This window comes from Asticcacaulis sp. P4_H10, assembly GCF_056400965.1.
In genome coordinates this window covers 284155-341825 of record NZ_JBFUKH010000005.1, presented here as the reverse complement: position 1 = coordinate 341825, position 57671 = coordinate 284155, and the positions used below count along the sequence as shown (strand labels likewise).

Annotated in this window: 51 protein-coding genes (2 of these 51 only partly in view); 29 read left to right on the top strand and 22 right to left on the bottom strand. The window is 61.8% G+C overall.

All coding sequences use genetic code 11. The features are described 5' to 3' along the window. The 3 genes from AC1DON_RS11500 to carB form a co-directional block, all read right to left on the bottom strand. Nucleotides 1-1190 carry the 5' portion of a DUF6311 domain-containing protein gene (locus tag AC1DON_RS11500; RefSeq protein WP_476934941.1) on the bottom strand. 1048 nt of this gene lie to the left of the window's left edge, so 1190 of the gene's 2238 nt are visible here — the first part of the coding sequence; its start codon is at nucleotides 1188-1190; the stop codon falls past the left edge of the window. Between the two features lie 237 nt (nucleotides 1191-1427). Then, nucleotides 1428-3500, bottom strand: coding sequence for a DUF6311 domain-containing protein (locus tag AC1DON_RS11495; RefSeq protein ID WP_476934940.1), 2073 nt, complete (start codon nucleotides 3498-3500; stop codon nucleotides 1428-1430). A gap of 93 nt (nucleotides 3501-3593) precedes the next feature. Continuing rightward, the gene (carB, locus tag AC1DON_RS11490) at nucleotides 3594-6887 is read right to left on the bottom strand and encodes a carbamoyl-phosphate synthase large subunit (RefSeq protein ID WP_476934939.1); all 3294 of its coding nucleotides are present in this window, start codon (nucleotides 6885-6887) and stop codon (nucleotides 3594-3596) included. 546 nt (nucleotides 6888-7433) lie between these two features. Between carB and AC1DON_RS11485 the strand changes: the two genes are divergently transcribed. The 3 genes from AC1DON_RS11485 to AC1DON_RS11475 are packed head-to-tail and all read left to right on the top strand — an operon-like array spanning nucleotide 7434 to nucleotide 8820. Then, the gene (locus AC1DON_RS11485) at nucleotides 7434-7928 is read left to right on the top strand and encodes a response regulator transcription factor (RefSeq protein WP_476934938.1); all 495 of its coding nucleotides are present in this window, start codon (nucleotides 7434-7436) and stop codon (nucleotides 7926-7928) included. Next, nucleotides 7929-8378 carry a hypothetical protein gene (locus AC1DON_RS11480; protein ID WP_476934937.1) on the top strand — a complete coding sequence of 150 codons (450 nt, stop codon included), beginning with the start codon at nucleotides 7929-7931 and terminating at the stop codon, nucleotides 8376-8378. Next, complete coding sequence (locus AC1DON_RS11475) at nucleotides 8368-8820, top strand: hypothetical protein (RefSeq protein ID WP_476934936.1); 453 nt, start codon at nucleotides 8368-8370, stop codon at nucleotides 8818-8820. The genes AC1DON_RS11480 and AC1DON_RS11475 overlap by 11 nt, the downstream gene beginning before the upstream one ends. 19 nt (nucleotides 8821-8839) lie before the next feature. Here the strand turns inward: AC1DON_RS11475 and carA are convergent, their stop codons facing one another. The 4 genes from carA to AC1DON_RS11455 all read right to left on the bottom strand — a co-directional run bounded on the left by carA (nucleotide 8840) and on the right by AC1DON_RS11455 (nucleotide 12008). Continuing rightward, entirely contained in the window at nucleotides 8840-10030 is a 1191-nt protein-coding gene (gene carA / locus AC1DON_RS11470) for a glutamine-hydrolyzing carbamoyl-phosphate synthase small subunit (RefSeq protein ID WP_476934935.1), read from the bottom strand. A 94-nt stretch (nucleotides 10031-10124) separates the two neighbouring features. Then, nucleotides 10125-10670 carry a mismatch-specific DNA-glycosylase gene (locus tag AC1DON_RS11465; RefSeq protein ID WP_476934934.1) on the bottom strand — a complete coding sequence of 182 codons (546 nt, stop codon included), beginning with the start codon at nucleotides 10668-10670 and terminating at the stop codon, nucleotides 10125-10127. A 31-nt stretch (nucleotides 10671-10701) separates the two neighbouring features. Further along, the gene (locus AC1DON_RS11460) at nucleotides 10702-11019 is read right to left on the bottom strand and encodes a heavy metal-binding domain-containing protein (protein ID WP_476934933.1); all 318 of its coding nucleotides are present in this window, start codon (nucleotides 11017-11019) and stop codon (nucleotides 10702-10704) included. 5 nt (nucleotides 11020-11024) lie between these two features. Beyond that, entirely contained in the window at nucleotides 11025-12008 is a 984-nt protein-coding gene (locus AC1DON_RS11455; protein WP_476934932.1) for a cellulase family glycosylhydrolase, read from the bottom strand. Nucleotides 12009-12156: 148 nt separating this feature from the next. On the opposite strand from AC1DON_RS11455, the gene dnaG reads away from it, so the two are divergent. Next, a complete protein-coding gene (gene dnaG / locus AC1DON_RS11450) occupies nucleotides 12157-14040 on the top strand; it encodes a DNA primase (protein WP_476934972.1) in 1884 nt (627 codons plus the stop codon). Nucleotides 14041-14201: 161 nt separating this feature from the next. Further along, complete coding sequence (gene rpoD, locus AC1DON_RS11445; protein WP_476934931.1) at nucleotides 14202-16310, top strand: RNA polymerase sigma factor RpoD; 2109 nt, start codon at nucleotides 14202-14204, stop codon at nucleotides 16308-16310. Nucleotides 16311-16451: 141 nt separating this feature from the next. Here the strand turns inward: rpoD and AC1DON_RS11440 are convergent, their stop codons facing one another. Then, on the bottom strand, nucleotides 16452-16736 hold the full coding sequence (locus tag AC1DON_RS11440) for a type II toxin-antitoxin system RelE/ParE family toxin (RefSeq protein WP_476934930.1): 285 nt from the start codon (nucleotides 16734-16736) through the stop codon (nucleotides 16452-16454). Beyond that, nucleotides 16733-17008: a CopG family ribbon-helix-helix protein gene (locus AC1DON_RS11435; protein ID WP_476934929.1), complete on the bottom strand. Its 276-nt coding sequence runs from the start codon at nucleotides 17006-17008 to the stop codon at nucleotides 16733-16735. The genes AC1DON_RS11440 and AC1DON_RS11435 overlap by 4 nt, the downstream gene beginning before the upstream one ends. Nucleotides 17009-17137: 129 nt before the next feature. Between AC1DON_RS11435 and AC1DON_RS11430 the strand changes: the two genes are divergently transcribed. The 3 genes from AC1DON_RS11430 to AC1DON_RS11420 all read left to right on the top strand — a co-directional run bounded on the left by AC1DON_RS11430 (nucleotide 17138) and on the right by AC1DON_RS11420 (nucleotide 19948). Then, nucleotides 17138-18031: an MBL fold metallo-hydrolase gene (locus AC1DON_RS11430; protein WP_476934928.1), complete on the top strand. Its 894-nt coding sequence runs from the start codon at nucleotides 17138-17140 to the stop codon at nucleotides 18029-18031. A gap of 7 nt (nucleotides 18032-18038) precedes the next feature. Continuing rightward, complete coding sequence (locus tag AC1DON_RS11425; RefSeq protein WP_476934927.1) at nucleotides 18039-18278, top strand: hypothetical protein; 240 nt, start codon at nucleotides 18039-18041, stop codon at nucleotides 18276-18278. A 140-nt stretch (nucleotides 18279-18418) separates the two neighbouring features. Further along, entirely contained in the window at nucleotides 18419-19948 is a 1530-nt protein-coding gene (locus tag AC1DON_RS11420; protein WP_476934926.1) for a hypothetical protein, read from the top strand. 7 nt (nucleotides 19949-19955) lie between these two features. On the opposite strand, the gene AC1DON_RS11415 is transcribed toward AC1DON_RS11420, so the two are convergent. Genes AC1DON_RS11415 through AC1DON_RS11400 form a run of 4 tightly spaced genes read right to left on the bottom strand, consistent with a single transcriptional unit; the run spans nucleotide 19956 to nucleotide 25135 of the window. Continuing rightward, nucleotides 19956-20453, bottom strand: coding sequence for a hypothetical protein (locus tag AC1DON_RS11415; protein WP_476934925.1), 498 nt, complete (start codon nucleotides 20451-20453; stop codon nucleotides 19956-19958). A 41-nt stretch (nucleotides 20454-20494) separates the two neighbouring features. After that, nucleotides 20495-22126, bottom strand: a complete 1632-nt coding sequence (locus tag AC1DON_RS11410; RefSeq protein ID WP_476934924.1) for an alpha-L-fucosidase — start codon at nucleotides 22124-22126, stop codon at nucleotides 20495-20497. A gap of 10 nt (nucleotides 22127-22136) precedes the next feature. Then, entirely contained in the window at nucleotides 22137-23180 is a 1044-nt protein-coding gene (locus tag AC1DON_RS11405) for a glycoside hydrolase family 43 protein (RefSeq protein WP_476934923.1), read from the bottom strand. Continuing rightward, nucleotides 23180-25135, bottom strand: a complete 1956-nt coding sequence (locus AC1DON_RS11400; RefSeq protein WP_476934922.1) for a sialate O-acetylesterase — start codon at nucleotides 25133-25135, stop codon at nucleotides 23180-23182. The genes AC1DON_RS11405 and AC1DON_RS11400 overlap by 1 nt, the downstream gene beginning before the upstream one ends. A gap of 258 nt (nucleotides 25136-25393) precedes the next feature. Between AC1DON_RS11400 and AC1DON_RS11395 the strand changes: the two genes are divergently transcribed. The 5 genes from AC1DON_RS11395 (at nucleotide 25394) to AC1DON_RS11375 (ending at nucleotide 31574) form a co-directional block, all read left to right on the top strand. Further along, on the top strand, nucleotides 25394-26464 hold the full coding sequence (locus AC1DON_RS11395; RefSeq protein ID WP_476934921.1) for a LacI family DNA-binding transcriptional regulator: 1071 nt from the start codon (nucleotides 25394-25396) through the stop codon (nucleotides 26462-26464). Nucleotides 26465-26660: 196 nt separating this feature from the next. Then, nucleotides 26661-27839 (top strand): fumarylacetoacetate hydrolase family protein, encoded by a 1179-nt coding sequence (locus AC1DON_RS11390; protein ID WP_476934920.1) that lies wholly within the window; start codon nucleotides 26661-26663, stop codon nucleotides 27837-27839. 52 nt (nucleotides 27840-27891) lie between these two features. After that, complete coding sequence (gene xylB, locus AC1DON_RS11385) at nucleotides 27892-28620, top strand: D-xylose 1-dehydrogenase (protein WP_476934919.1); 729 nt, start codon at nucleotides 27892-27894, stop codon at nucleotides 28618-28620. Nucleotides 28621-28816: 196 nt separating this feature from the next. Continuing rightward, complete coding sequence (locus AC1DON_RS11380) at nucleotides 28817-29773, top strand: SMP-30/gluconolactonase/LRE family protein (protein WP_476934918.1); 957 nt, start codon at nucleotides 28817-28819, stop codon at nucleotides 29771-29773. Continuing rightward, on the top strand, nucleotides 29766-31574 hold the full coding sequence (locus tag AC1DON_RS11375) for an IlvD/Edd family dehydratase (RefSeq protein WP_476934917.1): 1809 nt from the start codon (nucleotides 29766-29768) through the stop codon (nucleotides 31572-31574). The genes AC1DON_RS11380 and AC1DON_RS11375 overlap by 8 nt, the downstream gene beginning before the upstream one ends. A gap of 34 nt (nucleotides 31575-31608) precedes the next feature. Here AC1DON_RS11375 and AC1DON_RS11370 read toward each other — a convergent pair whose 3' ends face one another. Then, on the bottom strand, nucleotides 31609-32529 hold the full coding sequence (locus AC1DON_RS11370; protein WP_476934916.1) for a ThuA domain-containing protein: 921 nt from the start codon (nucleotides 32527-32529) through the stop codon (nucleotides 31609-31611). Nucleotides 32530-33080: 551 nt separating this feature from the next. Here AC1DON_RS11370 and AC1DON_RS11365 point away from each other — a divergent pair. Together AC1DON_RS11365 and AC1DON_RS11360 are read left to right on the top strand one after the other, a co-directional pair. After that, a complete protein-coding gene (locus tag AC1DON_RS11365) occupies nucleotides 33081-34508 on the top strand; it encodes a sugar porter family MFS transporter (protein WP_476934915.1) in 1428 nt (475 codons plus the stop codon). A gap of 99 nt (nucleotides 34509-34607) precedes the next feature. Beyond that, nucleotides 34608-35459 carry an aldose 1-epimerase gene (locus AC1DON_RS11360; protein WP_476934914.1) on the top strand — a complete coding sequence of 284 codons (852 nt, stop codon included), beginning with the start codon at nucleotides 34608-34610 and terminating at the stop codon, nucleotides 35457-35459. A 142-nt stretch (nucleotides 35460-35601) separates the two neighbouring features. Here AC1DON_RS11360 and AC1DON_RS11355 read toward each other — a convergent pair whose 3' ends face one another. The 7 genes from AC1DON_RS11355 to fucP form a co-directional block, all read right to left on the bottom strand. Then, entirely contained in the window at nucleotides 35602-36327 is a 726-nt protein-coding gene (locus tag AC1DON_RS11355; protein ID WP_476934913.1) for an SDR family oxidoreductase, read from the bottom strand. Nucleotides 36328-36437: 110 nt separating this feature from the next. Continuing rightward, complete coding sequence (locus AC1DON_RS11350) at nucleotides 36438-37712, bottom strand: UxaA family hydrolase (protein ID WP_476934912.1); 1275 nt, start codon at nucleotides 37710-37712, stop codon at nucleotides 36438-36440. Further along, nucleotides 37705-38004, bottom strand: coding sequence for a UxaA family hydrolase (locus AC1DON_RS11345; protein ID WP_476934911.1), 300 nt, complete (start codon nucleotides 38002-38004; stop codon nucleotides 37705-37707). Before AC1DON_RS11345 ends, AC1DON_RS11350 begins: the two co-directional genes overlap by 8 nt. Next, on the bottom strand, nucleotides 38001-39032 hold the full coding sequence (locus AC1DON_RS11340; RefSeq protein ID WP_476934910.1) for an aldo/keto reductase: 1032 nt from the start codon (nucleotides 39030-39032) through the stop codon (nucleotides 38001-38003). The genes AC1DON_RS11345 and AC1DON_RS11340 overlap by 4 nt, the downstream gene beginning before the upstream one ends. Before the next feature lie 5 nt (nucleotides 39033-39037). Next, nucleotides 39038-39802, bottom strand: coding sequence for an IclR family transcriptional regulator (locus tag AC1DON_RS11335; protein ID WP_476934909.1), 765 nt, complete (start codon nucleotides 39800-39802; stop codon nucleotides 39038-39040). Nucleotides 39803-39810: 8 nt separating this feature from the next. Next, nucleotides 39811-40632, bottom strand: a complete 822-nt coding sequence (locus AC1DON_RS11330; RefSeq protein ID WP_476934908.1) for an amidohydrolase family protein — start codon at nucleotides 40630-40632, stop codon at nucleotides 39811-39813. Beyond that, complete coding sequence (gene fucP, locus AC1DON_RS11325) at nucleotides 40632-41933, bottom strand: L-fucose:H+ symporter permease (RefSeq protein ID WP_476934907.1); 1302 nt, start codon at nucleotides 41931-41933, stop codon at nucleotides 40632-40634. Before fucP ends, AC1DON_RS11330 begins: the two co-directional genes overlap by 1 nt. 149 nt (nucleotides 41934-42082) lie before the next feature. Here fucP and AC1DON_RS11320 point away from each other — a divergent pair, with 149 nt between their 5' ends. Together AC1DON_RS11320 and AC1DON_RS11315 are read left to right on the top strand one after the other, a co-directional pair. Beyond that, nucleotides 42083-42433, top strand: a complete 351-nt coding sequence (locus AC1DON_RS11320; RefSeq protein WP_476934906.1) for an L-rhamnose mutarotase — start codon at nucleotides 42083-42085, stop codon at nucleotides 42431-42433. Nucleotides 42434-42570: 137 nt separating this feature from the next. After that, nucleotides 42571-43509, top strand: a complete 939-nt coding sequence (locus AC1DON_RS11315; protein WP_476934905.1) for a Gfo/Idh/MocA family protein — start codon at nucleotides 42571-42573, stop codon at nucleotides 43507-43509. A gap of 77 nt (nucleotides 43510-43586) precedes the next feature. On the opposite strand, the gene pyk is transcribed toward AC1DON_RS11315, so the two are convergent. Next, nucleotides 43587-45110 carry a pyruvate kinase gene (pyk, locus tag AC1DON_RS11310; protein ID WP_476934904.1) on the bottom strand — a complete coding sequence of 508 codons (1524 nt, stop codon included), beginning with the start codon at nucleotides 45108-45110 and terminating at the stop codon, nucleotides 43587-43589. Between the two features lie 399 nt (nucleotides 45111-45509). Here pyk and AC1DON_RS11305 point away from each other — a divergent pair, with 399 nt between their 5' ends. The 12 genes from AC1DON_RS11305 to tilS form a co-directional block, all read left to right on the top strand. Then, nucleotides 45510-46856, top strand: coding sequence for a sugar MFS transporter (locus AC1DON_RS11305; protein WP_476934903.1), 1347 nt, complete (start codon nucleotides 45510-45512; stop codon nucleotides 46854-46856). Between the two features lie 125 nt (nucleotides 46857-46981). Then, nucleotides 46982-47908 (top strand): ROK family protein, encoded by a 927-nt coding sequence (locus tag AC1DON_RS11300; RefSeq protein WP_476934902.1) that lies wholly within the window; start codon nucleotides 46982-46984, stop codon nucleotides 47906-47908. 36 nt (nucleotides 47909-47944) lie between these two features. Next, nucleotides 47945-49636, top strand: a complete 1692-nt coding sequence (locus AC1DON_RS11295; RefSeq protein ID WP_476934901.1) for a carboxylesterase/lipase family protein — start codon at nucleotides 47945-47947, stop codon at nucleotides 49634-49636. Between the two features lie 237 nt (nucleotides 49637-49873). Further along, a complete protein-coding gene (locus AC1DON_RS11290; RefSeq protein WP_476934900.1) occupies nucleotides 49874-50344 on the top strand; it encodes a YbgC/FadM family acyl-CoA thioesterase in 471 nt (156 codons plus the stop codon). Between the two features lie 143 nt (nucleotides 50345-50487). Continuing rightward, on the top strand, nucleotides 50488-51189 hold the full coding sequence (gene tolQ / locus AC1DON_RS11285) for a protein TolQ (protein WP_476934899.1): 702 nt from the start codon (nucleotides 50488-50490) through the stop codon (nucleotides 51187-51189). 12 nt (nucleotides 51190-51201) lie between these two features. Beyond that, the gene (locus tag AC1DON_RS11280) at nucleotides 51202-51693 is read left to right on the top strand and encodes an ExbD/TolR family protein (protein WP_476934898.1); all 492 of its coding nucleotides are present in this window, start codon (nucleotides 51202-51204) and stop codon (nucleotides 51691-51693) included. A 3-nt stretch (nucleotides 51694-51696) separates the two neighbouring features. Further along, complete coding sequence (locus AC1DON_RS11275) at nucleotides 51697-52527, top strand: hypothetical protein (RefSeq protein WP_476934897.1); 831 nt, start codon at nucleotides 51697-51699, stop codon at nucleotides 52525-52527. Between the two features lie 89 nt (nucleotides 52528-52616). Beyond that, a complete protein-coding gene (gene tolB / locus AC1DON_RS11270; RefSeq protein WP_476934896.1) occupies nucleotides 52617-53963 on the top strand; it encodes a Tol-Pal system beta propeller repeat protein TolB in 1347 nt (448 codons plus the stop codon). A gap of 189 nt (nucleotides 53964-54152) precedes the next feature. Continuing rightward, entirely contained in the window at nucleotides 54153-54704 is a 552-nt protein-coding gene (gene pal / locus AC1DON_RS11265) for a peptidoglycan-associated lipoprotein Pal (RefSeq protein ID WP_476934895.1), read from the top strand. Between the two features lie 197 nt (nucleotides 54705-54901). Then, nucleotides 54902-55855, top strand: a complete 954-nt coding sequence (locus AC1DON_RS11260) for a CsgG/HfaB family protein (RefSeq protein WP_476934894.1) — start codon at nucleotides 54902-54904, stop codon at nucleotides 55853-55855. Nucleotides 55856-55985: 130 nt separating this feature from the next. Then, on the top strand, nucleotides 55986-56939 hold the full coding sequence (locus AC1DON_RS11255) for a tetratricopeptide repeat protein (RefSeq protein ID WP_476934893.1): 954 nt from the start codon (nucleotides 55986-55988) through the stop codon (nucleotides 56937-56939). Beyond that, nucleotides 56927-57671: the 5' portion of a tRNA lysidine(34) synthetase TilS gene (tilS, locus tag AC1DON_RS11250; protein ID WP_476934892.1), read on the top strand. The gene runs 578 nt beyond the window's last position; 745 of the gene's 1323 nt are visible here — the first part of the coding sequence; it begins with the start codon at nucleotides 56927-56929; its stop codon lies off the right edge, out of view. The genes AC1DON_RS11255 and tilS overlap by 13 nt, the downstream gene beginning before the upstream one ends.

Below are 57671 nucleotides of genomic sequence, written 5' to 3'. Positions count from 1 at the left end.
ATCGGCCACACCAGGCGGCCCGAGGCCCGCAATACCGCCGCAGGTCCGCGCAGCCAGGACGGCAGGTCGAACTGCCATACCGTGTAGCCATAGAATTGGGCGTGGTTCGACACCGCGATCACGAACAGGGCGATAAAGGGCAGGGTGAGGTATTTGAGGCCGCTGAAGAAGGGGCGCGACTCTTTGGCTTCGGGCGTGGTGATGTAGAGGACGATGGCCGCGACAACCAGGACGATCAGACCAAAACCGAGATACTGATAGCCTTCGAAATATTGGCCGCCGTCGAGCGGCCACGCCTTCAGGATCTGCGAGAAGTCGCCACGCACCGGATTGATCCAGCCGTCGAGCGGGAAGGAGTAGAAGCCATAGCCGCCGGCGCCCGGGCTCATGCCCTTGACGTAGGCGCCGCCGATGCCGAGCGTCACCAGCGGAAAAGCCAGGACGACCAGCGCGCGCCAGGTGACGTCGAGCAGTGTCGCGCGATCGAGCTTGCGGGCCGCCGGCCAGAAGCGGCGCAGCACGTCACCGCCCCAGATCGCTGCGATCATGAACAGCAGGTAGGGGTGGATCAGCCCTGACAGGCCGAGAAGCGCCGCCCAGTGGACCGTCTTGCGCATTTCCCCCCGGACATTGATGAAGATGTGCAGGCTCCACAGTACCAGCCACTGCGCGACCAGGGTGTCGTGGCGCATGCGGTAGGTCAGCATCGGCAGGAGGCTGAGCGCTATGGCGCCGCCCAGGGCCGCCCAACGGTCGGGGGCATGCGGCCGCACCAGCTTCCACGCGAAGACAAAGTGCATGACCATGCAGAACAGGAACCACGGGCCGATATACTGGAAGCGGTCAGGCAGGAAGGCTGAAAACGGCTTGAAGATAAAGGCGAAGAACGGGTTCGAGTCGGTCGAGAACAGGCTGTTGCCGACCGGCGCGCCCAGCATGTATTCGTGGTTGAAGGTCGACCAGGGCTCGTGGCGGAAGGCATTCCAGCCCAGAACGTGTTGACCCCAGTCCTCATCAAGCAGCCAGCCGATGCGCGTCGGATCGACGATGAACGGGTTGAAAAAGGCCAGGAAGAGAAAGATGGGCGCAAGGATAACCGCCGCCCGGAACAGACCGTTGCGCACGGGGTCGGGAAGCGTCTGCACAGTGGACAGCCAAAGTTTAGGCTTAAGCCATTGCGACAAGGACATGCCGGATCAACTCACAAATCATAAGTAACAGGAGAGCGCCGTCACCGGGCACACAAATGCCTTAAAGCCGCCACTTCTGATGGCGACTCAAGGCTTTTTTGCGGCGCAGCATTGCCTGTGCGTCCGCGCTGTCATCATACGCGGAATCGCGCGGTCTCACAAGGTCGTGAACCGACCAGGCGATGCGCCGAAAAAGCGAGCAGCGGTTTTCGGCGAAATATCGCGGCAGGAAAAAGTCTATCGCGGATCGATGCGCAGGCTGTAAAGTTCCACGCCCATGGCCTTGGTGTCGGGCTTCTTGCCGGGGTCTGGGGCGGCGCGCAGATTGTCGATCGCGATCTGCATGCGCCCGCCCTGGAGCGCATCGGCCGGGACATCGATGACGACCTCGGTGGCCTTCTTGCCCAGGGCTTGCTCTTTCAGCTTTACGCCGTTCACCGCGACGATCAGGGTCTGGGCCCTGCGCCAGGCGCGCAAGGACAGCGTCACGCGATAGGCTTTGCCCGGCACGGGAACGAAGCCCGGCGTGATCACCCCGGCGTGGCCGGCCGTGTTCATCGCATCGACCTGCGGCATTTGCCAGTCGTCGCCAAACCAGACGACCGAGGCGTTGGCCGCGCCCATCACGTAGGTCTTGCCGGTCTCGAACGGTTCGGCCCCGGGGCGCTTGAGCCCGGCTTCGGCGCCTTGCGGCGGGATGATCCAGATGCCGTCGATCTCGCGCACCCGGTCTTCAAGGCCGGCGGGCACAGCCTTGCCCAGCATGACGTACAGGCGGCGCGGGTTCAGCCTGCCGGCGCGGAATTCGCTGTATTCCTGGCGCTGGATGGCGTCCTGGTGCGGATTTTCGCGCGCGGCGTACATCATGTTGACCGGTACTTTCCGATCGAGCGCGTGCAGGATGATTTCATAGAAGGCGCGTTTCTCGGTGAGTGGCACGGCCGGCTGGAAGGACACCATTTCGGTGCGCGCCATCACGACGCTCCATTGCGGGCTGGGGGTCAGCGAAAAGGACTGGCCGGTCGCCGCACGGCCGGTCAGGGTGCGGATGTGGGTAGCGAACTGCGACATGTCGGCCAGTTGCAGGACAAGCGCTGCCCCCAGCAACAGGCCCATGGTCCGGGGTCGCGTGCGGTAGATGCAGATCAGGGCCAGAAAGACGAGCGTATAGGCGATCGGCCAGAACAGGCGGCCGGACGCGCGCACGATGTTGAGCACGTTGACCATGGGCGTCGGGAAGGACAGGTCGAGGAGCTTGATCGAGTAAAGGTGGATATGGTCGGTGATGGCCAGGACCAACAGGATCATGAAGGGCCATTTCAGGGGCCGCGCGATGGCCAGGACCTCGGACGCGGACTTGACCGCCGGCGACCTGCGATACAGCCAGATGGCCGCGCCCACCAGGACCAGCAGCCCCGCGCCCAGGTATTGAAAGCCTTCAAACGCCATGCGCGGCGGTTGAGGACCATTGAGGAAGGCCAGGGCAAAGTCCTTGCGCGACGGATTGAAAAGGGCGTCGAGCGGCATGCCGTAGACGCCGAAGCCGTCGCTGCCGGCGCTCTGGCCGGAATAGGCGCCGGCGATGCCCAGCGTGATGGCCGGTGGAATGAGCGTCAGCAGGCCGAGGCCGACCGCCTTGGCAAGTCCTGCCCAGTCGCGGCCTTTCAGCAAGGCGCCGGTAACGCGCAGCTGGTCAGCGCCCCAGATGGCCAGGAGCATGAACAGGATATAGGGATGGATAAGGCCGGTGATACCCAGGAGGCCGGCATAGCCGACCAGCTTGCGGCGTTCATCCTTGATCTCGAAGAAGACATACAGCGCCGACAGGATCAGCCAGTGGGCGCACAGGGTATCATGGCCGATGCGCATGTAGAGGGTCGGCAGAAGCGTCAGCAGGGTCGCGCCGGCCAGGGCCGACCATTGCCCGGGCGCGTGGCGCGCCACCAGCCGGTAGGCCACGAAGTAGTGCAGGATGAGGCAGATAAGGAACCACCAGCCGATGAACTGGAAGTGCTGCGGCAGCACGCCGCTCAGCCAGCGCATGGGGATCGACACCAGGGGGTTGGAGTCGGTGTAGATCAGGCTCAGGCCCGTCGGATGCGACAGCAGGGTCTGATGGTTGAACGGCCAGGCGAGCGGCGTCTGACGATAGGCGTGCCAGCCCAGGAAGTGCTGGCCCCAGTCGCCGTCGAGCAGCCACCCGACCCGCGTGGGGTCCAGGATGGCCGGCGTGAAAAACAGCATGAACAACAGGACCGGCACCGCGAAGGTCAATGCCTTGCGATACTTGTCGAACTCACTGTGGTCCATCGTAGCCCCCTCTGTACCCACAGCCAGGGCTATAGCCGTTTCTGTTCGCAGCCGCAACGGAGTACCGTTCGCGGCTGCGATAGATTCGCGCGGTCAGGCGTATTCCTGCAGTGCGCGGACGTCGAGCGTTTCCTTGGCGCCGGACGCGATGGCGCGGGTGGCGGCCACAGCGCCCGAGGCGGTGGTGTAGTAGGGGATTTTCATCATCAGCGTCGTGCGGCGGATCGAGAAGCTGTCCGACAAAGACTGCTTGCCTTCGGTCGTATTGAGGACCAGGGCGATTTCGCCGTTCTTGATGGCGTCCAGGATGTTCGGACGGCCTTCCAGCACCTTCTTGATACGCTCGACCTTGACGCCGTGTTCCTCAAGATAGTCGCACGTGCCGCCGGTGGCGACCACTTCGAAACCGAGGGTGAGAAGGGTTCGGATCGACTCGACGATCACCGGCTTGTCCTGGTCCTTGACCGAGACGAAGACCTTGCCCGAGGTCGGCAGCTTGACGCCGCTACCCTGCTGGGCCTTGGCAAAGGCGCGCGAGAAGGCGTCGATCATCTCTTCGCCGTCGCGCACCCAGTCGAGTCCCATGACCTCACCGGTCGAGCGCATTTCCGGCCCCAGGACCGTGTCGACATTGGCGAAGCGGGCGAACGGGAAGACGGCTTCCTTGACGGCGACATGGCGGTAGTCGCGCGGCTTGAGGCCGAAGGAGGCGAGGGTCTCACCGGCCATGATCTTGGCGGCGATGCCGGCCAGCGGCTGGCCCAGCGTCTTGGCGACAAAGGGTACGGTCCGCGAAGCACGCGGATTGACTTCCAGCACGTAGATCTTCGGATCGGTATAAGGATTTTCGATGGCGAACTGGACGTTCATCAGGCCGCGGACCTTGAGTGCGCGGGCCAGTTCGACCGTCTGGCGTTCCAGTTCCCTGACCGTTTCCGGCTTCAGCGAGAAGGGCGGCAGCGAACACGCTGAGTCGCCCGAGTGGACGCCGGCTTCTTCGATGTGCTCCATGATGCCGGCAACGAACACGTCGGTGCCGTCGGCCAGGGCATCGGCATCGACCTCGATGGCGGCCGACAGATACTGGTCGATCAGGACGGGTGAGTCACCCGACACCTGCACGGCTTCGCGGACATAGCGGGTCAGTTGTTCATCGTCGCGAACGATTTCCATGGCGCGGCCGCCCAGGACGTAGGACGGACGGATGACGATCGGATAGCCGACCTCATGCGCGGCCTTGAAGGCTTCGTCGGGCGTGCGGGCAATGGCGTTGATCGGCTGGGTCAGCTCGATGTCGCGCAGCAGGTGCTGGAAGCGCTCGCGGTCTTCGGCCAGGTCGATGGCGTCGGGCGAGGTGCCGAGAATGGGAATGCCTTCGTCTTCGAGCGCCTGGGCCAGCTTCAGCGGTGTCTGGCCGCCGAACTGCACGACGACGCCGGCCAGTTGCCCCTTCGACTGCTCGACATGGATCAGTTCCAACACGTCTTCGGCCGTCAGCGGCTCGAAGTACAGGCGGTCGGAGGTATCGTAGTCGGTCGACACCGTTTCCGGGTTGCAGTTGACCATGATGGCTTCGATGTCGATGTCCTTGAAGGCAAAGGCGGCATGACAGCAGCAATAGTCGAACTCGATGCCCTGGCCGATCCGGTTGGGACCACCGCCGAGGATGATGGCCTTCTTGCGATCCGTCGGATCGGCTTCGCATTCCGGGATCTGGCCCAATGCGCCCGACTCGTAGGTCGAATACATGTAGGCGGTGTTCGACGCGAATTCGGCGGCGCAGGTGTCGATGCGCTTGAAGACGGGACGCACACCAAGCTCGCGGCGAGCAGCGCGGACGTCTTTTTCTTTCTGGCCGGTTAGTTGCGCCAGGCGCACGTCGGAGAAGCCCATAGCCTTCAGCGTGCGGAAGCCGTGCGCCGACTTGGGCAGGCCCAGTGCGCCGATCTTGGCTTCTTCGGAGACGATGGTTTCGATCTGGCGCAGGAACCACGGCTCGTAGTTACATGCTGCGTTGATGTCCTCGACGCTCAGGCCGTGGCGGAAGGCCTGGGCGATGACGCGCAGGCGGTCCGGCGTCGGGCGGCCCAGTTCGCGGATGACGGCCTCGCGCAGGGCATGCGGTTCAGCGTTTTTCGTTCCGGGGATTTCAACTTCGTCGAAGCCCGACAGGCCGGTTTCCAGGCCGCGCAGGGCCTTTTGCACCGACTCGGCAAAGGTGCGGCCGATCGCCATGACTTCGCCGACCGACTTCATCGAGGTGCCGAGCAGCGGCTCGGAGCCCGGGTACTTTTCGAAAGCGAAGCGCGGGATCTTGGTGACGACGTAGTCGATCGACGGCTCGAACGAGGCCGGCGTCACCTGGGTGATGTCGTTCGTCAGTTCGTCCAGCGTATAGCCGACGGCCAGCTTGGCGGCGATCTTGGCGATGGGGAAGCCAGTGGCCTTCGACGCCAGGGCCGACGAGCGCGACACGCGCGGGTTCATTTCGATGACGATCATGCGGCCATCGGCCGGGTTAAGCGCGAACTGGACGTTCGAGCCGCCGGTTTCGACTCCGATTTCGCGCAGGACGGCCAGCGAAGCCGAACGCATGATCTGGTATTCCTTGTCCGTCAGGGTCAGGGCAGGCGCCACGGTGATCGAATCGCCCGTGTGCACGCCCATCGGATCGACGTTTTCGATCGAGCAGACGATGATGCAGTTGTCCGCCTTATCGCGGACGACTTCCATCTCGTATTCCTTCCAGCCGAGGATCGATTCTTCGATCAGCACTTCGGTGGTTGGGGACAGGTCGAGACCGCTGGTGACGATCTCTTTGAATTCTTCCTGGTTGAAGGCGATGCCGCCGCCGGTGCCGGCCAGCGTAAACGACGGACGGATCACGGCGGGCAGGCCACCGATGGCCTTCAGCCCCTCGACGGCTTCTTCCCAGGTGTGGGCGACGGCCGACTTGGCCGATTCGAGGCCAAGCTTGTCCATGGCGTTGCGGAACTTCTGGCGGTCTTCGGCCTTGTCGATGACCTCGGCCTTGGCGCCGATCATTTCAACATTGTATTTCGCCAGCACGCCCGAGTTTTCCAGGGCCAGCGCCGTATTGAGCGCCGTCTGGCCACCCATGGTCGGCAGCAGCGCGTCTGGGCGCTCCTTGGCGATGATCTTCTCGACGAATTCCGGGGTGATCGGCTCGATATAGGTCGCATCGGCCACGTCCGGATCGGTCATGATCGTGGCGGGGTTCGAATTGACCAGGATGATGCGGTAGCCTTCCTGACGCAGCGCCTTGCACGCCTGGACCCCGGAATAGTCGAACTCACAGGCCTGGCCGATGACGATCGGGCCGGCGCCAATGATGAGGATGGACTTCAGGTCTGTACGTTTAGGCATCTCGGTCTTTCATAACGCGCGCGGACCGTCCGCGCTCAGGGGCGCTGACACGGCCGGGACTTTCGGGTTTTGGGCTAAGCGGGTGCTTTAGTGCCTGCGACCCCGCAGTGCAACCCGATTCTTGCCCGTCATCCGATTCTTTCCCGAACGAGATAACGAAAGCCCATGAATGCATGGCGACGGGCATCGTCTGGAGAGGATCAACCGGTTCTTCGCCGCAGCAGACTTCCACATACAATTTTCGGCATTGCGTCTGTGTTGTCATGGGGCACGACTGTTTCGCCAACCTCGACCGGGACCTGCGGGTAACAGCTCGCGAATCGATTCGGTGTCTTCGACATTCCGTTCGGTGTTGATTAAGGTCAGGAAGCTTGGCGAACGGGCAGCAAACCCAAGGTTTCCGGTCAGTTTCTCCCCCTTAGGGGTTTCCGTGCAACTGTCAGGAGGATTTGCATTGCCAGAATGACAGGTGTGCGGCACATTCCGGCCAGTTTTGGGGATAAGAGCGTGTCGGGGAAGTCAAAAGTTGTAGTGGGCGTGGACAGTTTGTCTAAACGCCAGAAGGAAATTCTGCGCCTGGTGGCGCGGCACCATCAGGTCAAGGAGATTGCCCGCCTGCTCAATATCAGCGAGGCGACGGTCAGGACCCATACCGAAGAGGCGCGCCGACGCCTGGGCGCGGCGACCAGCCGCGAGGCCGCCATTGTACTGCTGCGTCACGAAAGCGGTGACGGCAGGTTAAGTGGGCAGGAACTTCTGCCGGATTCGTCGCCCAATGCGCCCGAAGACGCGTCTGAGACCGAGGAGGCACAGGTTGAATCCGCCTCGCATGCGGAGCTTGCGCCGCAGCTGATCCGCGAACAGCCTGAAATTCCGCCAAGGACCGACAAATTTTCCGGCTGGCTGAAGCAAAGATCGATTGTCGAGTGTATCGGCATCATTCTGCTGATGGCGCTGGGGCTGACCCTTATCCTGATTGCCCTGCTGGCCAGCGCCGTTACCCTGATCCAGGCGATCCAGAACCTGACGGGGCGGGCTTAAGTGGCAGTGGATTGGGAGCTGATCCACTTCTTCTGGAAATATAGTGCGCGCACCCTATGCCTTCTGATTTGCGGCTGGGCCTTTTTCCAGGGCGGCGTGACGGAGCGGACCGGGGCGCTGATCACGATTGTTTCCTGGTATCTGTCGTTTCTGAACGCCACGCATGACGGCAGTGGCCCGGCGATGACCACGGTTGTGGTCGACGTTGTGACCATGCTGACCTTCTTCGTCCTGGCGATCTGGTCGCGGCGGCCCTGGACGTTTTTCATCGCGGCCTGCATGGTCAACACGGTTGTGACCCATGTCATCGCCCGGACGCTCGATCCTGGCCTTTTCGCCTCCATAACGGTGTCAGGTTTCTGGGGCGGTTACGGCATTTTGGCCTGCCTGGCGGCCGGCGTGGCCGGATATCGCTCGCGGATCAAGCAAGGGCTGCAAATTGAACCTTGAGATCGTTGAATTTTTGTACAAATACGGGGCCTGGGTCGGTTTTTTCTTGATTTGCGGCTGGGCATTCTGGCGCGGGGGAGGGCCAGAAAGGACTATGGCGGCTATCATCGTCGCCGGCTGGAGCTTCAATATGATGTCAGCTCCGCTGGAAGGTCACCGTCCTGGCTGGTTAGCCATCGCAATTGATGTGGTTTCGCTTGTTGCTGTTGGCGGGCTGGCAATCCACTCGCGGCGCCCATGGGTATTTTTCGTTGCCGCCGCCAATGTGGCCATTCTTGCTGTCCACTTCGCCTTCCGGTGGCTGCACCTGGGCGCATATGCCTATGTCACGGCGTTAAACCTGTTCGGAGGCTATCTGCCACTGATCGGTCTGGCCTTTGGCGTTTGGGAACACCGGCAGACAAAGAAAAGGGCGGCCGTCACGGCCGCCCGGGTGCAATAATTCGCTGAGGTCTGCGCCCCTAGGCTTCAACGGTCTGGTGTTGGCGCATGTACTGAGCAAAGCGCTCGAACAGGTAGAGCGAGTCGACGGGGCCCGGTGAAGCTTCAGGGTGGTGCTGGACGCTGAAGACCGGCTTGTTGGCCATGGCGATGCCACAGTTCGAACCGTCGAACAGCGAGACGTGCGTTTCGACAACGCCTTCGGGCAGGCTGTCACGATCGACCGCGAAGCCGTGGTTCATCGACACAATCTCGACCTTGCCGGTGGTTTCGTCCTTGACCGGGTGGTTGGCGCCGTGGTGGCCCTGGCCCATCTTGATCGTCCTGGCGCCGAGCGCGAGCGCGAGCATCTGGTGGCCCAGGCAGATGCCGAAGACCGGCAAGCCGGCATCGACCAGCTTGCGGATGACGGGGACGGCGTATTCGCCAGTAGCGGCGGGGTCGCCCGGACCGTTCGACAACAGCACGCCATCGGGGTTGCGGGCCAGGATCTCTTCGGCTGAGGTTTGGGCGGGCACGATCTGGACGTCGGCGCCGATATCGACCAGGGCGCGCAGGATGTTCTGCTTGACGCCGTAGTCGATGACCACGACCTTGAAGTTTTTCTTTGTGCCGTCGGCATAGCCCTGCGGCCACTGCCACAGGTCGGTAGTGTAGGTCGACGACTGGGCCGAGGTGGCCGCAGGCGCCAGGTCCAGACCGCCAATGCCCGACCAGCTGGCCGCCTTGGAAATCAGGGCCGGAATGTCGAAAGCACCTGTCGGCGAATGGGCGACGATGCCGTGCGGCATGCCCTTGTCGCGGATACGCTTGGTGAGCGCCCGCGTGTCGATGCCGGCAATGGCGACGACGCCGCGCTGCGTCAGCCAGTCATTGAAGCTGAGGGTCGAGCGCCAGTTGGCCGGCGGCGTCGGCAGGTCGCGGAAGATCGCGCCCTTGGCCGCCCGCTTGGGGTCATTGCCCAGTTGCTCGACGTCATCGGCATTGACGCCGACATTGCCGACGTGCGGGAAGGTGAAGGCGACAATCTGTTCCATGTAGGACGGATCGGTCAGGATTTCCTGGTAGCCAGTCATGGCGGTGTTGAAGCAGACCTCGCCCAGCACCTCACCGGCAGCGCCGCAGCCCAGGCCCTGATAAACGGTGCCGTCCGCCAGGACGAGCACTCCGGTACAGCCGGGCAGCAGGTCGGTGGGGGCTTGGTCGGTCATTTCGGGGACTCACTTTATATGGGGTGCGGGCAAACGGCCGGACACATAGGGGCACAGGGGCGTCAGGTCAATGCACAGTTTTCGGCATATCGCTCTACGGCATCGCTCTGACGGTATCAGCCAGGGCCTGCCACACGTCCTGCCTCCAGAAGATGCGCGCCTGGCCGGACGGCGAGGTCAGGACGTAAATGCGCGTCTCACCGACCGTTTCCGTTTGAAAGCCAAGCGGGATCGCGCTGGTCGGTCGGCCAAGAAATGTGGCCGCGCCCGTCTTGCTGGTAAAGGCCAGAATGCGTGGCTGAAACCTCAGAATTTTTTCCCGCAGCGCCCCGGCGTCGAGCGCACCGTCGGGTAATTCATTGTCATTGCCGAAGTGCGCCTTGCACAGGTCGGTCAGGCCGATTCCGAAATCGCGCAGTTGGGCATAATCCTCCGGCTGCACGCGTTCTGGCGTCAGGCCAGTATTGTGCAGGGTCCGCCAGAAGAAGTTGCCAGGATTGGCGTAGTAGGCTTTGCGTTCGGCCGAGACGCGCCCAAGTGCCGTGCCGCAAAACACGACCTTCAGACCGGGCGTTAGCAGGTCAGGCACGCAGTGGCCGTCTGGCAGGGGACCGGATTTCTCAAGACGCATTTTAGGCATGGTACGGATACTGCCCGTCAGATAGGACGCTTTAGCTGATTGTCACTGCCGTCCCGGAACAACTGACCATCAGCATATTGCCTTGGCCGACCGTCGAATAGTCGATATCGATGCCGACAATGGCGTTGGCGCCGCGTTTCTGCGCTTCCATTTCCATCTCACGCAAGGCGGCGTCGCGCGCGCTGCGCAGCACCTCTTCGTAGGATCCCGAGCGGCCACCGACGATGTCGCGGATGCCGGCGAAGAAGTCGCGGAAGATGTTGGCGCCCAGGATCGCCTCACCGGTGACGACGCCGAGGTAGGTGGTGATCTTGCTGCCTTCGATAGAGTTGGTCGTGGTCACTTTCATGGCGGTTACCTCGCTGTTTTAGGCCTGCCCCAGGCTTTGACGATCTCTTCACCCCGGCGGGTCAGCGTCACCTTGCCATAGTCCTGTGACATGTCCAGCACGCGGGTCGCCCCGCCGTTGCCCTTCCAGCTCCAGGCCAGCCAGCCGATGCCTTGCGCATTTGCTGACTGCATCAGGTAGAGGTGGTCGACTGTGTGGCCGTCCTCATTGAGCTCGCGGTCGCCGAATTCACCAAGCACAAAGGGCAGGCCGGTCGCCTTCAGCTTCGAGATATTGTCGTCAATCAGGCCGGCGCTGTTCCACAGGTGATGATAGGCGTGGACCGAGACGATCAGGTTTTTCAGCGGATCGGCTTCGACAAAGGCCTTGCCGCGCCCTTCGGTGAAGCTGGCCGTGGTCTGGCCGCAGTCGGCGGCGTCGATGACGATCGGCGCGCGGAAGCCCTCGGCGCGGAACGCCTTGATCAGGCCGGTATAGGTCGCCGTGTAGTCCTTGAAGCCATCCTTGGACGTGCCCCACTCATTGGCGATGTTTAGCATGATCCAGGGCTGGTATTTCGGTTCCTTCAGCACCCCGGCCCAGCGCTTCAGCCACAGTGCTTCGCTGTCCTTGCGCAAGAGCGCGCTGTCGGACGCGCAGGTAATGTCCTTTTCCCAGTAGAAGACCATGACCGGGATCTTGTGCTTTACAGCTTCATCGAGGGCTTGACGCAACTGGCCGGCGGTGGTGTCGCGCCGCAGCTGGAGCCGGATCATATTGGCGCCGACGCTGTCGATGGCGGCGACGGCGGGCAGGGCTTGAGCAGGGTGATCGCCATATTGCAGGTTTACGCCGCGTGCGATGAATTCGCGACCGTCGGGCGTCAGGATCTGCGCGTCTTTCGTTGTGAACGTGGCCGGCGCAGACGGCTTCGTGGCGGCGCTGGCAGTGGTTGCCAAGCTGCTGGCGCAGGCTATCGACAAAGCGATCAGTGTCAGAATGCGGTTCATCGAGCCTCCGTCGATCCTTGCTCTATGCCTACCAGCGCAATGCTTAAAACGAAATCATTAATCGCGGCTCCGAACATTTCACGAATCGGCTGTTAACAATTATGAATGCCGCCGTGCCATTTGCTCAGTGAACGTCTATATTAAACCCGTGCGCTTTGATGACCATTTCCTCGATGAGCTGAAGACCCGCCTGCGTCCGTCCGACGTCATAGGCAAGAGCGTCAAGCTGCGCCGCAACGGCAAGGAATGGGTCGGCCTGTCGCCCTTTACCAAGGAAAAGACGCCGTCCTTCTACGTCAACGACCAGAAGGGCCAGTTCTTCGACTTCTCGTCGGGCAAGAACGGCGACATCATCTCCTTCCTGCAGGAAACCGAGCGCCTCAGCTTTAACGAGGCAGTCGAGAAGTTGGCGGCCGAAGCCGGCATGGCCCTGCCGGCGGTAACGCCGCAGGCGGTGGCCGCCGAACAAAAGCGCCGGTCATTGAACGACTGGATGGAGCTGGCGCAGAAATGGTTCGTCGCCCGTTTGCAGGACAAGACACCGGCAGCGCAAGCCGCGCGCGACTATCTGAAAAAGCGTGGCCTGTCCGATGAGGATGTTGCGACCTTCGGGCTCGGCTATTCGCCGCGCGATCATCAGGCGCTGAAGGATGCCATGGTGCAGAAAGGCGCCAAGGTTTCCGAACTGGTTGAATGCGGCCTGCTGATTGAGGTCGACGGCAAGGCGCCTTATGATCGGTTCCGCGACCGGCTGATGTTCCCGATCGAGGATCAGCGCGGCCACGTCGTCAGCTTCGGCGGCCGGGCGCTTAATCCGGACGAAAAAGCCAAGTATCTCAATGGCCCCGAAACGCCCTTGTTCCACAAGGGCAGCATGCTGTTCGGCCTGCCCAAGGCGCTGAAACTGCTGGGGGCCGAAGAGACGCATGAGGAACTGGTCGTCGTCGAAGGCTATATGGACGCCATCGCCTGCCAGCGCGCCAAGATCGCCGCCGTTGCGCCGCTCGGCACCGCCCTGACCGAAGAACAGATCGACATCCTGTGGCGCCGCCATCCGGAGCCGACGCTCTGTTTCGACGGCGACAAGGCCGGCCTGCGCGCCGCCTATCGCGCGCTCGATCGCGCCTTGCCGAAGCTCAAGCCCGGCAAGTCGTTCAAGGTCTGCTTTCTCGAGGGCGGTAAGGACCCCGACGAAATTCTGCGTGAAAAAGGCGCCCTGGTGCTGCGCGACCAGATCGGCCACACCAAGCCATTCGTCGAGGTCTTGTTTGCACGCGAGGCCGAGGCCGAAAGCCTGGAGACGCCCGAACGCAAGGCGGGCCTGAAAAAGCGGTTGCGTGCGCTTGCGCAACTGATCGAGGACAAGGATCTCGCCGACACCTATCGCCGCGACTTGCTGGCGAAGTTCGACGACCTGTTTGCCCCTAAACGCACGGAAACGCCTTACCAGGAATACCGGCCTAGCACTGGCCGGAGCGGGAAATGGACGGGCGGCAAGCCCGATCCGAAGAGCCAGCCGGCCATGTCCGAGTCGCGCACGGCGGCGCAAAATCTGACCGTTTCGATCGACCCGATCTCGGCCGCGCTTGCGCAAGGACTGATCGATAATCCGGACTGGATGCACGATCAGGTCGAAGGCCTTGAGGCCTATGGGTTGGGTGACGGGGCGCTGGACGGGCTGGCGCGCAATCTCGTGGCATTAACTTTTCGTCACGAGGGGCTTGACAGAGAGAATCTAACTCGCCATTTGCACAAACAAGGACTTGGCGCATTGCTGAGTGAGATCCAAAAGGCGGCCATCAAAGCAGGCGCGCCATTCCTCGCACCGGAAACCGATCTCGCGCATGCCCACGCCCGCTGGATACAGGCGTTCAACGCGGTCTCGCGTTTGACGGCGTTGGATCGTGCTCTTAATTCTGCCAAGGAACAGGTTGGGACAGAATTTTTTTCACGGCTGAAGCTGGAACGTGATTCCTTGCGGCGGTCCTTGAGAAGCGGACATATCTGGCAGGACGGTACGACGAAACCCTAGGGCAAACGCATGTGACACAACCGTCACGTGGCCCTTTTAAGGCTTCGTTGACGATAGTCCCGCCATAACACAAAAACCGGATGCAGGTCCGGTGACCCAGCCGGGAACGCGGGTCGAGTTGCGGAGAGCTATATGCTTTTAAATATGAAGGGTACCGGCCAATGAGTACGACGACCGAGAAACCCGAAACGGATACGCCGTCTGACGGCCCATTGCTCGACCTGACCGATTCTGGGGTCAAGAAGTTCATTAAGGCGGCCAAGGCGCGCGGCTACGTCACGATGGACGAGCTGAACAAGGTCCTGCCGTCCGAGGAGTTCACCTCCGAGCAGATCGAAGACACGCTGGCCATGCTCACTGAGATGGGCGTCAATGTCATCGAGTCAGAAGAAGAGGCGGGTGAGACGACGGAAGTCGCCGTCCGCGAAGAGGCCGGTGCGCTGGCTGAAACCGGCAAGACCTCGGCCTATGACCGTACCGACGACCCCGTGCGCATGTACCTGCGCGAAATGGGTTCGGTCGAACTGCTGTCGCGCGAAGGCGAAATCGCCATCGCCAAGCGCATCGAAGCCGGTCGCGACACCATGATCCGCGGCCTGTGCGAATCCGCCCTGACCTTCGAAGCCATCATGGTGTGGCGCGAGGAACTGGGTTCGGGCCGAATCCTGCTGCGTGAAATCATTGACCTGGAAGGCACTTACGGCGGCGGTCCGTCGGAAGGTCCGCCTCCGGGCGCCATGGGCGAAGAGGGCGAAGAGGAAGAAACGGCCGATGATGGCGTGATCGCGCTGCGCGCGCCTGCGCCGGTCGTCAAGGCGCCGGAGCCTAAGCCTGAACCGAAGCCCGAGCCCAAGCCGCAGCCCGTCGTGGAAGCGAAAAAGCCGGAGCCGAAGAAGAAGTCCGGCGACGAAGACGACGATGACGATTACGTCCCGATGGACGAAGAAGAGAAGAAGCCGGAAGTCGTCGAAGAAGAGGAAGAGGACGATTTCGACGATGGCGCCGGCCCGTCGGTCTCGGCCATGGAATCGGAACTGCGCGACGGCGTCATGGCGACGCTCGACGCCATTGCCGGCGAGTTCGAGACCTATCGCCGCGTCCAGGACAAGATCCTGAGCGCCAAGCTGGAAGGCCAACCGGTCGATCCGGCCGACAAGGCGGCGCACGAAGAGGTCACCTCGACCATCACGCGTCACCTCAAGACACTGAAGCTGAACAACCAGCGTATCGAAGCGCTGGTCGAGCAGCTCTATGCCATCAATAAGCGCCTGATGTCACTGGAAGGCCGCCTCCTGCGTCTGGCGGACTCCTACGGCATCTCGCGGACTGAATTCCTGACCGCCTACTATTCGCGCGAACTCGACCCGCAGTGGGGCGACAAGGTGCGCGAGATGGGCGTGCGCTGGCAGAAGTTCATCGACAACGACTCCGGCGCCATCGCTCGCATCCGTGGCGATGTCACGCAACTGGCGACTGATATGGGCGTGGCGGTCGACGACTTCCGCCGCATCGTCCAGACGGTCCAGAAGGGCGAGCGCGAGGCCCGTCAGGCCAAGACCGAAATGGTCGAGGCCAACCTGCGTCTCGTTATTTCGATCGCCAAGAAGTACACCAACCGCGGCCTGCAGTTCCTTGACCTCATTCAGGAAGGCAATATTGGCCTGATGAAGGCGGTCGACAAGTTCGAATACCGCCGTGGTTACAAGTTCTCGACCTATGCGACCTGGTGGATTCGTCAGGCGATTACGCGCTCGATCGCCGACCAGGCGCGGACTATCCGTATCCCGGTCCACATGATCGAGACGATCAACAAGATCGTCCGCACGTCGCGTCAGATGCTGCACGAAATCGGCCGCGAGCCGACGCCGGAAGAACTGGCCGAAAAGCTGGCCATGCCGCTGGAAAAGGTGCGCAAGGTCCTGAAGATCGCCAAGGAACCGATCTCGCTCGAAACGCCGATCGGCGACGAAGAGGATTCGCACCTCGGCGACTTCATCGAGGACAAGAATGCCGTCCTGCCGATCGATGCGGCCATCCAGTCGAACCTGCGCGAAACCACCACGCGCGTGCTGGCGTCTCTGACGCCGCGCGAGGAGCGGGTGCTGCGCATGCGCTTCGGGATCGGTATGAACACAGATCACACGCTGGAAGAAGTCGGCCAGCAGTTCTCGGTGACGCGCGAACGTATCCGTCAGATCGAGGCGAAGGCACTGCGCAAGCTGAAGCACCCGTCGCGGTCGCGGAAGCTGCGGTCGTTCCTCGACTCTTAAGCTATGGGGTTTGGGGCCTGGGCCCCAAGTCTTTTAAAATCAAAGAAAAAGCCTGGCCTTTTGGGGTCAGGCTTTTTCTTTGATATCAGGGAAAGTCTGTGGGGGCGCGGACCCCACACCCCATAACCTTAAGAGGCAGGATTACCACTGCTTGGGCTGACGCCGGCTGGTGTGCCAGATGCGCAGGATTTCAACGTCAGACCCGTTGATGCGGTAAGGAATGACGTAGGGCCAGTCTGGCACTGACCATTCGCGGATTTCGGCGGTCTGGCTGTGGCGGCCAACAGCGTTATTGCGCTCGATAAGGCGTAGGGAAGCGACTATTGCCAGTCGAAATCCCTCAGCGGCGGAAGAATGCTGTTCCGACAGATAGGCTACCTCGTGAGCAATATCCGCGACCGCCCTTGGCAGCAGGATCAGGCTCATTTCTTAAAGACGTCCGGCGTTGGCGCGGGGGTCTGCGGATTGGTTTTCAGTTCTTCCAGCCAAGCCAAGGCGGCATTACCTGACACGAATACACCCTTGTCCGCCTCAGAAATAGCTTCGTCCAGCGCGGCAAGATAGGCGCGGTGGTCGGCGACGTACGCCTCGACTGCCTCCTTGACGATATAAGCGCGTGAACGGTTGGTGGCCTCAGCTATCTTTTCGACCTCAGCCTTGAGATCATCGGGGAGACGCACAGAGAATGTATCGGCCATATGAACCTGCTGTGTTCGAAGTGAACACATTGTAGTCGACATGCCAATATTGGTCAAACGCCCTGTTCCACACCTGTTTACGATGCTACATCGCTTTCGCTGGGGAATAGCATCCGAAAAGGTCACAACATGAGAACGAAGTTGCGTCTGGGTTTTGCGTCTGTACTCGTTTCCATTCTCGCCGTGGGCACAGCCTGCGCCGCCGAACCGGCCATTCCCGATGTCGCCGCCAAGCCTTTCAAGGTCGGCAGCCTGGAACTTGTTTCGCTGCACGACACCCAGTTTGTCATGCCCAATGACGCCAAGGTATTTGGTCTCGATGCCGGCCCTGAAGCCGTGGCGACCGTCCTCAAGGACGCCGGTGCGCCCACCGACAAGATCACGCTTAGCGTCGATGCGCTTCTGGTCAAGGATGGCAGCCGGCTGATCCTGATCGATACCGGCGTTGGTCCGAAGGGCGGCAAGCTGGTCGCCAGCCTCAAGCAGGCCGGGGTCACGCCGGATCAGATCACCGATGTGCTGATCTCGCATGGCCACGGCGATCATATCGGCGGGCTGATTGATGGCAACGGCAAACCGGCCTTTCCGAACGCGAAGGTGCGTTTGACGGCTGCCGAATGGGACTCGGTGAAGAGCAGCGGCCAGGCCGACGCCATTGTCGCCGCCGTCACGCCCCAGGTCGAAACCTTCGCGCCTGGAGCGCAGATTTCGCCGGCCATCAAGTCGGTCGAGGTCAAGGGGCATACGCCGGGCCACACCGCCTATCAGATCACTTCCGGCAAGAAGATGCTGCTGGCCATCGGCGACAGCGCCCACTCCTCCATCATTTCGCTGGCCAGGCCCGAGTGGTTCATTCAGTTCGATGGCGACAAGCCGACCGCGCGCGACAGCCGCAAGGAACTGCTGACCGAACTGGCCAAGAGCGGCCAGCTGATCTTCTCGCCGCACTTCCCTTATCCGGGCGTCGGCACCGTCAAGGCCAAGGGCACCGGCTTTGTCTGGGCGCCCGCTCTGAAGCCCTAGGCGTGAGATGGAAATAGCCATTCTCTTCTTTTTTCCCATCGGTATTGCCGCCATCAGCCTGTGTTACATCGGCTGGGCTTGGGGTTCTCTGTACAGTCGCCGCATCCGCACCTTGCATAAGACCTATGTGGAAAAGACGCGGTTTCCAGTGACCTACTGGCTGTTATTCTTTTTCTACTGGATTTCCGGTCTCGCCGGCGTCGCCCTGGCTATAGGGTTCGGCCTGACTCTTCTGCGATCGGTATGATTTGGCGCGTATGATCGCTCCGCGGCAGGACAAATATGCCGCAGCGGAGCGATTTGCATTACCGCAATCGGTGCACCTGCTTGCCGCCCCGCCGTCTTTCGGTTAACCCTAGTTAACACGATGGATGGTGGGGGCTTTTCATGATTTCGGCTTTGCGGCGCTTGGCACCTGTCAGCCTGATGGTATTGGCCTTAAGCGCCGCTGCCGTCATGCCTGCCCACGCCGATACGGCCACGATTGCACCGGCCACGGCCACGGCCACGGCCCCGGCCTCAAGCCCCAATACCGCGCTCAACATCATGCAGGCGACCGCCGCCATGCAGTCGGGCAAGTGCGATGAAGCCCTGCCCGCCCTCGCGCAGCTTTGGGACGATCCGGAGCTGCTGAAGGGCGACCCGGACCTGGCTGAACAGTTTCGCTTCCAGCGCATCCTGTGTACGCTGTCGCTGAACGGTTTGCCGGCGGCATTGACCCTGTCCGAGAACAGCCTGAAGCATCCGGGCGCCACGGTCGCCAGCTACGACCTGCGCATCTTCCTATTGTTGAGCGCGAAGCAGACCGACGCGGCCGCCGACGTCCTGGCCGAGGCCACGACGCGCTTTTCCTCGACTGCCTACAAGCTGACCGACATGACGGTCATGGGCACGCTGCTGACCGTCAAGCTGGAGCGCCGCCGTGTGCTTCTGGCATCGCTGCAACGCGCCGGCTGGCAGCTCCGTGATCCATCGGGCCGGCTGGTTATCGACTTCCTGCGGCTGGATGGCCTGCGCACAGCCGTCAAGGCCAATGACAAGGTTCTGGCCGATCTCTTCCGCGCCGACATCGCCGACAATGCCCTGATCTATCCGATCAGCCAGGGCGACGGCCTGATCAGCGATGCCGGCGTCCAGCCGGCCTATGTGATGCCGGTGCTGCGTCAGCAGATCCAGGACGTCCAGACCTATATCGCCAATACGCCGACCGACCTGCCGGGCCTGCGCTACCTGATCCTGCTGCAGCGTGCAGCCGACGAACAGCAAATCGCCCTGGTCCAGCTGAACGGCGTCCTGCAACTGATCCGCGTCAACGGCCTGGAGAAGTTCAAGCTTCCGAACACCTATCCGAACCTGATCCGCGACAAGGCCATTCTGCTGGCCGAACTCGGCAAGACGGAAGAGGCATTGGCGCTGTACAAGGAAGGCGCCAATGTCATGAAGGGCGCCGGGACCTTCAATTTCACGGCGTCCTATATGGAGTTCCTGATCAGCCTTGGCCGCGACCAGGACGCGCTGGCGCTTGAAGCCAATATCGACTTCACGCAACTGGACGACAGCCAGAAGCGTCGACTGGCTGCGGTGCAGGGCTGCGCTTACGGCTATCAAAAGGACACGATGCGCTATGACGTGTCGCTGGCCATGGCGACGACGTCGTCGGGCCTGACCGATCCCAAAATCTATCTGTGCGCGGGTGACACCGAAGGCGCCGCCAAGGCGTTTATTGCCTTTATCAATAGCCCCGCTGCCCGCGATGAAGCCATCATGGCCATGCAGAACGCCAAACCACCGATCGCCTATTCGGAACGCAGCAAGGCGATCAATGCCGCCGTCTCTGCCTTGAAGAAGCGTCCCGATGTCATCGCAGCCGCCAAGGCGCAGAACATCATCATCCGCGATTGGCCAATCCGGTTCTGACGGTTCGTTATTTCAGATCACAGTGGATGGCGACGGGCTTGGCCTGGGCGCTTTCGACATAGTCCTGGAAGACGCCGCAGCCGATCAGGCCGTCCTTTGCGCCGGCTTTTGTCGAATAAATGTTGATCAGGACCAAAGGTTTCTGGCCGGTGATGTGCTGCAGGTTCTCGGTCTGCGCACCGGCGCCGGTCATATGTACCGTCTGGTCCTTCGCCTCGACCTGAAGTTTGTCGGTATTGAGGTGGATGGTGCCGTCCTTGGCATCGGCGAGTTGCACGGTCGAGGGCCGGGCATTGCCGTAATAGAGGGCCGAGATTTCCATCTGGCTGCCGCGCGTCTTGATCTTTTCAAGAGCTGCCGGGGTGAAGCTCAGTGCGATATCGTAGCTGTAGTCAACCGCAGCCGGCGCAGAGCTTGACGCGGCGGGCGCATCGGCCTTGGGTGAACACTGGACAAGCGCCAGGGCGGCGACGCCCAGGCTGATAATGGCGATGGCTTTGGTCATGGTGCGTTTCCCCATTTTTCGTTGTGCCCAGCTTACACCGCTTATACCAAACCCGCACCGCTGATTTTCAGCGCCGGCGTAAAGGCCGGACGCGCTTCGGGCAGCTTGACCGCCAGGCCGTCCATGCCCAGCTCGAAACGCAGCGGTTCACCGTGACCAAGCAGTTCGACACGTTCGACCGTGCCCTTGCGCTGCGCGGAACCGTCGGCCATCGCGCGGATATTGAGGAAGCCGCTTTCCGGCCACTCCATGGCGATGGCGTAGAGCGCGCCACCTTTGGTCGTGAAGCGAATGTCTTCGTGGGTGAAGGGCTTGGTGGCATTTTCCTGCATGTGGCCCTCGACCGCCTTGGTCGGACCTTCGCCGTAGATGCCCCAGGGGCGGGTGGCAAAGATGGCATCACCATTGACGTCGAGCCACGCCTTCATGCTGCCCAGGATAGCGACTTCCTTTTCGTCGATCTCGCCATTGCCGCGCACTGGCACGCTCAGCAGCATATTGCCGTTCTTGGCGACAATATCGGTGAGGCGCTGGATGACCTGCTTGGCGGGCTTGTAGCCGTCGCGCTCATATAGGCCGCGATCGTAATGCCAGTTGCCGAGGCAGGTGCAGGTCTGCCACGGGATCGGCCGCAGCCGGTCGGAGAAGCCGCGCTCGATGTCTTCGGTGATGGCGCGGCGCTGCAGGTCGGTGAGCTGCTTTCCCGTCGCCACGACCTGGTTGTCGCCGTGCCACTTCCGGCTCTGGTTATAGTAGTAGCTGGCGGCGTCGAGGCCGTATTGTTCCAGCGGAAGCGCGGTATCGTCGAAATAGACCAGGTCGGGCTTGTAGCGATCGACCATGTCGTTCTGGCGCAGCAGCCATTTCTTCGCATAGTACTGGCCGTTGGGCGGCACGGTTTCTGGCCACCCGCCAGAGGTCTTGTCGATATGCTGCTGCATGGCGGCGATGGAAGAAATGCCGTCTTTGGGCGGCATGTCGCCGAACGGGCCGGTGTACAGTTCCTGCGGGTCGTAACCGTCCCACCACTTGCCCTTGCCGTCGGCCTTGGTCAGGCGGGCGGCGTCATAGCGCAGGCCCCTGGCCGGACCTTCGGCGTCGTAGCCATAAGCGGTCTGCCACCAGTGCCAGGCGTGGGCGGCGTGGTTCGACAGGCCGAATTTCAGGCCGTGTTTGCGGGCGGCCTTTTCGAAATCACCGCAGATGTCGCGCTTGGGGCCGATATTGACCGCGTTCCAGCTCTGGTACTTGGAATCATAGAGATCGAAATTGTCATGGTGGTTGGCCATGGCGACGAAATACTTTGCGCCAACCGACTTGTAGAGACCGACCAGTCCGTCCGGATCGAACTTCTCGGCCTTCCAGTCCTTAAGGAATTCCATGAAGCCGAACTGCGCCGGATGGCCGTAGGTTTTTACATGGTGGTCGTAGACATGATTGCCCTGGATATACATCTGGCGGCCATACCAGTCGCCGTGTTCCGGCACGCATTGCGGCCCCCAATGCGCCCAAAGCCCAAGCTTGGCGTCGCGAAACCATTCGGGCGTGCGATAGCCTGCGGCCAGCGAGTCCCAGTTGGCCTTAAAGGGCGCGGGAGCGGCTTCTGCGGAGACGGCAGGAATGGCGCCCAGGGCGGCGGCGGAACCGATAAGCTGGCGGCGGGAAGGGCGCATGATTGGGTCCTTATTTCGCGATGAGCGGATTGGGATAGAGTGGGGCCGGATCGAGATCGAGGTCCGGACGCGGCGAGACAATAACGATGCGGTCGCCCTCGTCGTCGATGTCATAAAGCTTGCCGCGGGCATTCTTGAACGGGCGGTGGACGATCAGCATGCGCCGGTCGTCAAAGGTGGTGAAGACCATGCCGTGGCCAGACCCCTTGCCCAGCATGTGTGGCAACTGCTTCCACGGGCCTTCCAGCTTGCCGCTTTCTGATATTGCCTGGGTCTGGATATAGCCGTCCGCGCCCCAGCTCGACCAGAGCATGACCAAATTGCCATTGCCGGTGTGATAAAGCTCCGGGCCGTCGGTGACGACCGAGCCGGTCTCGCGCTGCGGCGTGGCGTCGGGCGAGTCCGAGCCCTTGAACAGCAGGATGGGCGGGCCCTTGGCCTTGAGATCGTCGTCGAGCGGCACAGCTTCGATGGTGCCGATGCGCGTCTGGATCCATTCGTGGGCATAGACCATCCACGGCTGGCCGGCGGTATCGACATAGAGCGTGCCGTCGAGCGTCATCAGGTCCTTGGAGACGACGGGTTCGGCGTCGCGCACGACGGTGAACGGCCCGTCCAGGCTGTCGGAAACGGCCAGGACGGTACTACGGCGGATCAGCTTCTCGCCCGAACCGTCGCCATTGCCGGGGAGGGGAAACGCGTCATTATGGACGGTGACGAACAGGTAGTAGCGGCCCTTCCAGGCATGGACTTCCGGCGCCCAGCAGCCGGCATTGGCCCAGATGCGTTGCGGCAGGGCGAAGACGCGCTGTGCCTTTTGCCAGTTGCGCAGATCTCGGCTGGTATAGGCCATGACGCCGATACCGGCCTCACCGCTGATGCGGCCGATATTGGAGGTGTAGAGATAATAGGTGCCCGACGCCTTGTCCGCCACGATCCACGGATCGTGCAGCGGCATGTCGGGCAGGGTGAGCCCGCCTTGCGCCACGGAAGCGCCACAGGCCGCGGCGAACGGCAGGCTCAATCCGGCGGCAAGGAGGGCCCGGCGCCGCATTATTTCACGTCCAGCTGGAACGGCCCGGCGGGCAGGTCGTCGGCGCTGTAGAGGTTGACGTAGGGCGCATCCGCCCAGGCGTAACGGACTGAGGTGGCATCCGCCGCACCGCTAAGCACCATCGTGTCGCCTTGCGGCTTGGCTGTGACATAGCGGCAGGCGCCGTCCTTGCAGGCTTCGAAACCGATAGCGGTGTCGGAGCTGTAGGTGCGCAAACCGCCATTGGTATTGCGGAAGGTGACGACCAGGTCATTGCCCGATCGCGTGGCGCTGACGGCATCCGGGCCCCCGTTCGAGACATTATCGCCATAGGCAATAGCACGGGCATTGCGCGCCAGGCGCTGGCCGACCACGACCTTCTGCGTTGGGTGGATGTCGGTGCGATCACCGAAATCGACAGTCACGGCCAGACCCGCGCGGGGATCGGCATTGACGGCCAGGCGCTGGGCTTCGCGCAGTTCCCCCCAGTTCGACTGAACCGGCTTGGTGGCGACGTCACCGAAGGCCGACAGCTGGGCGACAAAGAACGGCATCTGCGGATCGTCGAAGCTCTTGCGCCAGTCGGCGATCAGCAGAGGCAACAGAGTGCGGTATTCGGCCGCTTCGCCGGCATTGGCCTCGCCCTGGTACCAGGCCGCCAGCTTGACGCGGTAGCCGGCGAGGGGGGCGATCATGGCGTTGTGCAGGGTCGACAGGCTGGTCGGCACCGACCAAGGTGCTGCCGGAATGCTGAGGCCCTTGGCAGCCATGCCGGTCTTGTACTTCCATGTCGCGGGGATCGGCACGGCCTGGCCGTCGCTCATCTTCACGAAGCGGTTGGACGCGCGGCCGCTCAGGCCGCCGCCACCCAAGGCGCGAACGACGATAGTGTTGGCTCCGGCCTTGAAGACGCCGGCAGGGACTTGATAGTCACGCCACACCCACGAAATGCCTGTGCTGCCGACCCAGGTGCCGTTGACCCAGGTCGAGTCGTAGGTATCGATGGGCCCCAGTTGCAGCTGGTTGGCGGTCTTGGCCTGTTCCGCCGTCAGGGTGACGGTGGTGCGCAGCCAAGTGACGCCATCGAAGCTTTTCAGCTCGGCAATGCCTGAGTCCTTCCAGCCGCTGTCGGCAGTGATCGTTGCCCATTTGCTGTCGTCGAAGGCGGGCGCGATGAAGGCGCGATTGGCCTTGTTGGCCTTGTCGTGGGCGTCCCACCAGGCCTCGTCCGCCTTGACCTGCTGGGCCTTGGCCTTGGCGGGGTCGCTGGCCAGCAGCGCCAGGGTGTCGAGGCCGGCGGTATATTTCGGCAGGGTACGCAAGGACGCCGGGCTGATCCAGCTCTGGATCGTCGTGCCGCCCCAGAAGGAGTTGATCATGCCGATCGGCACATTGTGTTCCTTCTGGATCGCCTTGGCCATATGATAGCAGACGGCTGAGGCTTCGCCGACGGTGTCCGGGCCGACGACCTGCCACCTGGTAGGCTTGCCGATGTCGGCCAGCGGCGCGGGCTGGGTGTCATTCTGGACAATCATGAAGCGGAGATTGGCATTGGCGGAATTGCCGATATCGCCCCAGGCGCCGGTCGACAGGCGTTCCGGAAACTGCATGTTCGACTGGCCGCCGCACATCAGGACGTCACCGATCAGGATGTCGCTGAGCGTCTTTGCGCCGCTGCTGTCGGTGGCCGTCAATGTGTAGGTGCCACCGGTCGGCAGGGCCGTCAGGGCTGCTGTCCATTTGCCGTCGGGTCCGGCTGTGGCTTCGGCGGTCCGCGTCGTGCCGTTATTGCCGGTCAGCGCAATCTTCACCACCTGGGACGGCGCAGCCTGGCCCCAGACTTTCAAAGGCACGTCACGCTGCAGGACGGCGTGGTCGCTGAATACTTTCGCGAATTCGGGCGCCGCCTGCGCGGCGCTTGCGGCAGTAAGCGCTGTCAATGCGCAAAGCCATCTTTTGAATCCAAGTCGTTTCATCTCTGCCTCCGTTTTTTCGTTGTGCGCTGATATCGGCAAACCGTCGCCGACTTGGCAAGCGCTTTTATACGAACGTGCAATCAGACTATGTCGGCGCATTTTTGCCACTTAAAAGATTTTTGCTGTTAAATCCCGGGCGGCTTCGCGCGAATAAGCTATGAATTTGCCAATCTGTACGATGCGCGTTATGGGTGTTCCCCTTGAATGATAAGTGTCCGGACGATTCTACCGGACCATTTCGACGAAAAAGGATTGAGCTTGGCGCGTAAGGTCGGCCGCCGCGGTGGCAATATCGTGACAATCCATGATGTCGCGCGGCACGTCGGCGTCTCGCCCATGACGGTATCGCGCGTTATCAACGGTGAAAAGAACGTGCGCGAGGAGACCCGCGCCAAGGTTCTGGCCAGCGTTGAGGCGCTCAACTACTCGCCCAACCTGGCGGCGCGCTCGTTGGCGACCCAGGACGCGGCGCGAGTCGGCCTGCTCTATTCCAACCCGTCCGTGGCCTTCTTGAGTGAATTCCTGCTGGGCATCCTGGGCGAAAGCTCGCAGGCGGGCACCCAGCTTCTGATCGAATCGTGTGAAGGCCCCGAAGGTGCGGCTGCGGCTTTGGAGAAGCTGAAAAACAATGGTTGCGACGGCGTCGTCCTCTCGCCGCCCCTGTCCGATTCGACGCGCGTAGCCAAGCTGCTTCAGGATATGAACCTGCCATTCGTCGGCGTGGCGGCGGCGCGTCCGGCGACGGACATCTGTGCGGTCTCGATCGATGACCACAAGGCGGCATTTGCCATGACGCGCCGGCTGGTCGAACTTGGCCACCGTGACATCGGCTTCATCAAGGGCCATCCCAATGCCTATGCCAGCCAGTTGCGCTTCGATGGCTTCCTGGCCGCCATGGCCAAGGCGGGGCTGTCGGCCGAACCGCACCTGATCGCTCAGGGCTATTTCACCTACCGTTCGGGTTTCGACGCCGCCGAACGCATCCTCAGCCATAAGCAGCGTCCGACCGCCATCTTCGCCAGCAATGACGACATGGCCGCCGGTGCCGTCGCCACCGCCCATCGCATGGGACTGGACGTGCCCGACCAACTGACTATCGTCGGGTTCGACGACACGGCCATGGCGTCATCCGTCTGGCCCGAGCTGACGACGGTGCGCCAGCCGATCGCCGACATGGCCGCGGCCAGCGTGCGCCTGCTGCTGGAGCAGATTCGCTCACGCCGGCTGGGCCGCGAGTTTGCACCCGTGCGCGAAGTCCGTGATTTCGCGCTGATCGAGCGCCAGTCTTCGACCTTCACGAGCAGCGGCGCCGCGATCTCGGATAGTTAGATATAGAATTTGTGTTTCAATTTTCGTATTAGCTTGACATAGTCTTCACGCTGCGTGATTTGGTAGCGCTAACAAAATAAGGGTTTCAGGGTAGGCGCGGCATGCGTCCGGGATTACCGCAACAACGCGGTAAACGGCGGCTCACCAGCTACATCCTTTGGTTTCGATACGCGAATACAGCGCGGAGATTTATGTTATGACGGACTTCCTACCTCAAGACTGGCAATCGGCGACCCTGATCGGACGCTTGCAAACGGAGGACGGTCCAACCCCGATCCTGGTCAAGAATGGTGAAGTGTTCGACATGACTCCCGTGGCACCGACGGTGTCGCAGTTGCTGAAGGTGTGGCCGGAAACGGGTGTACCGTCTGGCGGCAAGTCGCTGGGCAGGCTCGAAGATTTCGATTTCGGCAAGGCGTGGGCCGGTGAGCGCAAGGGCGACCAGCTTCTGTCGCCGATCGATCTGCAATGCGTCAAGGCCGCCGGCGTGACCTTCGCCGTCTCAGCCGTTGAGCGCGTCATCGAAGAACGCGCGCGTGGCGACTCGGACAAAGCACAAGGCATCCGTAATGCGCTGGCTGAACGCGTAGGTTCCGACATCCGTTCGGTGAAGCCGGGTTCGGCGGAATCGGCCAAGCTGAAGGAAGCCCTGATCAACGACGGCCTGTGGTCGCAATATCTCGAAGTTGCCATCGGCCCCGACGCCGAGGTCTTCACCAAGTCGCCGGTCCTGTCGAGCATGGGCTGGGGCGAAGAGATCGGCGTGCGCTCCGACTCGACCTGGAACAATCCTGAACCCGAAGTCGTCATGGTCGTGACGCCACACGGCCGCGCCGTCGGCGCGACGCTGGGCAATGACGTCAACCTGCGCTGCTTCGAAGGCCGTTCGGCCCTGCTGCTCGGCAAGGCCAAGGACAATAATGCATCTTGCGCCCTGGGGCCGTTCATACGCATGTTTGACGACGGTTTCACCATCGAAGACGTGCGCACGGCCGAGCTGGACCTCAAGATCGACGGACCGGAAGGTTATGAGCTGGTTGGCCGTTCGACCATGACCCAGATCAGTCGCGATCCGCTGGAACTGATCCGCCAGGCCATGAGCGAGCACCATTATCCGGACGGCTTCGTGCTGATGCTGGGCACACTGTTCGCGCCGACGCAGGACCGGGACGTGCCGGGCCGTGGCTTCACCCACAAGGTTGGCGACGTCGTCAAGGTATCGTCGTCCAAGCTCGGACGCCTGGAAAACCGCGTCGTTTATTCGAAGGACGCGCGCGAATGGACCTTCGGCATCGCCGATCTGATGCAAAACCTCGCGCGACGCGGACTTCTCGACACAAAAAACACCACCCGCGCGCAAGCCTTGGCGTCATAATATAAAAATAGCATAAATCAGGGCGAACACCCTAAGGGAAGAGTATAAGTCTATGTCATCTGCCATCTATCCGAGCCTCAAGGGACGCAAGGTGCTTATCACCGGCGGAGGCTCCGGCATCGGCGGGGGTCTTGTTGAAGCCTTCGTAAAGCAAGGCGCGCAAGTTTCCTTCATCGACCTGGCCGACACTATTTCGGAGCAGTTGCCTCCCGGCGCCGCGACCTTCTACAAGTGCGACCTGACCGATATTCCGGCGCTGGAACGCACCCTGGCCCAGATCGGCACCGTCGATATCCTGCTGAACAACGCCGCCAATGACGATCGCCACTCGCTTGGCGATGTCACCGAGGCCTATTTCGACAACCGCATCGCCGTGAACCTCAAGCACCTGCTGTTCTGCGCCAAGGCCGTGGCACCGGGCATGAAGGCCAATGGCGGCGGCGCCATCATCAACTTCGGTTCGATTTCGTGGCATCTCGGCCTGCCGGACCTGGTCCTGTATGAAACCGCCAAGGCCGGCATCGAAGGCATGACGCGCGCCCTGGCCCGCGAACTGGGGCCTGACAATATCCGTGTCACGACCATCATCCCGGGCAACGTCAAGACGCCGCGCCAGATGAAGTGGTACACGCCCGAAGGCGAACGCCAGATCGTCGAAGCCCAGTGCCTGCCGGGCCGTATCGAGCCCAAGCACGTCGCTGGCCTCGCCCTGTTCCTGGCATCGGACGACGCCGAACTGTGCACGGGCCACGGCTACTGGATCGACGCCGGCTGGAGATAACGCCTCAGACCAAAGTTTTGCCTGGAGGCAAAACATTTGGTCTGCAAGGAAGCTTCGACAAACCGAAGCTCGGGGCAGCCCGTCGCTTCGGTTTGGCTTTTTTGCTTGAAGAGACCCCAGTACCGAGACAAGACCTCTCCATTCGCTCCGCAAACAGGGAGGAGGGGGCTCGCGATAACGAAACCAGGGACGCGGAATGAGCCAGTTGTTCGAACCAACCTGTGTCTGGGACCTCAAGGCGACGCTTGGTGAAGGTCCCGTCTGGTCGCGCAAGGACCATGCGATCTGGTTCGTCGACATCAAGCAGTCGCGCGTCTATCGCTATGACGTCAATATCGGTTCGCACCAGGTCTTCCACGCGCCGTCGCCGTGTGGCTTCCTGGCACCCAGAAAGCGCGGCGGCTTTATCGTCGGCTGCAAGACCGGCCTCTATGATTTCGACCCGCATCGCCACAGCCGCGAGGGCCATTTCGAGCTCCTGACCCACGTCGAGCCGGGCCTTCCCAACAACCGCCTCAATGACGGTTATGTCGACCATCACGGCCGGCTGTGGTTCGGCTCGATGGACGATGACGAAAACCATCCCCACGGCAAGCTCTATCGCTATGATGCGCGTGGCCTGAAGGTCATGGACGACGACTACGTCATCACCAATGGCCCGGCCGTCAGTCCCGACGGCAAGACCCTCTATCATAACGACACCCTGAAGAAGGTCATCTACGCCTTCGACCTCAGCGATGACGGCCACCTGTCGAACAAGCGCGTCTTTGCGCAACTGGACCAGCCTCTGCCGCCCGACAGCGCCAGCCCCGTCTGCTACGCCAATGAAGAAGCGACGCAGAAGGACCATGGCCAGGGCTATATGGACGGCCCCGTTGTCGACAGCGCCGGCAATGTCTGGAACGCGCTGTTCTTCGGCTGGGGTGTCAACTGCTATGCGCCCGATGGCCGCCTGCTGCGCCGCGTCCGCTTCCCCGTTTCGAATGTCACAAAGATCGCCTTTGGCGGTCATGACCTGAAGACCGTCTATGCCACAACCGCCGCCAAGGGGTTGTCGCCGGAAGAGCTGAAAAATCAGCCGCTGGCGGGTGGCCTTTTCCGGTTCGACGTCGATATCCCCGGTCTGCCCCAGAATGAGATCCAACATGTCTGAATTTTCCGAAAGGGCAGCTCCGCGCCGCCCTGCCACGCCGAACGGCCGCTTCCGGTCGCAGGAATGGTTCGAAGCCCCCGGCCACATCGACCTGGCCGCGCTCTATCTCGAGCGCTTCATGAACTACGGCATCACGCCGGCCGAACTGCGCTCGGGCAAACCGATCATCGGCTTTGCCCAATCGGGCAGCGACATCGCGCCGTGCAACCGCATCCACCTGGAACTGGCCAAGCGCGCCCGTGACGGCATCGTCGCCGCCGGTGGCATCTGCATGGAGTTCCCGGTCCACCCGATCTTCGAGAACTGCCGCCGTCCGACCGCGGCGATCGACCGCAACCTGTCGATGATGACGCTGATCGAGATCCTGCATGGCTATCCGCTCGACGCCGTCGTGCTGACGACTGGCTGCGACAAAACCACGCCCGCCGGCATCATGGCAGCCACCGCGGTCGATATCCCGGCCATCGTGCTGAGCGGCGGGCCGATGCTCGACGGCTATCACAATGGCGAACTGGTCGGTTCCGGTACAGTCATCTGGCGCTCCCGCCGCGCGCTTGCCGCCGGTCAGATCACCGAGGAAGAGTTCTTCGACGCCGCAACCTCGTCGGCGCCGTCGGCCGGCCACTGCAACACCATGGGCACGGCCTCGACCATGAACGCGGTCGCCGAAGCCATGGGCTTGTCGCTGCCCGGCTGCTCGGCCATTCCGGCGCCGTACCGTGAGCGCGGTCAGATGGCCTATGAGACCGGCCGCCGCATCGTCGAAATGGCCTATGAGGACCTGAAGCCCTCTAAAATCCTGACCAAGGCATCCTTCCTGAACGCCATCGCAGCGGTTGCCGCCATCGGCGGATCGACTAATGCCCAGCCGCACATCGTCGCCATGGCGCGCCATGCCGGCGTTGAGATCACCGATGCCGACTGGATGGCCGCGCACGACCTGCCGCTGATCCTCAACATGCAGCCGTCGGGCAAGTATCTGGGCGAGCGCTTCCACCGCGCCGGTGGCGTTCCCGCCATCCTGCATGAACTGGCCGTCGCCAATAAGATCGAGACCGGCGCCCTGACCGTCACCGCCAAGACGATCGGTGAAAACATCAAGGGCAAGGAAACCAAGGATCGCGAAATGATCCGCACGCTTGCCGATCCGATCATGGAACGCGCCGGCTTCATGGTGCTGAAGGGCAACCTGTTCGACTTCGCCATCATGAAGACCAGTGTGATCTCCAAAGAGTTCCGCGACCGCTACCTGTCGCGCCCCGGCCAGGAGAATATTCTGGAATGCAAGGCCGTCGTGTTTGACGGCTCGACCGACTATCACGAACGTATCGACGATCCGTCGCTGGGCATCGACGAGAACACCATCCTGGTTATTCGCGGCTCCGGTCCGATCGGTTGGCCGGGCTCTGCCGAAGTCGTCAACATGCAGCCGCCGGCCGCGCTGCTGAAGGCGGGCATCACCTCGCTGCCGACTCTGGGTGACGGCCGTCAGTCCGGCACGTCTGACTCGCCGTCGATCCTGAACGCCTCGCCCGAAAGCGCGGCCGGCGGTGGCCTGGCCTGGCTGCGCAGCGGCGACATGATCCGCATCGACCTCAATACCGGCGCCTGCAATGCGCTGGTTGATGATGCGGTGATTGCCGAACGCAAGAAGGACGGCATTCCGGCCGTGCCGGAATCGATGACGCCTTGGCAGGAAATCTACCGCGCTACGGTCTCACAGCTGCATACCGGCGCAGTGATGGAGCCGGCGCTCAAATATACTAAGATTGCCGAGAAGCTTCCACGGCATAACCACTAAACCTTGAACAGGCCCCGCTCATACGGGGCCTGTTTTATTTGAGGAGCAGCTCCGGACGGACTGACACGGCTTCAGCGGTCGGGAAGTCGGCGGGGACAGGATAGTCTACCTTGCGCCTGGCCAGCCATTGCAGGGCGCGGATCAGCACCACCTGGACATCGGCGCTGCGCAGGGTGACCGGCTGGCTGTCGCCCTGCCAGACATGGCCATAATTGGCGACGTAGGACCGGCCCTTGCCATAGGTCACCGTCCATTCCATCGGCCAGTTCTTCCCGGTCTTGGGTTCCAGCGCGTAGGACAAGACCGTGAGATTATGCGCGGGGCCACGGCCATAGCGATAAAGCTCGACATCGGCCGTCATCCAGGTGCGCGGGAATCCCTTATGGACAGGATGATCGCCGATCCTGTGGACTACGGCATCAAAGCGCTGTCCGTGACCCGTGTCCTCGCCTTCACCAGCCGGTAACGCCACCGGCTTTTCGTGCGCATCGATATATATGGCAGTCCCAAAGTCCTTTTTTCGCCAGCCCAGACCGATCATCTCATTGTACGCCGGCCAGTCAGGAAAGGCGTTATTGGCGGAATGCAGGAAGTAGACGCCGCCGCCCTTGCGGACATAAGCCTCGAAATCCGACTTGACCGCCTCAGGCCAGGCCGGGCCGCCGTTGATATCATTGTACGTCTGGACGACAACGTCGCAGGCGTTGAAATCGGGCCGCCACTGATCCCAGCCCGGGGCGTCGGCCGTGTGGGGCGATGTGGAGACCGCGATGTCGAACAGGCCTGTCGGCGTCAGGATGGCGCGCAGTATCTTCGTCGTCAACTGCCAGTCGTGATTGCTGACGCCGTCGATGATCAGGACGCGGATACGCCGGGGGGCGCTTACGGCGATACCTGGCGCCAGAAGACAACTGGCTGCCATTAGCAGGTGGCGGCGGTCGATGACAGCAGACATGGCGCGTTCCCTTTTCGCCATTCCTAACGCTATTCCGTGCGGACGGAAAGCCCGTGACGAATCCAGGTCTGTTATCGCTATGCTGGTAGCAATGACACGGAACATGATTGGCCCGGGGGCGACTGGCAGCGGCATTCGCCAGCTTTTTTTACAAAAAAAGATAACAGCGCCCGGAGCATTGCAGCCGGCCTCCAATAGGTGTGCCATTTCAGCCGGCTATCGCGACCGCACACCCGCGCGATGAGAGCGTTGACGTTGAATTATACCGGAATTTCCCGGCCTCTTCCAATTCACGCAGGGTAAGCGCTGTCTGAATGTTGCGTCGCCATAACCGGTTTTCACTGTTAGCGTTAACAATTTCACGGTAATATAAGGCCTCTTTTGCCGTTAACTCTTTATGTTTTATAGGAGTTTTGGCGCTCAGGGGCTTGCTGAAAAGCGGCTTCAGGGTTAAGCTTTCGTTAAGCGGCAATACAGGTGCGTCCAAGTGCCGGACCGCAGAGACCAGGGAACATCGTGCGGGTAGAAGCCCGCAAATTAGGGAGACTTTCATGTCCACAGGCAAGTCTGTGAATACGGGCCTGATACTCGGGCTAGCCGTAGGTGCGTCGCTGGGCGGTTTGTTGTTCGGTTACGACACAGCCGTCATTTCCGGCGCGGAACAGTCCATCAAGTACAATTTTGTTTTGCCCCACACCGACTGGTCGGTGGATTACCAGAACACGGTGCATGGCTTTGCCGTTGGCATCGCGCTGCTCGGCTGTGTTATCGGTTCGGCCATCGCCGGACCGCTGGCGACGGCACTGGGCCGTCGCGCCGGCATGCTTATCGCAGCAGGCCTGTTCTTCGTTTCATCGCTGCTGTCGGCCTATCCGGAAACCTTTATTGCCCCGGTCGGGCAACTGGGCGTCGAAGGCATCTGGCCGTTCATGATCTACCGCATGTTCGGGGGCGTGGCCATCGGCATGGCGTCGCTGATTTCGCCGATGTACATCTCGGAAATCTCGCCGGCAAAGCAACGCGGCCTCTTCGTTTCGCTTGAACAGATCGCGATCGTCGTCGGCATCACGCTGGTCTACTTCGTCAATATGCAGATCGCGAAGATGGGCTCGGAAGAGTGGATCCACGCCACTGGCTGGCGCTACATGCTGGCCTCGTGCGCTATCCCGGCTGGCCTGTTCCTGTTCGCTGCCTTCCTCATGCCGGACACGCCGCGCTGGTACATGCTGAAAGGCAAGGAAGACAAGGCGCGCGAAGTGCTGGAGAAGGTCAATGATCCTGCCACAATCGACGCCACCATGGATGAAATCCGCGGCAGCCTGACCAAGCATTCCGGCAAGCTGTTCTCCTTTGGCGGCGCTGTCCTTCTGGTTGGCATTCTGTTGTCGGTCTTCCAGCAGGTCGTCGGTATCAACGCTGTCCTCTACTATGCTCCGACCATGTTCGAGAACCTTGGCCTCGGCAAGGACGCGGCCATGATGAACACCGTCATCCTGGGCCTCGACATGGTGCTGTTCACCTTCGTCGCCCTGTTTACGGTCGACAAGCTGGGCCGCAAGCCGCTGCTGATCTGGGGCGCCGTTATTATGGCGGTCTCGCTGATCTATCTCGGCTTCCTGTATAATACGCATCAGACGGGCATCACCTTCCTGATCGCGGCCATCGTCTATATCGCCGGTTTCTCGCTGTCGTGGGGCCCGATCGTCTGGGTCATGCTGGCGGAAATGTTCCCGAACTCGATCAAGGGCAAGGCCATGTCGGTGGCTGTTGCAGCCCAGTGGATCGCCAACTTCATCGTGTCGCAAACCTTCCCGATGATGGACGGCAATCCGCAACTGGTCGCCATGTTCAACCATGGCTTCTCCTTCTACGTTTACGGCGCTTCGGCGATCCTGGCGGCGCTGTTCGTCTGGAAGTTCGTACCGGAAACCAAGGGTAAGACGCTGGAAGCCATTGAAGGCCTCTGGAAGAAATCGTAAGATTTCCCATATACTGAAAACAGTACGCGTAAACAGCGGGGGCTCCTCGACGAGTCCCCGCTTTTTTCAACGATAATAAAATGCCAGCAGGAAGCGAACATGTTACGTCTCACGGCGGGAGACACAGTACTAGACGTCAATCCGGCCATAGCCGGGGCGATGTGGCGCCTTACCCACAAGGGGCGGAACGCCCTGCGGCCGGCCGCGGACGGTCAGACCGATGCGTCTATGACCGCCAGTTTTCCACTTGTGCCCTGGTGCAATCGCCTGCGGGATGGCGCTTTCGTCGCCGAGGGCCGAAAGGTGCAGTTGCCGTCCAATTTCCGCGATAGTCCGCACCCCCTGCATGGTCATGGCTGGAAGACCGCCTGGACGGTCGTGGAAGCCTCTCCAACGCGCGCGGTGTTGTGTTATCGCCATCAACCGGATGCCTGGCCGTGGGACTATGAAGCAACGGTCGTCTATGAAATCCGGCCCGGCGGAGTTCGCTGTTTTTTGACCGTCAAGAACCTGGCGCGCGGGACGATGCCGGCGGGGTTGGGCTTTCACCCTTTTTTCAACCGTACGCCGCAGACGCGTTTGAAGGCCTCTGTCGATGGTGTCTGGCTGGTCGATGACCAGGCCCTGCCGCGCAACTGGCATGCCGGCGTGGTCAAGAAAGACTGGACGCATGGTGATGCGGTGACACACGATATCACCATCGACAACTGCTATACGGGTTTCAAGGGCAAGGCCGAGATTTTCGAAGGCGACCGGCTGACCCATACGCTCAGGGCATCGCCGAACTGCCACTGGCTGCAAATATTTGTGCCGACGCACGATCCGGAAATTTTCAGCGCCGAGCCGGTCAACCATATGCCGGATCCGTTCAACAAGCCGAACTCTGGCCTGCACTGTTTGAAGAGCGGGCAGACGGACATGGTGTGGATGGACCTGGCGCTGCACGACTAATGGGGTTTGGGGCCTGCGGCCCCAAGGCCTTTAAAATCAAAAGAAAAGCCTGGCCTTTTGGGGCCAGGCTTTTCTTTTGATATCAGTAAGTCTGTTGGGTCCCAAGAAACGTTCTTTGGCCCCACACCCCATAAGCTGCCGGTCAATTTACCCAGCCACCGTCGATCACATGCGCCTGGCCCGTCGTAAAGCTCGACTCGTCCGAGCCGAGATAGACCGCCAGCGCCGCCAGTTCATCGACCTTGCCAAAGCGCCCCATGGCCTGACGTGCCGTGAATTCCGAATAAGCCTTGTCGAAGTCACCCGTGTCGCGCAGGCGCTGTAAAAGCGACGGCGTTTCCACAGTCCCCGGGCAGACGGCATTGCAGCGAACACCTTGCGTAACAAAGTCGGCGGCCACGGCCTTGGTCAGGCCGATGACGGCAGCCTTGGTCGCGCCGTAGGCAAAGCGATTCGGGATGCCTTTGACCGACGAAGCGATCGACGACATGTTGATGATCGATCCGCCGCCACGCTCCAGCATACCGGGAAGGAAGGCGCGGATCATGCGATACATGGCCGTGACATTGAGATTAAGCGAGAACTGCCAGGCGTCTTCGTCGCACTCGAGGATCGTCCCGGCGTGGACCGTGCCAGCGCAATTATACAGCACATCGACGTCGGTGAACTTGGCGGCCAAGGCCTTGATGGCTTCGGCATCGGTGATGTCGGCGACGTGGCTGATCCCGCCGAAATCCTTCAGCGTGTCGCCATTGATATCGACACCGATGACGGTAGCGCCTTCGCGCAGATAGGCGTCCGCCGTGGCGCGGCCGATTCCTTGCCCCGCTGCGGTGATCAGCGCGGTTTTTCCAGATAAACGTCCCATAGGTAACCTCTGTAGAGTTTCCAAAGCCATGGCTTTGGCAAGGCCGACTGGCCGCCGCCGCGAAAGCGGCGAGCCTGCGCGGCCTCTGAGCGCATAAAAAGCGAAGCCCGCTATCGCACCGCTTGCGGTGCAGATGCTGGGCGGAGCGGCAAGCAAGCAGGGCCGACAGGGTCGAACGCCTTGTAGGTCAGAATGAATTCCTGGTGGCCCATGGCTTCCGATTTGCTCGGTTCGCCGGCGGACACGCGCAGGATCAGGTCGGTAATGTCGGCGCCGACTTCATCGAGCGAGGCGCGGCCTTCCATGATCCGGCCAGCGTCGATGTCCATGTCGCCTTCCAGGCGGCGATAGGTTTCCGGGTTGGCGCAGACCTTGATAACCGGCGAAATGGCCGAGCCAACGACGCTGCCGCGGCCGGTGGTGAACAGGGTCAGGTGGCAACCACAGGCGATCATCTCGACGATCTCGGCATTGTCCGAGATGTTCGGGAAGCCGAAGCGCGGCTCACCATCCGGTACGACGTCCAGCAGGTACAGACCGCCCGTCGGCGGTACGTCACCGGGTTTCAGGATGCCGCAGATCGGCGCAGACCCCGACTTGGAATAGGCGCCCATCGACTTTTCTTCCAGCGTCGTCAGGCCGCCATCGGAATTGCCCGGCGCAAACGAACCGAAGCCCATGATCGCGTAATAGGTTTCGGCTTTTTGCACGCAGGCTTCGAGCTCTGCGCCCAGTTCCGGTGTGACGGCGCGGCTGGCCATGATCTTTTCGCAGCCAATCAGTTCGCCGGTTTCCTCAAACACGCAGGCCGAACCGATGGCGCCCAGGGTATCGAAGGCGCGCCCGACGGCCGGATTGGCGGTGATCCCCGATGTGCCGTCTGAACCGCCGCAGATGGTGCCGATGACCAACTCGGATGTCTTCATCTCGGTCTTAGGCGTGGCGTCGGCGATGGCGCGGATACGCGATACGGCATCGACGCCCTTCTGGATGGTCGAGGCGGTGCCGCCTTCCTGCTGGATGACGAAGACCTCGACCGGACGGCCTGAGGCCTCGACAGCCTTGCGCAGGGCTTCGCGATTGAAGCTTTCGCAGCCGAGCGACACCAGAACGACCCCACCGACGTTCGGGTGGGTGCACAGGGCCTGCATCATGGTCAGGGCGTACTGGTTGGGATAGCAGCCGGGGAAACCGATCAGATGGACATCGTCACGGCCAGACTTGTCGACGATACGGCGCGCGACGTGGTGGGCGCATTCGACCAGATAGGCGACAGCCACAACGTTGCGGATGCCCTTGCGGCCATCAGAACGCTGCCAGGCCGGGAAGGTGAAGGTGTTGGGATCGATGTGCGCAGGCGCAGTGGCAGGGCTGAGACTATCCATGGGTCGCCTCACGGGTATGGGTCTTGATGTAATCGCTTTGCATGTTGTGCATATGGATATGGTCGCCGGCTTTTGCATCGGTCGTCATCGAACCGATTGGGGCGCCATATTTGTAGATCTTGTCACCGACGGCCAGGTTGTGGCGGGCGATCTTGTGACCGACGTCGATCGTCGTGCTCAGAGTCAACACTGTGTCGTCGACCGTAACCGTTTCACCGGCTTCGGCGCGGGCCCGGCAGACAAGGACGTTGTCGTCGCCGTGCAGGAGGATGAATGACGCGTGTGTACTCATGTATGAACTTTCTCCTGCGCCGGTGTCGGCGCATTCTCGGGTAGCAGGTTTTCGGCCTTGAGGTCGCTCCACAGGCCGGCAGGCATGGGCTGGTTGAACCAGCCAAGGTTTTGCGTGACTTCGGAGGGCGTGGCCATTCCGACGATTGCGCCGGCGACCGCCGGATGGGCAAGCGGAAAGTGCAGGGCCGCCGCGGCGAGGGGCACGCCATGGCTGTCGCACACCGCCTTGAGGCCTTGAACGCGCGACCGGATCGCTTCCGGCGCCGGCGCGTAATTATAGGCCGTCCCACCACTCAGGATGCCGGAGTTGAATACGCCGGCGGCCAGCACGCTCACAGATCGGCGTTCGCACAGCGGCAGGAAGCTTGTGAGCGCCGTCTGCTCCAGCAGGGTGTAGCGCCCGGCCAGCAGGACAACGTCAAGATCGGCGTGGCCAAGAACCTCTTCGCAGACCTGCCATTCGTTGACCCCGAGGCCGATCGCCTTGACCTGCCCGCCGTCCTTCAGTTCGCGCATGGCGCGGTAGCCGCCGTCGAGGAAGGCCTTGAAGTGATGCGCATGAAGGTCACCATGCGTCACCTGGCCCAGGTCATGGGCCAGCAGGATATCGATCGTGGCGCCGCCCAGACGTTGGCGGCTGTCGCTGAACGACCGCATGACGCCGTCATAGGAATAGTCGAATTCAGGCTCGAACGGATCGCCGTCAATGAAGCCGTGACGTTCCGTACCGGGGAGGGGCGGAGCCATCGGCTTCAGGACGCGGCCAACCTTGGTCGACAGGACCGGTTCTTCCCTGGCATCGGCGCGGCCCTTGATTGCGGCGCCGACGCGGCGTTCGCTCAGGCCCTGGCCGTAGTGTGGCGCGGTGTCGAACAGGGCAATGCCTTTGTCCAGGGCACACTGCAGCGTCGTTTGCGCAGCTTCGTCGCTCATGGCGCGATAAAGGTTGCCGACCGACGCCGAGCCGAAGCCGAGCGCAGGAACGGTCAGGCCCGTCTTGCCGATGGTTTTTCTCAAGAATGGCACAGCGTCTAGGCCCCCAAGGCGCGACTGAGGGTTGCAGCTGTCGCCTTAAGATGCGCCGTCGTTTCTTCCATGCCGGCGCTTTCGGTCGAGCGAATGAAGGGCATGGTCAGGGCAGCGATGACCGACACGTCGTTGTGAATCGGGCACGATATGTCGGTGACTCCTTCGGTGTAGCCGCTCTTGACCGCTATAAATCCTTGCGCAACCGCGCGGTCGGCCTGGGCATCGAATTGCTGCCATTCCTCGGGCGTCAGGCCGGGGCGCATGTGGTTGCACCAGCTTTCGCGCACATTGGGCTTCTGGAAAGCGTAGAGGATGATGCCGGAAGTCGACTTGAATAGCGGACGCTGATAGCCGACGCGCACCGAAAAGCCGATATCGCCAGGCGCTTCGACGCGGGCAATGACGACCATGCGGTCGTCTGACGCGATGACGAGGTGGCAGGCCTGCCGCGTCTCGTCGCTCAGTTCCTGCATCAATGGCAGGGCGCTCAGCAGCAGGTTCTGGTTCGGGCCGCGCGAAACGCCGAGCGAAAACAGCTTGTTGGTGAGCTCGAAACCGTCGCCGCGCGAGGATGGACCGACATAGCCGCGTGCCTCCAGCACCTGGACCATGCGGAACAACTCGCTGACCGAGCGGTCCAGGCGCGTTGATATCTGCGACAGTGTGAGCGGCGCCTTGGCAGAGGCCAGCAGTTCGAGCACGTCCAGACCCTTTTCGAGAGCTGGGGCGCGATACTTGGCGGTCTTGTCGGATTCGGAATCGGGCATGTCGGTCTTTAAGTCAATTGATAGAAGCGGTGGGCCGTACCGCCGAAGATGGCGTCGCGGGTAGGGCCGGATTGCGGCGCCAGCCACGCCAAAGTCCAGTCCTGCCACGCGTTATAGGTGGTGCGCAAGTTCAATACCGGCCAGTCCGAGCCCCACATGAGGCGATCGGGTCCGAAACAGGCCAGCACATGGTCGGCGTAGGGTTTCGCGGCATCGAGCGACAGACCGTCGGCCATTTCCGTGGCCAGGCCGGACAGCTTGCAGCAAACATTGGGATTGTTGGCGACGCGCGCCATGCCGTCGCGCCAAAGCGCGTCGTCGCCACTGCCGATCTCTGGTTTCGCACAGTGATCGATGACGATGGACAGGGCCGGCCAGGCGCGCGCCAGTTGGTCGATGACGGCGAGGTGGCGCGGAAAGATCAGGGCATCGAAGCGTAAGCTCAGATCGGTGATCGTCGTCAATGCCGGCTGGACTGCGTCGCGCAGGATCCATTGATCGTCAGCAAGCCCCTGCAACATCGGGCGAATGCCTTTCAGCTTGGGTTTGGCAGCGAGACTTGCCAGGCGGGCAGGGGCGCCCGGGGCTTCCAGATCGGCCCAGCCGACAACGCCTTTGATGAACGGCGTTGCAGACGCGACTTCGAGCATCCAGTCGGTGTCAGCGTCGTTAGGCTGCGATTGCACCAGCACACTGCCGTCCACGGCAACGGCTTCAGCCCGGAAGTCATCCGGGCCAAAATCGCGATGGATGGCGGCGAGATCAGGCGTGGGCCACTCATGGCCGTTGCGCCCGATCTGCCAGAGATGCTGGTGCGAATCGATGATCATCAATGCCCCGTCATTGCGACCGGAGCCGCCGCATTTTTCGTCCGGAAGGCGTAGAGCGCGATGACGGCAAAGCAGATGGCTGTCACGACAAAGGCCGTACGGATGTGGCTGGCATCGGAAATCAGGCCCATCACCATGGTCAGGGCGCCGCCACCGATGATGCTCATGACCAGCAGTGACGAGCCGGTCTTGGTCAGGTTGCCGAGGCCCTGCACCGAAGTGGCGAAGATGGTCGGGAACATGATGGACATGAAGAAGGACGAGGCCACGAGCGCATAGAGACCGTCCTGACCGCCGGCGACGACTGCGTACAGGGTCAGGCCGATATTGATCACGGCGAAGACGCCGAGAATCAGCGAGGCGTTTATGCGGCTCATCAGCGCCGTGCCGAAGAAACGGCCGACCGCAAAGGCGATAAGGGCAAAATAGAGGTAGTTGGCGGCTTCCTTTTCGCCAAGACCGATCTCTGCCTGGGCGTAGCGGATGGTAAAGCTCCAGATACCGACTTGGGCGCCGACATAAAAGAACTGCGCGACCACACCGAACAGGAAATGCGGCTTACCGAACAAACGTCCGATCGACGCGAAGAAGCCGACGTCCTCACCGGTATCTTCGTGGGCGTTCTGCGTCGCCGCCGCGGGAAATTTCGACAGGAGAACGAGGGCCGCCCAAAGCAGAACGACACAGCCGATGACGAGATAGGGGCCCTGAACCGCTTTGACTTCTGAAATGTAGAAGGCCTGGCGCGCGGCGTCGGTCATGGCCGCCAGCGCCGATTCGTCGTGTTCGATACCCGACAGGATAAATTGCTGGCCGATGAAGATGCCGGACAGGGCGCCCAGTGGATTGAAGCTTTGCGCCAGGTTCAGCCGGAAGGCTGCTTTTTCCGGCGACCCCAGGACGGTGATCAACGGGTTGGCTGAGGTTTCCAGGAAGGCAAGGCCTGAAGCAATGACAAACAGGCCGCCCAGGAACCAGCTGTATTGATGATTATCGGCGGCCGGATAGAATAGGAAGGCGCCGGCTGCGTAGAGAAGCAGGCCGATGACCACGGAAAACTTGTAGCCGAACTGGCGCATGACGAACGCCGCGGGGAGCGCGAGCAGGAAGTAGCCCAGGTAAAAAGCCCACTGCACCAGTCCCGTCTGAAGGTCAGTCAGGATGAAGGCCTTTTTGAACTGCGGTATCAGGATGTCATTGAGATTGTTAGCTATTCCCCAGAAAAAGAACAGGCTGGTAATCAGGATAATAGGCCAAAGGCCTGCTGACGCTTTTGCGTCCGTCTTCGCCGCTTCCGACATGGTCCCAGTTTCCTCGTGTATGCGGCATCTTTGCCGGCCGCTTTCTCCCGCTAGCTCATCACATATGAACGGGTGCGTCAAATATGAAATTTACTTGGGGGGAGGAATATGGAACGAGTGGCGAAAATGGAAACGCGAAAGGACGCCACATGGACAAGCTCTATTTCTGCCTCGATCTCAAGGACGATGCCAGCGCAATCGCCCGTTACAAGCAATGGCATGCGCCGGGACAGGTGCCGGCCCCCATCAATGCATCGATCCGTGAGGCTGGTATTGAGGCCCTCGAAATCTTCCTTGTCGGCAACCGCATGGTCATGGTTCTGACGCCGGGACCTGGCTTCGATCCCGTCGCCAAGGCCGCCGCCGATGCCGCCAGCACCGACGTCCAGGCCTGGGAAAAACTGATGTGGGACTTCCAGCAGCCCTTGCCCTTTGCCGCGCCCGGTGAGAAATGGATGCCGATGACGCGAATTTACGCGCTGTCCGAGCAGCCATCATAAATATGATAATTGCTAAGTCGTTGGGCCGTGCTAAGAGGACGGAAAAACTCGGACAAATGCAGGTAGTGCGGTGTGCAGCCGTTTTCGGCTGACATCGCGAATAACGGGCAAGCGCTTAACACAAGGGACTTTTGGTAATGTTCGGTAGTAAACCCCTCAAAATCGGTTTGATCGGTCTTGGCAAGATCGCGGTGGATCAGCACATCCCCTCGATCAACGCCAATAAGAAGCTGACCCTGGTTGCCGGTTGTTCGCCCAGCTCGCGCCCAGAAGGCGTCAAGGCATACAACAGCTATGAGGACATGGTCGCGGCCCATCCCGATATCGAGGCCATCGCCATCTGTACGCCGCCGCAGGTTCGCCACGTCATCGCCCAGCAGGTGATCAATGACGGCCGCCACGTCTTCCTCGAAAAGCCGCCCGCGGCCACGCTCGGCGAAGCCATGGCGATCAAGACCTTGGCTGCGCAGAAGGGGGTCAGCTTGCTCGCCAGCTGGCATTCGCGCTTTGCCCCCGCCGTTGAGCGCACGCGTCAATGGATGGCCTCACGCAAGCTGAAGTCGGTCGTGGTCCACTGGAAGGAAAATGTCCGCCAGTGGCACCCCGGCCAGAAGTGGATCTTCGAGGCCGGCGGCATGGGCGTCTTCGATCCGGGCATCAATTCGCTGTCGATCGTGACGCGCATCCTGCCGGGTGCGGTCATGGTCAAGAAGGCCAATCTGCATATCCCAGGCAATTGCGAAGCACCGATCCAGGTCGAGATGGACATGCTGACGACCAATGGCGTGCCGGTGCGGGCCGAATACGACTTCCTGCAAGCCGGCGTCCAGACCTGGAGCATCTTTGTCGAGTCCGAAGCCGGCGAAAAGCTGACCTTGTCGATGGGCGGCGCCGAGCTGGAGATTGATGGCCAGGTCATGGCCAAGGAGAAGGAGGCCGAATATCCGGGCCTCTACGCGCACTTCCATGACCTGATCAAGTCGAAGTCGTCGGACGCGGACTTCGAGCCGCTGCGCATCGTTGCGGATGCCATGCTTTTAGGCAAGCGCATCACTGCGCCGGACTACATAGAATAACCAGAGCTCAATCCCGATATAAAAACGCCGCGCTGTTTTCACAGCGCGGCGTTTTTCATTCTGGAATGTCCGAAGCCTTATTTCGCTTCGGGTTCGCCGTCGTCGAACTCGGCTTCGACCGCGTTGGTGCGGGTGACACGGGCGACGCGCAGGGCGTTGGTCGAGCCCGACTTGCCAAACGGCATGCCGGCGACGATGACGATGTCCTGGCCAGGCTCGGCTACGCCTTCGGAGCGCGCCAGCTTGGTAGCCACGGCTACTGTTTCGGTCATCGAGTGGGTGATGGGGGTGACGACCGGGTGCACGCCCCAGGTCAGGGCCAGACGGCGGGCGGTCTCGGTGTTCGGCGTCAGGCCCAGGATCAGCGAATTTGGGCGTTCGCGGGCAACGCGCAGGGCCGTAGAGGCCGAATTCGTCATAGCGGCGATGGCGACGGCTTCGATCGTCTGGGCGACCTGACGCGCTGCCGCGGCAATGGCGCCAGATGTCGACTTTTCGGGATCCGGACGGCGGCGGTCGGTCGTGCCGCGCCAGCCATCGTCTGTTTCGACGCGGGCAATGATGCGGTCCATGATGGTGACGGCTTCGATCGGATACTGGCCAGCCGCGGTTTCGGCCGACAGCATGACGGCGTCGGCGCCGTCGAACACGGCAGTCGCGACGTCCGAAGCTTCGGCGCGGGTCGGCGTCGGCGCCGTAATCATCGATTCCAGCATCTGGGTGGCGACGATGACCGGCTTGCCCATCTGGCGCGCGACCATGACGATACGCTTTTGCGCCAGCGGTACTTCTTCCGGAGGCAGCTCGACACCCAGGTCGCCGCGCGCCACCATGACGGCGTCGCTGAGGCGCATGATCTCTTCGAGGTTGTCGAGGGCCTGCGGCTTTTCAAGCTTGGACAGGACCCAGGCGCGCCCCTTGATGATGCCCTTGGCCTCGATCACGTCCTCAGGACGCTGGACGAAGGACAGGCCGATATATTCGACGCCGCGCTGGAGTGCGAACTCCATGTCGGCGCGGTCCTTTTCGGTCAGGGCCGGGATTGGCAGGATCACGTCGGGAACGTTGACGCCCTTGCGGTCCGACAGACGGCCGCCGATGACGACGACGGTTTCGAGATGGTCATCGCGGACGTGGGTGACGCGCAGTTTCAGCTTGCCGTCATCGAGCAGCAGGTGCGACCCGATCTGGGCGGCAGCAATGATTTCCGGGTGGGGCAGGGTGGCACGGCGCGAATCGCCGGGCGTCGGATTGAGGTCGAGGCGGAAGGTCTGGCCCGGATTAAGCACCACCGCGCCGCCGAGGAAACGGCCGACACGCAGCTTGGGGCCCTGGACATCGGCCAGGATGCCGATCGGGCGCTTGCTCTTTTGCTCCAGTTCACGGATCAGCTCGATATTGCGGCCATGATCCTCATGGCTGCCGTGGCTGAAATTCAAACGGAACACATCGGCGCCGGCGTGCAGCAGTTGTGTCATCATCTCCAAATTCGAGCTTGCGGGCCCGAGTGTGGCAACGATCTTGGTTTTACGGCGGCGAAGGATTTTCAAGGCACGACTCTTCGTCTGGGAAGGGATTTTGAGCGTGGGGACAAAGCCCATCTTCTGCCGCCGGGTCAAGCTAAAACTTGCGGAAACCATTGAAACGTCACGGCTGACAACGTTGGCAGCTAGACATTGAATTGTCGGACAAAAATATAAGTTAACGGTAACATGCCTTGCCCGTTTGGTGTGGGTGAAGTAAGCATGTCGAAGATGGACGGGAAATATCGCATCCCGTTCGCTCCTGAAAATCAGATACCGGCGTTAACGAATGTGCTCTCGCCTGAGGCGCGCAGTCTGGCACCGGCGCGGCGATGTGATAAAACTCGATAACGGCGGAAGAATCGCACATTTTTCGCCGAAGGCACTTGCAAAGAGTCATTTTTTGCAATTTGATTTATTTAATCGGGGGAGGCAGGTGTGCGCCGGCTTTCACCATAACAGTGCACAGGTAGGTATATGTCTTCTTCCTCAGCAACGGCTAAACCCGGCGGCCTTGCGCTCGCCGTGGTCTATGTAACGTGTCTCTTCTTCATCTGGGCGCTGGTTACCAACCTGCTCGACCCGCTTCTGAAGACCATGAAGACCGTCTTCACCCTGACGCCCGTCCAGGCCAACCTGACCGGCTTCGCCTTCTTTATTGCCTACGGCGTCATGTCCCTGCCTTCGGCGGCCTTCCTGTCCAAGTTCGGCTACGCCAACTCCGTCATGATCGGCCTCGGCGCCATCGTGACCGGTTGCTTCATGGCCATCGCGGCCGCCAACATCCACGTCTACACCATTTTCCTGGTCGCCCTGTTCGTCATGGCGTCGGGCGTTACCCTCCTGCAGGTCGCGGCCAACCCGCTGATCGCTTCGATGGGCAAGCCTGAAGATTCGGCCTTCCGCCTGAACCTGTCGCAGTCATTCAACAGCCTGGGCGCCGCCTGTGGCCTGTTCTTCGGCGCCAAGTTCCTGCTGAACGGCGCCATCTTCGAAAAGGACGTGGTCATCACCGACGTCATGCGCGAAGAAGCCCTGGGCTTCGTCTCGAACGTCTACCTCGCCATCGGCGTTGCCCTAGCCCTATTCATCTTCGCCATCTTCCTGGTGCGCAAGAAGATCACGGCGGCCGCCCCCAAGACCGGCAAGCTGGTTTCGCCGTTCAGTGCCCTGAAGTCGAAGTGGGCAAACCTCGGCTCGATCGGCATCTTCCTGTATGTCGGCGCCGAAGTCGCCATCTCGCTGAACCTGCTGCTGTTCATTGAACAGAAGCACATCCTGAATATCCCGGCGCAGTCGGCCGGCCAGCTGACGACCTTCTACATGCTGTTCGCCATGATCGGCCGTTTCACCGGCTCAGCCCTGCTGAAGTTCATCCGCGACTACGTCATGCTGACCGTCGTGGCCCTGGGCGCTATCGCCCTGACGCTGGTCGTCATCTTCACCAAGGATCTGGTCCCGACCGAGTCGACCGGCATGATCAATGTCATCCTGTCGTCGGTGCCGAACACAACGGGCCTGATCCCGGCCTTCGCAGCCCTGCTGATCGGCCTGTTCAACTCGATCATGTTCCCGACCATCTTCACCCTGACCTTGCAGCGTTCGACCGCGCCGACTTCGGCGACCTCGGGTCTGCTCTGCATGGCCATCGTCGGTGGCGCCTTCCTGCCGCTGGCCTTCGCCAAGATCCAGGAACTGACGGGTTCGATGTCGCTGGGCTTCATCGCGCCTCTGATCTGCTACGTCTACGTGCTGTGGTTCTCGTTCGCCTGTCGCAAGGCGCCGACCCACGCCATCGAAGAAGGCGTCAGCGGCGGCCACTAAGTACTGAATCGCGTAACGGCCTCCGGTAATGCTGCCAAGGTGGCGCGCCGGAGGCCAATTCTTATCCTAAAAGCCGTCCGGCCACAGGACGGGATATATAACAATAGCTGCACGGAACCCTTTGAATGTTGTATGTCGGTGTTGATTTTGGCGGCACGAAGATCGAAGCCGCTGCCCTGTCGCAGGACGGAGACTTCCTGTCGCGGCACAGGGAGCCCAATCCCGGCAACTACCACGATGCCATCCGCACGGTGTGCGAACTGATTGGCCGTGTCGAAACCGAGGCCCGCCAGAAAGACCCCAATCTCGCCCATCGTATCGGCACCATTGGTGTCGGCGCTCCCGGTTCGGTGAGCCCGCGTACCGGTGTGATGCGCAACGCCAATTCGACATGGCTCAATGGCAAGACCTTCCGTGAGGACCTCGAGGCTGCGCTTCAGCGCCCGGTCCGCCTCGCCAATGACGCCAACTGCCTGGCCCTGTCCGAAGCCATCGATGGCGCGGGTAAGGGACTCAAATCCATTTTTGCCATCATCATTGGCACCGGCTGCGGCGGTGGACTGGTTGTCGATAGCCGCCTGGTCGAAGGCGCGAACGGCGTCACCGGTGAGTGGGGCCACATGCCCCTGCCGTGGCCGCAGGCCGACGAATTCCCTGGACCGACCTGCTGGTGCGGCCAGAAGAGCTGTCTCGAAACCTGGGTGTCTGGTTCGGGTTTTGCCCGCGACTTCCACCACGTCACCGGCCGCGCCATGAAGGGCGAGCAGATCATCGAAGCCATGCGCGCCGGTGATCCCGAAGCGGATGCCGCCTTCGATCGCCTGGTCGATCGTCTCGGCCGCGCCCTGGCTGTTGCCGTCAACATGATCGATCCCGACGCCTTCATCTTCGGCGGCGGTCTGTCGAACGTACCGGAACTCTACGACCGCCTGCCGGGCAAGATCCGCCCCTATGTCTTCAGCGACTCATGGGCGGCGACCCTGGCGCCGGCCAAATGGGGTGATAGTTCCGGCGTGCGCGGTGCGGCTCAGCTCTGGCAGCAAGGCCGTTAACCCTATAGTGTCGGCGTATTGAATCTGGAGCCGGCTATGAATTCCACGTCCAAGATATCCAGGCTTGTTCTGCTGACGGCTGCCCTGTGCCTTGTTACCGGGGCGGCTGATGCGCAATCCAAGCGCTGGCGCGGCAACTTCAAAGGCAATACGACTGTCGTGAAAAAGGCGCCGGTCAAGAGCTGGCGCGCCGAGGACTATCCGGAAGAGACGGCGGCCCAGGCAAGCGTCCCGCCGCCTGTAATTACCCCCATTCTCGCTGATGTCGAAGTGCCGGTGACAGGCGGCCGGGTTGGTGGCCAACGCCTGGACGACGGCTCGGTCGTCTTCAAGGCCGTGCCCTTTGCCCGCCCGCCGGTCGGCAATCTGCGCTGGACCCCACCGCAAGATCCTCTGGCGTGGAACGGGGTGCGTTATGAGACCAACAGCGCCCCGGCCTGCCTTCAGGCTTCTTATGGCTGGAATGCCGACATGGCGCGGACCAGCGCCGAAGATTGCCTCTATCTCGAAATTCGCACGCCGGACGTCCAGCCCGCCGATCCGCTGCCGGTCATGGTTTTTGTCCATGGCGGCGCGAACCGCGCCGGCAACGGAGCGGGGACGGTCATGTCGGGACTGGTCGATGAAGGCGTCATCCTGGTGTCGGTTCAGTATCGCCTGGGTGTCTTTGGCTTCCTGTCGCATCCGGCACTGACGGCCGAAAGCGCGGACAAGGCTTCGGGCAACTACGCACTGATGGATCAGATCAAGGCGCTGCAATGGGTGCGCGACAATATCGCGGCTTTTGGCGGTAACAAGGACAATGTCACCCTGTTCGGCCATAGCGCCGGCGCCCAGGATGTTGGCCTGCTGATGGCCTCGCCATTGGCAGAAGGCCTGTTCGACAAGGCGATCATCCAGAGCGGCCCGCCGCAGTTCGGCCTGCCGGCGCGTACGCTCGCCGAAAATGAAGCCATGGGTGTCGAACTGGCGCGGCAATACAGCCCGCGTGCCGGGGAGAAGGCGCCGGCCGGTGCCGAAGCGCTGGAAGACCTGCGCCGCGCGCCTGCGACCGCCCTCCAGGAAGCGGCCGACAAGCTGACGCCGCCGGTAGCTGACGCCAGCTTCATCTGGCTGCAGGCCGTGGTCGATGGCTATGTCCTGCCGAAATCGCCCTATGAGGTCTTCCGCGCGCACGGCCAGGCAAAGGTGCCGCTGATCATCGGGACTTCGGCGCAGGAACTGGGGCTGCATGGCGGCGAAGACGCGATCTATCCGACGATCCACGAAGCCTTTGGTCCCAACCGCATGAAGGCATTGAGCTTTTACGGCATCGACACGAAGCTGCGTGCCAAGGCCGATCCGGTGCTGGGCGACACGGCCATGCAGCTGTCGACTGACGTGATGATGCGGTGTCCGTCCGATTGGACCGCGTGGCAGGTGAGTGCTTCGGGGCAGGAGACCTGGCTCTATCAGCTCGATGTCGATGCGAGTGGCGGGATTGCGCATCACGGTTCGGAACTGGCCTTCGTGTTCAACCACCGGCCGGGCGGTAAGGCGGTGCGGCAATGGCCGCCGCTGCTGGAGCACTGGGCGAGGTTCGCCAAGATTGGCAATCCGAACGGGGAGGGGCTGCCATTCTGGCCATTCTACGGTGCGGACGGCTATTATTTGCAATATGAGCACAAGGGACCTGTGGCGCGCAAGGGCATGCGCTATGAGGTCTGCCGCTACCGCGACACGCCTTAGAGGCTCCGGATGTACCGTGGTTTTCCCCCTTCCGTCATTTGCTCCGCAAATGCCACCTTCCCCGTGAACGGGGAAGGAACTGGATAGGTGTATTTTCCTTCCCCGTTCACGGGGAAGGTGGCGGCAAGCGATAGCGAAGCCGACGGAAGGGGGAACTTCGCATGAACTAAGCTCAACCGTCTTCCTGGGACGCGGGTCTTCCTTGATTTTCCTGGTCCAAGCACCGTAAAAGCCGGTATGAGTGAAATTCCTACCCAGTCCCTGTCCGGCCAGATCGTCGACGGCGAGCATCATCTGCTGGTGCGCGTCTATTACGAAGACACCGACTTTTCCGGCGTCGTCTACTACGCCAACTACATGAAGTTCTTCGAACGCGGGCGGTCGGATTACCTGCGGCTTATCGGTATTCATCACACCGAACTGGCGGCCTTGCCGGAACCTTTGGGCTTCGCTGTGGCCCATATCGATGTGCGTTATCGCGCGCCGGCAAAGATCGATGACATCCTGCTGGTGCGGTCGCGGCCTACCGGCATGAAGGGGGCGCAGTTCTTCTTGCACCAGAGCATCGAACGCGACGGTGTCCTCCTGTGCGAGGCGCACTTCACCGCCGTCTGCATCGACTTCAAAAACAAGCCGCGACGCTTACCCAAGGCACTCTCCGCCGTCATCGAATCGACTGTTGCTAAAACACCGTTAGACTTGCCTTAGCGGGATATTGAGCCGAAAACCGCTGACACTTTTCGGCATATCGCTTGAAAACCGGGCACAAAAGGCACCAACGCCATAGAAATGTCGTCAAAACTGGTGCAAGGTGGGCCCTGTTCAGGATTAACCACAATGGGGACCGCTTCATGGCCGCCACGAATGCCGCCGCCGGCTTGGATTTTGTTCAACTCTTCATGCACTCGGACTGGGTGATCAAGACCGTAATGGTCGTGTTGATCCTGGGGTCCCTGTGGTCCTGGGCGGTGATCATCCAGAAGGTCATGCTGCTGGGCAAGGTCAACAAGGAGGCTGATGGTTTCGAAGGCGTCCTGGCTTCCGGCCGTCCGCTCGACGATATCGCGGCAGGTCTCGGTACCCATCCCAAGGAGCCGTTCCAGAAGCTGCTGGTCATCGTCACCCGCGTGTGGCGCGACAACAAGAGCCGATCGCTGTCGGGCGCGCAGGGCGATATCGTCCTCAACCAGGCCGACCGCGAGCTGAACCACGTCATCTCCAACGAAGCCGAAAACATGGAGCAGGGCCTGAGCCTGCTGGCCGTGATCGCCACCGCCTCGCCCTTTATCGGCCTGTTCGGCACGGTCTGGGGCATCATGAACGCTTTTTCGGCCATCGCCTCGCAAGGCGACACCAACCTCGCGACCGTCGCCCCTGCGATCTCGGAAGCCCTGTTCGCCACGGCGCTGGGCCTGGGAGCGGCTATTCCAGCCTATATCGGCTACAACCTGTTCAACACCAAGGTCGCGCGCTTCGTCGCCCGCATGGAAGGCTTCGCCGACGAACTGATGGTGTCGCTGACCCGCCGGGTCGGTGACAAGATCGCGAGCTAAGGGGAGGCTGCCATGGCCCTTGGTGGCGCATCATCCGGAGGCGGCGGACGCCGCCGCTCCAGCCGGCGCGGAAAGCGCGCGGCCCTGGCTGAAATCAACGTCACGCCGATGGTCGACGTCATGCTGGTGTTGTTGATCATCTTCATGATCTCGGCGCCGTTGCTGACTTCCGGCATCAAGATCGACCTGCCCAAGACGGAGGCCGCCGCGCTGAAGGACGAGGGCGATCCGGTCACCGTGTCGGTAGACGCGCAAGGCAAGATCTACGTCATGGATGACGAGGCCAGCTACGACCAGCTGGCACCGCGTCTCCTGGCTATCACCGGCGGCGACACCTCCAAGCCGATCTATGTCCGTGGCGCGGGCGCCGCGACGTGGGAGACGGTTGCCCAGGTCATGGGCCGGCTGTCGAAGTCCGGCTTCGTCAAGATCAACCTGCTGACGGAAACCATGGGCGGCCAATCTGCTGCCTCCTCTTCAAGCGCGGCAGCGGCAACCCGGTAAGACATGAAACGGTTCAACACCGCCCTTGTTTTGTCTCTTGCGCTGCATGCCGGCGTCGCTGTGCTTGCCTATATAAGCTGGAAGACCGCGCCACCGCCGCTGACCATAGCCAGCGTGCCGATCGAGCTTGTCTCGTCGGTGCCGATGCGCGAGCAGGCCGAGGCGCCGGTCGACGAACAGGCGGTCAAGACGCCCGAGCCGGAACCCGCGCCGCCAGAACCGGTGGTCGAGCCCAAGCCCGAACCGGCGCCCAAGCTGCCGGTGCCGACGCCGCAGAAGCCGGCGACGCCCAAGCCTGAGCCAAAACCGGAAAAGAAACCCGATCCCAAGCCGGTCGAAAAGCCGAAGCCCGATCCCAAGGGCGTGAAGAAGCCAGAGCCGCCCAAGGCGACCAAGCCCAAGACCTCGGCGGCCGACGACCTGTTGTCGCGGCTGGCGGCTGCGCCGTCGCAATCGACCAGCAAGAAGCCGGCCCAGGCCAATACCCGCCGTACCGACGGCCGCTCGAACCAGGGCACCGCGCCGGCGGATGCCGGCACGCAGGCCGCACTGACGGCGCTGATCAACAAGCTGTCGAACCTGTGGAACCCGAACTGCGATGTACCAGGCGCGAAACTGGTCAGTCCGGAAATCCACTTCACTATCTCGCCGAACGGCCGGGTGATCAAGGGACCGGAATGGGCCAATCGCCGCAGCGATCCGATCTGGCAGGCCGCAGCTTCGCGGGCCATGAGCGCCGTCAAGCGCGGCGAGCTTTACGACGACCTGCCCAAGGAGTTGTATAATCAGCCTTTGGAAATCGTCTTCGACGGGAAAAAGGTCTGCGGCGGTTAAACCGGGACCTGCCATAAAAATGCACTCAATGCGGATTAAGACGGAATCCGTTACGTAAGATCGGTAAACGACAACACAAAGGAGCTCTCATGCGTAAGACAGCCAACGGACCATATGATCTGACCAAGCGTGGTTTGCTGGTGTCGGGCATGGGACTGGCCGGTCTGGCGATGGCGCCTGAGGCTCTTGCGCAAACCGCCCTGCGCGGCACGGTCGACCAGGGCAATATCCAGCCCCTGCCGATCGCCATCGATATCAATTCCGGCACCGACGCGTCCGGCAACAATATCGGCGCGCAAATCTCCAAGGTGATTTTCGCCGACCTGGAACGCTCGGGCTTCTTCAAGCCGATCGATCCAAACGCCTTCATCGCCCACGAGCCCGACGTCAATGTCCAGCCGAACTTCGACAACTGGCGCACCATCAATGCCCAGTACCTGTCCAACGGCCGCGCCGGCATCGACGCCGATGGCCGCCTGACGGTCGATTTCCGCCTGTGGGACGTCTTCGGCACCAACCAGTTGCTGGGCCAGTCGATGACGGCGACGCCGGAAAACTGGCGGCGCGTGGCGCACAAGATCGCCGATGCCATCTATGAGCGCCTGACCGGCGAAGAAGGCTATTTCGATACCCGCGTCGTCTTCGTCGCTGAAAGCGGCAAGCGCGGCAATCGTACCAAGCGCCTGGCCATCATGGACCAGGACGCCGCCAATCCGTCCTATTTGACTGACGGCTCGACCAAGGTGATGACGCCGCGCTTCTCGGCGGACAGCCAGGAAGTCGTCTACATGTCGCTGAGCGCCGACCGGGCGCGTATCTACATCTTCAATATCGAGACCGCCCGCCAGGAAGCCGTCGGCGACTTCAAGGGCATGGTGTTCGCGCCGCGCTTCTCGCCGGATGGTTCCAAACTGGCCTTTACCGTCATTCAGGGCGGCAATTCCGACATCTACACCATGGATCTGGGGTCGCGTCAGACGACGCGGCTGACGCGCGATGGTTCGATCGACACGTCGCCGTCCTTTTCGCCCGACGGCAGCCGGATCGCCTTCACGTCGGACCGCGGCGGCTCGCCGCAGATCTACGTCATGAACGCCGACGGCTCGAACGTGCGCCGCCTGACCTTTGGTGGCGGCATCTACTCGACGCCGGTCTTCAGCCCCAAGGGCGACATGATCGCCTTTACCAAGCAATCGGGCGGCCGTTTCTCGATTGGCGTCATGAATCCCAATGGTGGCGGCGAAAAGTTGCTGACCTCCTCCTATCTCGAAGAAGGGCCGACCTGGGCGCCCAACGGCCGCTACATCATGTTCTTCCGCGAGCCGCCGGGCGGGACGCCGTCCCTGTGGACGGTCGAGGCTTCGGGCCGGATCGAACGGCCCGTGCCCTATCACGGCGGCGCGTCGGACCCGGCCTGGTCGCCCAGACTTAAATAATGCTCAAATAGCGAAAAGCCCTGAGTTTTTATGAAGCATTTGCCCGGATAGTTGAAATTTACACTTGTGTTTGACAAAACTGCCGGGGCATATGATGGTGAACGTTAACGCAGTTTGTGAATAGTAAAGTCACAAAACTATGCAAATAGAACCATATAAGGTTCGGCCTGGTGAGAGAGGTGGATATATATGTCGATCAAGACCAAATCCGTTGTGAAAACAGCCCTTGTGGCCTTTGTGCTGACATCCGTTGCTGCCTGCTCGGATAAGCCCAAGCCCGTAACGCCGACGCCGACCCCGCCGCCGGTCGCGACGGCACCGGCCCCGACGCCTACTCCGGCGCCTGTGTCGCCGGTTCAGACCGGCATCCTACCGGGTTCGCAGCAGGACTTCGTCGTCAATGTCGGCGACCGCGTCTATTTCGACACCGACCAGTCCTCGCTGCGCGCCGATGCGCAGGGCGTGCTGGCTGCGCAGGCGTCGTGGCTGAACCGTTATCCGGGTGTCAAGATACGCATCGAAGGCAGCGCCGACGAACGCGGCACCCGCGAATACAACTTCGCCCTGGGCGCGCGTCGCGCCGAATCGGTGTCGGAGTTCCTGATCTCGAAGGGCGTTGCTCCGGCCCGTATCTCGACCATTTCGTACGGTAAGGAAAACCCGCTGAACCCAGGTTCGGATGAGGATGCCTGGGCGCAGAACCGTAACGCCCATACGTCGCTGACCTCGGGCGCGCGCTAAGCTTTAAACCGTTTTTCCGGTTGCGGATCAGGCCTCTCACGGGTAACGTGCGGGGCCTGATTTCGTTTGCGCAGCCACTATTGGCGCGCCGTCACCAAACCTTCAGTAATTAGCGTTTTTGTAGAGACATGCCGATAAAGCGGGGGGCACCCGCTGAAGTTCACGCGTCTCAGCCTATTTCATCGGGAGATTACCGCATGACCACCCTTAAACTGTTTTCGCGTGTCCTGGCGGCGGGCGTCGCCGTTTCGGCGCTGATGGCCGCTCCGGCCGTGTTCGCCCAGGCCAAGGCGTCCAAGGTCCAGCAGACGCAGGACAAGATGATGGGCGACATTCCGCGCTGCTCGCAGAAGCTCGGCACCATCTCAATCGTCGATGGCGACGACGCCTCGGGCTGGACGCAGAACAGCCTGGCTCCGCCGCAGAAGCTGCTGAAGGTCATCGTGCAGAAGTCGGGCTGTTTCAGCCTGGTCGATCGCGGCGCCGGCATGAATGCTGCCGCCAAGGAGCGTGAGATCGGCCAGAACCTCGGCCTGCAACGCGGCTCCAACGTCGGCAAGGGCCAGATCAAGGCGGCGGACTTCGTGCTGGTCGCGGAAGTCGGCAGCGCCGATTCCAACACGGGCGGCGGTGGCGCCGCAGGCCTGATCGGCGGCCTCGTCGGCGGCCGGGCCGGCGCGGTCATCGGTGGGTTCCGCACCAAGAAGCTTGAGTCCGATGTCGTGCTGTCGCTGACCGACGTGCGCACTTCGGAATCGAATGCGTTCGAAGGCCATGCCGCGAAGAACGACCTGACCTGGGGCGTCGGCGGTGGCGTTGGTTTTGCCGGTGCAGTCGGCGGCGGCTACGAAGACACCGACGTCGGCCGGATAGTGACCCAGGCCTTCATCGTCGCCTATAGCGAAATGGTCAACAGCCTGGGCGGTATTGATGTCGGTGGCAAGGCGGCGGCGCCGTCGCGCAGCTTCACCGTCCAGACCGCAACAACCTTGCGCAAGACGCCGGACGCCAAGGGCGCTGTCGTGCGCGCCCTGCCGGTCGGCCTGACCCTTTATCCGACAGGCGAAAAGAACGGCATCTGGTGGCAGGTCGCCGACGACAACGACAATATCGGCTGGGTCAAGAACGACACACTGTCGGCTGCGCAGTAAGACTTCCGGAAGTCTGGAGGAATTAAGCGTTTACGTCTTAATTCGGCCCGACTATGGTGTTTAGCTGAGCACTGTGTTGCGCCGGCTTCGGCCGGCGCTTTTCTCGTGTTACGGGCGGGGAAGAGGTTCCATGACTGAGTATCGTTGCCGGATGAGCTTCACGACAGGCTGGCGCAAGCATGCCGCCGCGGGTTTGACAGGCTTGGCGCTTGTCTTTTCCCTGGGGGCGGGCACGGCTGCCCTGATGTCGCCGAATACGGCGCACGCCCAGCTGTTCAGCACGGATGACGACGAGGACGATCCCAGTGTCCGCCCGACCGATAACGAGGTCTGGGATGCCAAGAAGCTGCTGAAGCTCGACCGCAATGTCCGCAAGCTGCAACGCACGATCGCACGCCTGGAAGGCAAGGCGCCCAACCCGCCGATCCTGATCGAGCCGGACCCGGAAGTCGTCGCCCTGCAGGCGACCGTCGACATTCTGTCGCGCAAGGTCGAGGAGCAGAACAGCGGCCTGACCCGTCTGACCGGCCAGCTCGAAGAATCGCAGCACCAGAACCGTCAGTTGATCGACCAGGTTTCCGCCCTGACGGCGCGTATGGATACCCTTACCAAGCGTGTCGATCTAAACGACGCGCATATCAAGGACATCGATGCCACCCTGGCGCCGCCACCGCCGCCGCCGCCGACACTGGGGGATGCGCAGGCCGATTTTGAACGCGCCTACAACATGATGACGTCCGGCCAGATAGACGACGCCGAGCGCGCCTTCGAAGGCTTCACCACGACGTGGCCGGAAGCCTCGCAACTGCCTGAAGCCTGGTTCCGTCTGGGCCAGATCCGCGCCCGCAAGCAGGATACGCAGGGCGCGATCGCGGCTTACGCAACGGCGCTGAAGGGCTGGCCCAAGTCCGCCTGGGCGCCGGAAGCGACGGTCAACCTGGCCGGCACACTGACCGACAGCAACCGTCCGTCCGACGCCTGCGCCACGCTCAGCCAGTTCGACAAGCTGTACGCCAAGACGGCGACGGCCGAGAGCAAGGCCCAGGCCAAGACCCTCAAGGTCCGGGCGAAATGCAAGGCCTGACGGCCGGCCTGGACGACGCCTTCGCGATCTTCGAGACCTATCTTGACGGACCCGCCGACCACCCGGTCGGCGTTGCCGTGTCCGGGGGCGGCGACTCAGTGGCGCTGTTGCATGCCCTCGCCCTGTGGGGCCGCCGGCCGCTGGAAGTCTTCTGCGTCGATCACGGTTTAAACCCGGACAGCCGCCGCTGGACGCAAGAGGTGGCGCGTCATGCCAAGGGCGTCGGCGCCGGCTTCACGGCGCTGACATGGACAGGAGACAAGCCGAAAACCGGGCTGTCCGCCAAGGCGCGAACCGCGCGTCACCGGCTGCTGGCCAATGCGGCGCGCGCCAGGGGCGTAACCGTCATATGTCTGGCCCATACCCAGGACGACATTGCCGAAGCGCTGGTCATGGCGGAAGAGGGATCGAATGTCGGCCAGCCGGCGCTATGGGCGCCGTCGCCCGTCTGGCCGGAAGGCCGTGGCGTCTTCCTGTTCCGCCCCTTTATCGGCAAGCGCCGGGCGGAACTGCGCGACTTTCTGAAATCACGTGGTGTCGGCTGGATCGAAGACCCGGCCAATGAAAACATGGCATCGGCGCGGGCCAGGGCGCGCAGGGCGCTGGAAGGGCAGGTCCTTGTCAGCCCGACGCTAGGCCTGTTCCTTCAGCCGGTCAGGCTTTACCAGGACTTGCCGCATTTGCTTGTTGATGACGACCGCGCTAGGCTTCACGCGGATTTGGGCGCCATCA

Bases quoted from the DNA above. Each gene is read 5' to 3' on its own strand.
- AC1DON_RS11255 (WP_476934893.1), top strand. From the start codon at position 55,986: ATGACTGAGTATCGTTGCCGGATGAGCTTCACGACAGGCTGGCGCAAG.
- tolQ (WP_476934899.1), top strand. From the start codon at position 50,488: ATGGCCGCCACGAATGCCGCCGCCGGCTTGGATTTTGTTCAACTCTTC.
- AC1DON_RS11435 (WP_476934929.1), bottom strand. From the start codon at position 17,008: ATGGCCGATACATTCTCTGTGCGTCTCCCCGATGATCTCAAGGCTGAG.
- AC1DON_RS11410 (WP_476934924.1), bottom strand. From the start codon at position 22,126: ATGCGCCCTTCCCGCCGCCAGCTTATCGGTTCCGCCGCCGCCCTGGGC.
- AC1DON_RS11300 (WP_476934902.1), top strand. From the start codon at position 46,982: ATGTTGTATGTCGGTGTTGATTTTGGCGGCACGAAGATCGAAGCCGCT.
- AC1DON_RS11420 (WP_476934926.1), top strand. From the start codon at position 18,419: ATGATTTCGGCTTTGCGGCGCTTGGCACCTGTCAGCCTGATGGTATTG.
- AC1DON_RS11295 (WP_476934901.1), top strand. From the start codon at position 47,945: ATGAATTCCACGTCCAAGATATCCAGGCTTGTTCTGCTGACGGCTGCC.
- AC1DON_RS11495 (WP_476934940.1), bottom strand. From the start codon at position 3,500: ATGGACCACAGTGAGTTCGACAAGTATCGCAAGGCATTGACCTTCGCG.
- AC1DON_RS11345 (WP_476934911.1), bottom strand. From the start codon at position 38,004: ATGAGTACACACGCGTCATTCATCCTCCTGCACGGCGACGACAACGTC.
- tolB (WP_476934896.1), top strand. From the start codon at position 52,617: ATGCGTAAGACAGCCAACGGACCATATGATCTGACCAAGCGTGGTTTG.
- AC1DON_RS11330 (WP_476934908.1), bottom strand. From the start codon at position 40,632: ATGATCATCGATTCGCACCAGCATCTCTGGCAGATCGGGCGCAACGGC.
- AC1DON_RS11320 (WP_476934906.1), top strand. From the start codon at position 42,083: ATGGACAAGCTCTATTTCTGCCTCGATCTCAAGGACGATGCCAGCGCA.
- AC1DON_RS11275 (WP_476934897.1), top strand. From the start codon at position 51,697: ATGAAACGGTTCAACACCGCCCTTGTTTTGTCTCTTGCGCTGCATGCC.
- fucP (WP_476934907.1), bottom strand. From the start codon at position 41,933: ATGTCGGAAGCGGCGAAGACGGACGCAAAAGCGTCAGCAGGCCTTTGG.
- carB (WP_476934939.1), bottom strand. From the start codon at position 6,887: ATGCCTAAACGTACAGACCTGAAGTCCATCCTCATCATTGGCGCCGGC.
- AC1DON_RS11350 (WP_476934912.1), bottom strand. From the start codon at position 37,712: ATGGATAGTCTCAGCCCTGCCACTGCGCCTGCGCACATCGATCCCAAC.
- AC1DON_RS11355 (WP_476934913.1), bottom strand. From the start codon at position 36,327: ATGGGACGTTTATCTGGAAAAACCGCGCTGATCACCGCAGCGGGGCAA.
- AC1DON_RS11405 (WP_476934923.1), bottom strand. From the start codon at position 23,180: ATGCGGCGCCGGGCCCTCCTTGCCGCCGGATTGAGCCTGCCGTTCGCC.
- AC1DON_RS11425 (WP_476934927.1), top strand. From the start codon at position 18,039: ATGGAAATAGCCATTCTCTTCTTTTTTCCCATCGGTATTGCCGCCATC.
- AC1DON_RS11335 (WP_476934909.1), bottom strand. From the start codon at position 39,802: ATGCCCGATTCCGAATCCGACAAGACCGCCAAGTATCGCGCCCCAGCT.
- pyk (WP_476934904.1), bottom strand. From the start codon at position 45,110: ATGGGCTTTGTCCCCACGCTCAAAATCCCTTCCCAGACGAAGAGTCGT.
- AC1DON_RS11280 (WP_476934898.1), top strand. From the start codon at position 51,202: ATGGCCCTTGGTGGCGCATCATCCGGAGGCGGCGGACGCCGCCGCTCC.
- AC1DON_RS11290 (WP_476934900.1), top strand. From the start codon at position 49,874: ATGAGTGAAATTCCTACCCAGTCCCTGTCCGGCCAGATCGTCGACGGC.
- AC1DON_RS11370 (WP_476934916.1), bottom strand. From the start codon at position 32,529: ATGTCTGCTGTCATCGACCGCCGCCACCTGCTAATGGCAGCCAGTTGT.
- carA (WP_476934935.1), bottom strand. From the start codon at position 10,030: ATGACCGACCAAGCCCCCACCGACCTGCTGCCCGGCTGTACCGGAGTG.
- AC1DON_RS11305 (WP_476934903.1), top strand. From the start codon at position 45,510: ATGTCTTCTTCCTCAGCAACGGCTAAACCCGGCGGCCTTGCGCTCGCC.
- pal (WP_476934895.1), top strand. From the start codon at position 54,153: ATGTCGATCAAGACCAAATCCGTTGTGAAAACAGCCCTTGTGGCCTTT.
- AC1DON_RS11260 (WP_476934894.1), top strand. From the start codon at position 54,902: ATGACCACCCTTAAACTGTTTTCGCGTGTCCTGGCGGCGGGCGTCGCC.
- AC1DON_RS11365 (WP_476934915.1), top strand. From the start codon at position 33,081: ATGTCCACAGGCAAGTCTGTGAATACGGGCCTGATACTCGGGCTAGCC.
- AC1DON_RS11455 (WP_476934932.1), bottom strand. From the start codon at position 12,008: ATGAACCGCATTCTGACACTGATCGCTTTGTCGATAGCCTGCGCCAGC.
- AC1DON_RS11465 (WP_476934934.1), bottom strand. From the start codon at position 10,670: ATGCCTAAAATGCGTCTTGAGAAATCCGGTCCCCTGCCAGACGGCCAC.
- xylB (WP_476934919.1), top strand. From the start codon at position 27,892: ATGTCATCTGCCATCTATCCGAGCCTCAAGGGACGCAAGGTGCTTATC.
- AC1DON_RS11440 (WP_476934930.1), bottom strand. From the start codon at position 16,736: ATGAGCCTGATCCTGCTGCCAAGGGCGGTCGCGGATATTGCTCACGAG.
- AC1DON_RS11415 (WP_476934925.1), bottom strand. From the start codon at position 20,453: ATGACCAAAGCCATCGCCATTATCAGCCTGGGCGTCGCCGCCCTGGCG.
- AC1DON_RS11380 (WP_476934918.1), top strand. From the start codon at position 28,817: ATGAGCCAGTTGTTCGAACCAACCTGTGTCTGGGACCTCAAGGCGACG.
- AC1DON_RS11390 (WP_476934920.1), top strand. From the start codon at position 26,661: ATGACGGACTTCCTACCTCAAGACTGGCAATCGGCGACCCTGATCGGA.
- AC1DON_RS11360 (WP_476934914.1), top strand. From the start codon at position 34,608: ATGTTACGTCTCACGGCGGGAGACACAGTACTAGACGTCAATCCGGCC.
- AC1DON_RS11460 (WP_476934933.1), bottom strand. From the start codon at position 11,019: ATGAAAGTGACCACGACCAACTCTATCGAAGGCAGCAAGATCACCACC.
- AC1DON_RS11375 (WP_476934917.1), top strand. From the start codon at position 29,766: ATGTCTGAATTTTCCGAAAGGGCAGCTCCGCGCCGCCCTGCCACGCCG.
- AC1DON_RS11430 (WP_476934928.1), top strand. From the start codon at position 17,138: ATGAGAACGAAGTTGCGTCTGGGTTTTGCGTCTGTACTCGTTTCCATT.
- AC1DON_RS11400 (WP_476934922.1), bottom strand. From the start codon at position 25,135: ATGAAACGACTTGGATTCAAAAGATGGCTTTGCGCATTGACAGCGCTT.
- AC1DON_RS11315 (WP_476934905.1), top strand. From the start codon at position 42,571: ATGTTCGGTAGTAAACCCCTCAAAATCGGTTTGATCGGTCTTGGCAAG.
- rpoD (WP_476934931.1), top strand. From the start codon at position 14,202: ATGAGTACGACGACCGAGAAACCCGAAACGGATACGCCGTCTGACGGC.